The sequence below is a fragment of the Rhizobium ecuadorense genome (assembly GCF_001187535.1).
Classification (GTDB): Bacteria; Pseudomonadota; Alphaproteobacteria; order Rhizobiales; family Rhizobiaceae; genus Rhizobium; species Rhizobium ecuadorense.
In genome coordinates, this window is sequence record NZ_LFIO01000020.1 from 1 (window position 1) to 57,671 (window position 57,671).

The 57,671-nt window shown below is 59.6% G+C and carries 47 protein-coding genes and 7 pseudogenes (1 of these 54 running past the window's edge); 33 read left to right on the plus strand and 21 right to left on the minus strand.

Annotated elements, in window-relative coordinates; genetic code table 11:
• Positions 1 to 539 (minus strand): hydrolase (locus AF337_RS00070; RefSeq protein ID WP_049730521.1); only part of this gene is annotated, 539 nt, incomplete at its 3' end.
• Between the two features lie 133 nt (positions 540 to 672).
• Between AF337_RS00070 and AF337_RS00075 the strand changes: the two genes are divergently transcribed.
• Positions 673 to 1,545 carry a LysR family transcriptional regulator gene (locus tag AF337_RS00075; protein ID WP_049730522.1) on the plus strand — a complete coding sequence of 291 codons (873 nt, stop codon included), beginning with the start codon at positions 673 to 675 and terminating at the stop codon, positions 1,543 to 1,545.
• Positions 1,546 to 1,911: 366 nt separating this feature from the next.
• Here AF337_RS00075 and AF337_RS39345 read toward each other — a convergent pair.
• Positions 1,912 to 2,268, minus strand: a pseudogene (locus AF337_RS39345) (ATP-binding protein); the annotation flags it as partial.
• A gap of 268 nt (positions 2,269 to 2,536) precedes the next feature.
• Between AF337_RS39345 and AF337_RS00085 the strand changes: the two are divergent.
• The gene (locus AF337_RS00085; RefSeq protein WP_049730524.1) at positions 2,537 to 3,277 is read left to right on the plus strand and encodes an SDR family NAD(P)-dependent oxidoreductase; all 741 of its coding nucleotides are present in this window, start codon (positions 2,537 to 2,539) and stop codon (positions 3,275 to 3,277) included.
• Positions 3,278 to 3,529: 252 nt separating this feature from the next.
• On the opposite strand, the gene AF337_RS00090 is transcribed toward AF337_RS00085, so the two are convergent.
• The 11 genes from AF337_RS00090 to AF337_RS00140 form a co-directional block, all read right to left on the minus strand.
• Positions 3,530 to 3,844 (minus strand): hypothetical protein, encoded by a 315-nt coding sequence (locus AF337_RS00090; protein ID WP_152970851.1) that lies wholly within the window; start codon positions 3,842 to 3,844, stop codon positions 3,530 to 3,532.
• A gap of 108 nt (positions 3,845 to 3,952) precedes the next feature.
• Positions 3,953 to 4,924, minus strand: coding sequence for an HNH endonuclease (locus tag AF337_RS00095; protein WP_244471143.1), 972 nt, complete (start codon positions 4,922 to 4,924; stop codon positions 3,953 to 3,955).
• Positions 4,925 to 5,065: 141 nt separating this feature from the next.
• Positions 5,066 to 5,818, minus strand: a complete 753-nt coding sequence (locus tag AF337_RS00100; RefSeq protein WP_049730526.1) for a restriction endonuclease — start codon at positions 5,816 to 5,818, stop codon at positions 5,066 to 5,068.
• An 84-nt stretch (positions 5,819 to 5,902) separates the two neighbouring features.
• Positions 5,903 to 6,586, minus strand: a complete 684-nt coding sequence (locus AF337_RS00105) for a hypothetical protein (protein WP_049730527.1) — start codon at positions 6,584 to 6,586, stop codon at positions 5,903 to 5,905.
• 4 nt (positions 6,587 to 6,590) lie between these two features.
• Positions 6,591 to 7,793 carry a hypothetical protein gene (locus tag AF337_RS00110; RefSeq protein ID WP_049730528.1) on the minus strand — a complete coding sequence of 401 codons (1,203 nt, stop codon included), beginning with the start codon at positions 7,791 to 7,793 and terminating at the stop codon, positions 6,591 to 6,593.
• A 1-nt stretch (position 7,794) separates the two neighbouring features.
• Positions 7,795 to 10,032: an ATP-binding protein gene (locus AF337_RS00115; RefSeq protein WP_049730529.1), complete on the minus strand. Its 2,238-nt coding sequence runs from the start codon at positions 10,030 to 10,032 to the stop codon at positions 7,795 to 7,797.
• Positions 10,029 to 10,481 carry a very short patch repair endonuclease gene (locus AF337_RS00120; protein ID WP_244471144.1) on the minus strand — a complete coding sequence of 151 codons (453 nt, stop codon included), beginning with the start codon at positions 10,479 to 10,481 and terminating at the stop codon, positions 10,029 to 10,031. The genes AF337_RS00115 and AF337_RS00120 overlap by 4 nt, the downstream gene beginning before the upstream one ends.
• Positions 10,478 to 11,578, minus strand: a complete 1,101-nt coding sequence (locus AF337_RS00125; protein ID WP_082336719.1) for a DNA cytosine methyltransferase — start codon at positions 11,576 to 11,578, stop codon at positions 10,478 to 10,480. The genes AF337_RS00120 and AF337_RS00125 overlap by 4 nt, the downstream gene beginning before the upstream one ends.
• Positions 11,575 to 11,757: a hypothetical protein gene (locus tag AF337_RS00130; RefSeq protein ID WP_049730530.1), complete on the minus strand. Its 183-nt coding sequence runs from the start codon at positions 11,755 to 11,757 to the stop codon at positions 11,575 to 11,577. The genes AF337_RS00125 and AF337_RS00130 overlap by 4 nt, the downstream gene beginning before the upstream one ends.
• A 139-nt stretch (positions 11,758 to 11,896) precedes the next feature.
• A complete protein-coding gene (locus AF337_RS00135; RefSeq protein WP_049730531.1) occupies positions 11,897 to 12,841 on the minus strand; it encodes a DUF4238 domain-containing protein in 945 nt (314 codons plus the stop codon).
• 36 nt (positions 12,842 to 12,877) lie between these two features.
• On the minus strand, positions 12,878 to 14,023 hold the full coding sequence (locus tag AF337_RS00140; RefSeq protein ID WP_049730532.1) for an RHE_PE00001 family protein: 1,146 nt from the start codon (positions 14,021 to 14,023) through the stop codon (positions 12,878 to 12,880).
• Positions 14,024 to 14,536: 513 nt separating this feature from the next.
• Between AF337_RS00140 and AF337_RS00145 the strand changes: the two genes are divergently transcribed.
• Entirely contained in the window at positions 14,537 to 15,454 is a 918-nt protein-coding gene (locus AF337_RS00145) for a recombinase family protein (protein ID WP_049730533.1), read from the plus strand.
• Between the two features lie 686 nt (positions 15,455 to 16,140).
• Here AF337_RS00145 and AF337_RS00150 read toward each other — a convergent pair.
• Positions 16,141 to 16,887 (minus strand): SDR family oxidoreductase, encoded by a 747-nt coding sequence (locus tag AF337_RS00150; protein WP_049730534.1) that lies wholly within the window; start codon positions 16,885 to 16,887, stop codon positions 16,141 to 16,143.
• Between the two features lie 33 nt (positions 16,888 to 16,920).
• Positions 16,921 to 18,107, minus strand: a pseudogene (locus AF337_RS00155) (MFS transporter).
• Positions 18,108 to 18,204: 97 nt separating this feature from the next.
• Between AF337_RS00155 and AF337_RS00160 the strand changes: the two are divergent.
• A pseudogene (locus tag AF337_RS00160) lies at positions 18,205 to 19,102 on the plus strand (LysR family transcriptional regulator).
• A 349-nt stretch (positions 19,103 to 19,451) separates the two neighbouring features.
• Here the strand turns inward: AF337_RS00160 and AF337_RS41560 are convergent.
• Together AF337_RS41560 and AF337_RS00170 are read right to left on the minus strand one after the other, a co-directional pair.
• Positions 19,452 to 19,934 (minus strand): hypothetical protein, encoded by a 483-nt coding sequence (locus AF337_RS41560; RefSeq protein ID WP_152970852.1) that lies wholly within the window; start codon positions 19,932 to 19,934, stop codon positions 19,452 to 19,454.
• A 184-nt stretch (positions 19,935 to 20,118) separates the two neighbouring features.
• Positions 20,119 to 20,760: a nucleotidyltransferase family protein gene (locus tag AF337_RS00170; protein ID WP_049730536.1), complete on the minus strand. Its 642-nt coding sequence runs from the start codon at positions 20,758 to 20,760 to the stop codon at positions 20,119 to 20,121.
• Between the two features lie 69 nt (positions 20,761 to 20,829).
• Between AF337_RS00170 and AF337_RS00175 the strand changes: the two are divergent.
• The 5 genes and pseudogenes from AF337_RS00175 to AF337_RS00195 form a co-directional block, all read left to right on the plus strand.
• Positions 20,830 to 21,454, plus strand: a pseudogene (locus AF337_RS00175) (site-specific integrase); the annotation flags it as partial.
• 443 nt (positions 21,455 to 21,897) lie between these two features.
• Positions 21,898 to 23,109, plus strand: a complete 1,212-nt coding sequence (gene repA, locus AF337_RS00180; protein WP_049730537.1) for a plasmid partitioning protein RepA — start codon at positions 21,898 to 21,900, stop codon at positions 23,107 to 23,109.
• Entirely contained in the window at positions 23,106 to 24,146 is a 1,041-nt protein-coding gene (gene repB, locus AF337_RS00185) for a plasmid partitioning protein RepB (protein WP_049730538.1), read from the plus strand. Before repA ends, repB begins: the two co-directional genes overlap by 4 nt.
• Positions 24,147 to 24,301: 155 nt before the next feature.
• Positions 24,302 to 25,534: a plasmid replication protein RepC gene (gene repC, locus AF337_RS00190; RefSeq protein WP_049730539.1), complete on the plus strand. Its 1,233-nt coding sequence runs from the start codon at positions 24,302 to 24,304 to the stop codon at positions 25,532 to 25,534.
• Positions 25,535 to 26,220: 686 nt separating this feature from the next.
• Positions 26,221 to 26,532 carry a hypothetical protein gene (locus AF337_RS00195; RefSeq protein WP_049730540.1) on the plus strand — a complete coding sequence of 104 codons (312 nt, stop codon included), beginning with the start codon at positions 26,221 to 26,223 and terminating at the stop codon, positions 26,530 to 26,532.
• 560 nt (positions 26,533 to 27,092) lie between these two features.
• Here AF337_RS00195 and AF337_RS00200 read toward each other — a convergent pair.
• Positions 27,093 to 28,010, minus strand: a complete 918-nt coding sequence (locus tag AF337_RS00200; RefSeq protein WP_049730541.1) for a nucleotidyl transferase AbiEii/AbiGii toxin family protein — start codon at positions 28,008 to 28,010, stop codon at positions 27,093 to 27,095.
• Positions 28,000 to 28,851, minus strand: coding sequence for a type IV toxin-antitoxin system AbiEi family antitoxin domain-containing protein (locus tag AF337_RS00205; protein WP_244471145.1), 852 nt, complete (start codon positions 28,849 to 28,851; stop codon positions 28,000 to 28,002). Before AF337_RS00205 ends, AF337_RS00200 begins: the two co-directional genes overlap by 11 nt.
• Positions 28,852 to 29,542: 691 nt before the next feature.
• Here AF337_RS00205 and AF337_RS00215 point away from each other — a divergent pair.
• The 10 genes and pseudogenes from AF337_RS00215 to AF337_RS00265 all read left to right on the plus strand — a co-directional run bounded on the left by AF337_RS00215 (position 29,543) and on the right by AF337_RS00265 (position 42,109).
• Positions 29,543 to 31,645, plus strand: a complete 2,103-nt coding sequence (locus tag AF337_RS00215; RefSeq protein WP_049730544.1) for a ParB/RepB/Spo0J family partition protein — start codon at positions 29,543 to 29,545, stop codon at positions 31,643 to 31,645.
• Between the two features lie 161 nt (positions 31,646 to 31,806).
• Entirely contained in the window at positions 31,807 to 32,997 is a 1,191-nt protein-coding gene (locus tag AF337_RS00220; RefSeq protein ID WP_049730545.1) for a hypothetical protein, read from the plus strand.
• 92 nt (positions 32,998 to 33,089) lie between these two features.
• Positions 33,090 to 33,344: a DUF6117 family protein gene (locus tag AF337_RS00225; RefSeq protein WP_049730546.1), complete on the plus strand. Its 255-nt coding sequence runs from the start codon at positions 33,090 to 33,092 to the stop codon at positions 33,342 to 33,344.
• A 130-nt stretch (positions 33,345 to 33,474) separates the two neighbouring features.
• Positions 33,475 to 37,861, plus strand: a pseudogene (locus tag AF337_RS00230) (strawberry notch-like NTP hydrolase domain-containing protein).
• Between the two features lie 12 nt (positions 37,862 to 37,873).
• Entirely contained in the window at positions 37,874 to 38,908 is a 1,035-nt protein-coding gene (locus AF337_RS00235) for a DUF7146 domain-containing protein (RefSeq protein ID WP_049730547.1), read from the plus strand.
• 373 nt (positions 38,909 to 39,281) lie between these two features.
• Positions 39,282 to 40,223: a DUF2493 domain-containing protein gene (locus AF337_RS00245; protein WP_049730549.1), complete on the plus strand. Its 942-nt coding sequence runs from the start codon at positions 39,282 to 39,284 to the stop codon at positions 40,221 to 40,223.
• A 77-nt stretch (positions 40,224 to 40,300) separates the two neighbouring features.
• Positions 40,301 to 40,510, plus strand: a pseudogene (locus AF337_RS00250) (type II toxin-antitoxin system prevent-host-death family antitoxin); the annotation flags it as partial.
• A pseudogene (locus AF337_RS00255) lies at positions 40,510 to 40,797 on the plus strand (hypothetical protein); the annotation flags it as partial. The pseudogenes AF337_RS00250 and AF337_RS00255, both read left to right, overlap by 1 nt.
• 599 nt (positions 40,798 to 41,396) lie before the next feature.
• A complete protein-coding gene (locus AF337_RS00260) occupies positions 41,397 to 41,720 on the plus strand; it encodes a DUF736 domain-containing protein (protein WP_017958522.1) in 324 nt (107 codons plus the stop codon).
• 56 nt (positions 41,721 to 41,776) lie between these two features.
• Positions 41,777 to 42,109 carry a hypothetical protein gene (locus AF337_RS00265; protein WP_049730550.1) on the plus strand — a complete coding sequence of 111 codons (333 nt, stop codon included), beginning with the start codon at positions 41,777 to 41,779 and terminating at the stop codon, positions 42,107 to 42,109.
• A 62-nt stretch (positions 42,110 to 42,171) separates the two neighbouring features.
• Here the strand turns inward: AF337_RS00265 and AF337_RS00270 are convergent, their stop codons facing one another.
• A complete protein-coding gene (locus AF337_RS00270) occupies positions 42,172 to 42,450 on the minus strand; it encodes an HU family DNA-binding protein (protein ID WP_049730551.1) in 279 nt (92 codons plus the stop codon).
• Between the two features lie 398 nt (positions 42,451 to 42,848).
• On the opposite strand from AF337_RS00270, the gene AF337_RS43500 reads away from it, so the two are divergent.
• On the plus strand, positions 42,849 to 43,013 hold the full coding sequence (locus tag AF337_RS43500; RefSeq protein WP_167347718.1) for a hypothetical protein: 165 nt from the start codon (positions 42,849 to 42,851) through the stop codon (positions 43,011 to 43,013).
• Positions 43,014 to 43,213: 200 nt separating this feature from the next.
• Here AF337_RS43500 and AF337_RS00275 read toward each other — a convergent pair whose 3' ends face one another.
• Positions 43,214 to 43,489 (minus strand): WGR domain-containing protein, encoded by a 276-nt coding sequence (locus AF337_RS00275; protein WP_049730552.1) that lies wholly within the window; start codon positions 43,487 to 43,489, stop codon positions 43,214 to 43,216.
• Between the two features lie 485 nt (positions 43,490 to 43,974).
• On the opposite strand from AF337_RS00275, the gene AF337_RS00280 reads away from it, so the two are divergent.
• From AF337_RS00280 to virB10, 13 genes are all read left to right on the plus strand, one after another.
• On the plus strand, positions 43,975 to 44,460 hold the full coding sequence (locus tag AF337_RS00280; protein ID WP_049730553.1) for a hypothetical protein: 486 nt from the start codon (positions 43,975 to 43,977) through the stop codon (positions 44,458 to 44,460).
• Positions 44,461 to 45,796: 1,336 nt separating this feature from the next.
• Entirely contained in the window at positions 45,797 to 46,597 is an 801-nt protein-coding gene (locus AF337_RS00285) for a hypothetical protein (RefSeq protein WP_049730554.1), read from the plus strand.
• A 1,026-nt stretch (positions 46,598 to 47,623) separates the two neighbouring features.
• On the plus strand, positions 47,624 to 48,331 hold the full coding sequence (locus AF337_RS44860; protein WP_244471146.1) for a lytic transglycosylase domain-containing protein: 708 nt from the start codon (positions 47,624 to 47,626) through the stop codon (positions 48,329 to 48,331).
• Positions 48,328 to 48,699, plus strand: coding sequence for a TrbC/VirB2 family protein (locus AF337_RS00295; protein ID WP_049730556.1), 372 nt, complete (start codon positions 48,328 to 48,330; stop codon positions 48,697 to 48,699). Before AF337_RS44860 ends, AF337_RS00295 begins: the two co-directional genes overlap by 4 nt.
• Before the next feature lie 2 nt (positions 48,700 to 48,701).
• Complete coding sequence (locus AF337_RS00300; protein WP_049730557.1) at positions 48,702 to 49,028, plus strand: VirB3 family type IV secretion system protein; 327 nt, start codon at positions 48,702 to 48,704, stop codon at positions 49,026 to 49,028.
• A gap of 3 nt (positions 49,029 to 49,031) precedes the next feature.
• Positions 49,032 to 51,551: a VirB4 family type IV secretion/conjugal transfer ATPase gene (locus tag AF337_RS00305; RefSeq protein ID WP_049730558.1), complete on the plus strand. Its 2,520-nt coding sequence runs from the start codon at positions 49,032 to 49,034 to the stop codon at positions 51,549 to 51,551.
• A complete protein-coding gene (locus AF337_RS00310) occupies positions 51,529 to 52,701 on the plus strand; it encodes a lytic transglycosylase domain-containing protein (RefSeq protein WP_049730559.1) in 1,173 nt (390 codons plus the stop codon). Before AF337_RS00305 ends, AF337_RS00310 begins: the two co-directional genes overlap by 23 nt.
• Before the next feature lie 22 nt (positions 52,702 to 52,723).
• On the plus strand, positions 52,724 to 53,515 hold the full coding sequence (locus AF337_RS00315; RefSeq protein ID WP_049730560.1) for a hypothetical protein: 792 nt from the start codon (positions 52,724 to 52,726) through the stop codon (positions 53,513 to 53,515).
• Positions 53,512 to 53,721, plus strand: a complete 210-nt coding sequence (locus AF337_RS00320; RefSeq protein ID WP_049730561.1) for a hypothetical protein — start codon at positions 53,512 to 53,514, stop codon at positions 53,719 to 53,721. Before AF337_RS00315 ends, AF337_RS00320 begins: the two co-directional genes overlap by 4 nt.
• Positions 53,722 to 53,742: 21 nt before the next feature.
• Positions 53,743 to 54,816 (plus strand): TrbL/VirB6 family protein, encoded by a 1,074-nt coding sequence (locus AF337_RS00325; protein WP_049730562.1) that lies wholly within the window; start codon positions 53,743 to 53,745, stop codon positions 54,814 to 54,816.
• Between the two features lie 59 nt (positions 54,817 to 54,875).
• Entirely contained in the window at positions 54,876 to 55,610 is a 735-nt protein-coding gene (locus AF337_RS00330) for a VirB8 family type IV secretion system protein (RefSeq protein WP_049730563.1), read from the plus strand.
• The gene (locus AF337_RS00335) at positions 55,607 to 56,440 is read left to right on the plus strand and encodes a TrbG/VirB9 family P-type conjugative transfer protein (RefSeq protein WP_049730564.1); all 834 of its coding nucleotides are present in this window, start codon (positions 55,607 to 55,609) and stop codon (positions 56,438 to 56,440) included. The genes AF337_RS00330 and AF337_RS00335 overlap by 4 nt, the downstream gene beginning before the upstream one ends.
• A 10-nt stretch (positions 56,441 to 56,450) precedes the next feature.
• Positions 56,451 to 57,671 carry the 5' portion of a type IV secretion system protein VirB10 gene (virB10, locus tag AF337_RS00340; protein WP_049730565.1) on the plus strand. The gene runs 114 nt beyond the window's last position, so the window shows 1,221 of its 1,335 coding nt (coding positions 1-1,221); its start codon is at positions 56,451 to 56,453; its stop codon lies beyond the right edge, outside the window.

Genomic DNA, 57,671 nt, shown 5'->3' on the forward strand with positions numbered 1-57,671 from the left:
GCACGGGCCCAGTCGCGCTGCCATTCGGCCGCGAGCGCGAGCCACGTCATCATGTTAACCCCGGCTGCGATCATGCGCTGGATTGCAACCTGATGCGCCTCGGCGGAGACGGCTCCCGATGCATCCGTGATGACGGTTACGTCCCAGCCCTCGCCTGCGGCCTGGATTGCCGGCATGGCGACACATACCTCCGTCCAGAGGCCGGCGATAATCAATTGCTTGCGGCCTGTTGCCTTCACTACGTCAACGACTTTCGGGTCTTGCCATGTGTTGATGAGCGTTCGGTCAATGATTTCCTGGCCGGGAAAGACGTCGGCGATCTGCGGAAACAGGTTGCCGCCGCGCTCCGCGATCACCGTTGTCAGAATGGTTGGAACGTCAAATGCCTTTGCCGCCTTCGCCAGGCCGACGGTGTTGTTGACCACCATCGTCGGCTCGTGGCTGTTCACGTTCGCGAGCTGATATGGCTGATGGTCGATAAGGACGAGCACCGAGTCTTCGGGGCGCAGAAGCGAGGCGAGGCCGTTACGAAAGGTCATGAAATATCCTTTTTGGTTCGTCGAAAGTGTGAACGCGTCCGTGGGACGTCGATCCACGAAAACCTTGTCAGCGCCAGCCCTGATGCGGTAGCCCTCAGAAACGCGAGCTGTGTTGCAGAATGGGGAACGCGAAATGGAAATCGACGATCTCAGGACCTTCGTAGAAGTCGCCGACACAGGAGGGGTTACGCCCGCCGCGCAACGGCTTGGTGTCTCAAAGTCCATGGTGAGCCGACGCATCGCGCGCCTTGAAGCGGAACTGGGCGTCCAGCTCGTCGCACACACGACACGCGGCATCGCACTGACCGAGGAAGGCGCGACGTTTCGCGATTACGCGGCGAGGATCTCGGCAGAAATCGACGCGGCGCGCGAGACGATCCTCCCCGCGGGCGAGCTGCGCGGGCGGCTCAGGGTCGCCGCACCTCTGTCGTTCGGCCCGACGCACTTCGCTCCCGTTCTATCTCAGATGGCGCGCCGACACCCACAGCTCCAGGTCATCTCGTGCTACACCGACCGCTTCGTCGATCTCATTACCGAGGGTTTCGACTGCGCAATCCGGATCGGCTACCTGCCGGATTCCAATCTCGTGGCCAGGCGCGTCGGACCTCTCTATGGAAGGTTTGTCGCAAGCCCGGAATACGTGGCCGCGAATGGTTCGCCAGAAACACCGGACGAGCTTATCAAGCATGAGGCGCTCATGCAGGGAACGGAGATCTGGCAGGTTACCGATGGCGACCAGGTGCTCAACATCAGACCGCAAGGCCGCTTCAAGGCCGACAACGGAGTGGCACTGCTCGCAGCCGCATTGGAAGGTCTTGGCATCGCCAGACTTCCGAACGGCCTCACGGACCAGCATATCGCATCAGGTGCGCTCATCGAGGTGATGCCGAAGTACCCGCCGCCTACCGCGGGCATCTTCGTGGTCAGGCCTCCTGGACAGCATCCTGCCAAGAAGGTCCGCGTGCTAACCGAGATGCTGATTGAATGCTTCGACTCCGGCTCCTAGGAGCGCGCCGAATCCTACGGTGCAAGATGCTCTGAAAAGAACTCGGCCAGCCTTGCGACCGATGGGCCAACCTGTTCCCGCTTGTACTACATATCGTAGTGGCCAACGCCTTCGACTTCGAGGAAGTGCTTCGCCTTCGACGGCGAAAGGTCGAACAGACGCTTCCCTGCCTCGTATTGGCCGGTCGACCCTCGGCGCCCGCCGACGATCACCTGCAGCGGCTGTGTCAGCAACTCGGGCACAAGGCTGAATGCGTCGAAACCCAATAAGACGCCATAGCTGACAAATGGCAGGCGGTTCGTCGAATTCGGATGCCGATATGTCAATCGGCTCGGAATATTGACCCCTTGTCGGCGTCCAATATTCAATCGCGATAGCCAGATGGCTCTTGCCGGTTCCCGTGCCGCCGACGAGGACGACGTTGCGCTGGTCGGCGACGAAGGTGCCGGCGGCGAGCTCGCGGACCAGACCCTCGTTGACAGGTGTGTTGGCGAACTCGAAGTCGTCGATGTCCTTGGCGAGCGGCAGTTTGGCGATGCTGAGCTGGTAGCGGATCGACCGTGCCTGTTTCTCAGCGATCTCCGACTGCAGAAGATCCCCGCCTTCGATGGAGATCGCTTCTACCTTGATCAGAACCTCATCCGGCCCACAGACCGGATCAGGCACGTCGGCGAATACCAGCACGGACGGAGGTCCCGGATTGTCATAGACGGCGGCCTTCATCTTCACTCCATTCTCAGAGGAAACGTGTGGAGACATGTAGGTGGTCCACGGTCCCGAGAAAGGGCTGCCTGTCGGGAACGCCATGTTGCGCGACCTGCAACGAGCCGGATGAAAAGCGGTCGCCGTTCCCCGCCGCGCAACAAGCTGTCGCATCCACCGCCACTTCAACCGCTGCGCCGAGGCCACGAAATAGGCAGACATCCTTCGGGAGCAACGCAAGGCAGGGGCCCTCCCGAATTCACTACTACGAAGAAAGGAACCGAATCCCATGATCGATTTGAGTGGAAAACGCGCCTTGGTTACTGGCGGCTCTCGCGGTATCGGCGCCGCCATTGTCGAAGCACTTGCGGAGAATGGTGCCGATGTGGCGTTCACCTACCAGAGTTCGAGCGAGAAGGCCGCGGCGGTTGCCCGGTCCGTCGAAAGCCGCGGCCGTCGAGCCGCCGCCATTCAGGCCGACAGCGCCGATCCGCAGGCGATCGCGCGGGCTGTCGAAGACGCCGTGGCCGCGCTCGGCGGGCTGGACATCCTCGTCAACAGCGCAGCGATCGGCCATTCGGGAAACATCGCCGATCTGAACCTGGACGAATATCAAACCCTCATGGACGTCAACGTGCGAGCGCCGGTGCTGTTCGCAAAGGCGGTTATCCCGCATCTGAACGGCGGCGGACGAATCATCACGATCGGCTCGGCGCTTGGCGAGCGGGTACCCTTCCCTGGGCTCACGCCGTACGCAATGTCGAAGGCGGCACTGACGTCCTTCACGCGTGGCCTTTCTCGCGAACTGGGGCCGTCTGGCATCACCGTGAACCTCGTCCAGCCTGGCGCAACGGACACGGACGCCAACCCGGCAAGCGGCGCGGCTGCAGACTTCCAGCGAAGCCTGACGTCGCTGGGGCGCTACGGCGAGCCGAAGGAGGTCGCGAACGCCGTGGTATTTCTGGCAAGCTCCGCCGCGAGCATAATCACGGGGGCGACGCTTACCGCAGACGGCGGCGCGATAGCCTGACGCACTTCCCCACAGGCGTGGCCTTCGCTGAGGACGGCCACGCTTTTCCGCGACATCGGAAACGTTCCCTGCAGTCAAAGGCTGCGCAAGATTTCTACAGTAAAGATGAAAGGATATGAACCTGTGACCCTGTTGGTAAAACCCCATCGAAGTTGAATTTTCTTTGGCTAAGCACTGAGTTAAGACCGAGTCCAAGCCCAGATTACCCAGAGATCTGACCTGGTCAGTTGATGCCCATGATAGCGCAGTCGGTTAGCCGCGTTTTTCCCGTCGTGATTGTCGCGCGCATATTTGTGTGATGGCGGCTGAACTCAGTCCGAACTCCAATGCCAAACTCTTATATGTTTCTCCAGCAAGGCGTCGCTCGTATATTTGGTTGTTTCGATCGTCTCTGTCAGCAGCAATGTCCTGATCTCGATCAAACTTGGCACGTTCTTCTTCGGTCCATACCTTGTAACTTTCTTTTCCTGTCGCACGACTACGAATCCGAACGACAAAGCGGCCGTCCACAATCGCGCGAACGTCATATGAGCCATTTTTGAATTTGATGACTTGTCCGAGTGCCATTCCACATCCTCAGCTATGACTCTGTTCCATATCAGTCTCTGTTAGCGCAATCGGCAGCGACCACCACCTACGTTGATGCTGGTCTCACTTACGGGGAAGTGAGTGCCGTCAAACCGAACTGAAACGTTCTCGATGCCGTGCGACGTACGCCGGAAGTGGCCACAGCCGGGCATCTCCAGGCAAATGGATTCGATCCATCTGCTTGGCAAACAAGATCCGCAGCTCCGACGGCACCTTGTTGTGCGAAACGAGGATCCGGTAATCGTCGGTCAAAGAGATGAGATGTCTGTCAAAAAGCCAGTGAACCGTGGCCGAGAGCGCGATGCCGTTCTGTACGACGTCTGGACCACCTTCGGCTACCGACCATATGTGGGCAGCCTGTGCTTCGGATTTGCCCCCGCCATTAACTATCCGGAGCCCGGTGATAGCGCAGCGGTTGTCATATGCATCGCAGATCTTGCGTCGGAAGCTGGCTTCCCGGATCTTGCGGTTCATCAGAATCTGCTCAATGCAACGTTCCTGCTCAACGAGCGGGAGATCTAGAAGCTCCTGTGTGGGGCCGTCGACATGCTGCGGATCGAGTTCCAGCCGGATGGCGTTGCCGGCCGCAAGGGTCTCGGAGAGCCCCGCTCGAACGATGGCCGCGAAATCAGTCTCAGGAATAACGCGAACGGATTTCCCCTGGAGGAAGGCGCCAACGCGTGTTGGGTCCGCCACCGAATGCAGGGATGTCTCCCAATAGCGTCCATCGTGGACGAAGGGTACGGGTTCATCGAACTCTTGATATTCCGCCACGACGGCGTAGGCGTGGCCGCGCTTGATAGGATCATCTTCGATAGCCACAACTTTCGCCGTTGCAACATACGCTCGGCGACCACCGTTCCGTTGCGGCTCACGATATATGATCCGACCGTCGACCAATGTCTCAACGATGGCGCGGTATTGTTTCGGGAAATGGTACCGGAGCGCGATTTCGTCCTTGTAACCGGAATCGCGCTTGGTATCGAAAATGCCTTTCACGAAAAACCCCGCTCTCCCCTTCAGCTCGAACGTAACGCGGGCCGCGCGTCTGATCAACATGCGACCACCTTAGTCCTCCGGGATTGCCATCCCTAAGCCGCGCATACGACGATCAGGCGGCTATCTCGGCGGCGTCAACTCGATCATTTCGTCCCTGTGTACCGTCCGCCCGTTACGCTGCATCTCACATCGCTCGCGCAATCACGCCGTCGATAGAGATCGCCGGTTCACTGTCCGGACATCGCCAAGGCCCATAACGAGATGAAGTTCGGCGGACTGCGCACCTCGTTCATCCTCCTCGATCGACGCGAGCCAGAACCACGGCAGCCGGCACGCGCACTGATGGCCTATGTCGGTGTCGTCATCCTCGGGAACACAAAGGATCTGACGGCAAGTCGCACAGAATACATGAAAGATTCCGCAGCGATCGCACTTGCCGACATTATGGACGAACGCGCGTCGCGTCGGGGTCCCATCGAGGGCCATAAGGCCAAGCGAGACCTCTGGATAGCCATCCCAAAAGACACGTCCGTTTCTGGAGGTTGGCTGAGAGCAGCGAGGCCAAGTTCTCGGATCAAAACCCTCTAGACGGTCAAGCGGCAGCAAGCGGATGCTTACCGCAGTCTGGGCTCTCTTTTCCGCTGCTGGCGTGTATCCGTACGGACAAACGAGATAACCATGGGTTGCGCCTACATCTTCCATCATCCCCCGGAAGGTCTCCACATCCTTTACGTCGATCTTGCGCTTCCGCCGCTTCGCGTCGACGATGATCCGCCGTGTGTTGTCGGTGTCATGTCGCGCTTCGATCAGAACGTCGATCTGTCGCTTGATACCGGTAATGGCCCCTCGAATCGAAGCGTTCGGAGTGACGCAAAATTCCGTCGAGAGCTGGTCCGCCATCAATCGAGCGACCAAGCGCTCATAGAGTTTCCAGTCCTCCCACACCTCCTTCATCGTAATAGCTCCCCGAACACCATCCATACGATCCTTGGTTCGCCGGGATCGTCGCGTCGCAGTTTGTCGTCTAGACCTGACGGTTCACTTTGCTGCCGCGACCTCTTTTTTTGCTGAGGCGAAGCGGGAAAAATCGACGGAAGCCTCCTTGCAGCATCTTGCGTAGGCCGTCAGTAGCGCCTCGTTCGATGAAATCCCCGACTCGCGCATCATTTTTTGGAGCAAGGTCCTCATCCGCTTCCTTCCCACCGCAGCCATGACCGCGCATGCCGTCAACTCCACAATGTTGGACGCGTTTATCGGTACGGTCGGAAAATGTTCCGACACGGGGACGGCGTGTGGCACGTTCTCCTTGTCGCCGAAATTTCTGCAAGGCTGACAATGGTAATAGTCGTGTTCTTCGCCTTGCTCTGGCGCCTCAAACCGAAATGCAATGAAGGACTTCTGCCCCTCGATCTCGGACCAATGTCCCAAGAACAACCGATATTGGAAGGGATCGGTGGTAAAATCCCACCTTAGCCACATGCCAAGGACAGACTCCTTCTCATGTCCTAAAGGGGGCATGATCAGGATCTTCTTGGAAGGAAGACTTCCCTTGGGCTTCCGGCCAATAGTGTGTAGTTCACCACTGTCGAAGACAGAGAAGTTTCCCGACACACGGCGCTGAAGCAGATCGACGTCGGCTGTTGCTGCACTTCGATACCACTCCAATCCTTCGTCTCTGAGACGATTGAGGATGGAAATCACAGCCTCGAACTGTTCCGTCATGAGATCAGCCAAAACGCATGCGGCGCTGAGGGCCGTAGGTAATCGTGGCTAGCTTCTCGATCGCTCGCCGGTCGCCGAAGTTATGAAAATCTGCGCGATATTGCGTCAGATTCTCTCTTTTCAGAAAACGAGACGTGTCTTCGGCTAGATGGAAGCGAGTGGCGTTTTTTTCGAGGTATTCATCCTGCATGTCGTCGATTTGACTGTCGTGGGACAATCGATGCCAGTCGATGACAAGTCTACCAAGCGCTTTCGACGCAGCATCGTTGCGGTACTTAGAAACGAGCTCCCAATTCAAACGCCCCTCGGGATCGAGCGCTGCCTGAGACCAAGCATCGGGGTCATCAATATCGTTCTTTTCTTGAAGAATTAGGAAAGGCAATCGATCGATCAAATGAGGAACGTCTATAAGGACATCCATTGGCCTCAGGACTGCTCTGTCCAGCCACTTGATGATGCGGAACGACGCGAAATTGAACAGCACGTCAGGCATCGTATCTAATAACGGCTCAACGATTTTGGGATCAAGCGACTGAGTCAAAAACTCACGAAGCGTAATCTTTTGAAGGTCCTCTGCAGTTTGTGCCTTTCCACTCAAGAAGCCGAATGCCGTGTCGGACAACTCGGTCGAGGCTTCCAATTCCAAACCTATCTGGGCCGCTATCGGCGCGTCGAAACCTTTGTCGGATAGCGACTTTGCAAGGTCTCGTGAGGCTTCAAGGAGCACGGGCATCGGCCTCCAGAAGGTCGGATTGAAAAGGTCGGCTTGCGGTGCGACAGCACGCCAGAGCGACTTGCTACCGATCAGATCAGCGGCGACATTGACGTCCGCGAAACTCTCGAGATGGCCCCTCATTCCGAGATCAAATTGCGCGCCTCGGTATTGGTTCATCACGACGATCGCGCCGCATGTCGAGAAAGTCCGGGCAAGCCGAGCCACTCCTTCGCCTGTGGTTCTGCTGCCGGCGCCGTCAAGGTGAAGAAGATCATAGTCGACGACCAATATATCGATTTCGTCGAACCGAGTTGCGTGGGCGCGGGGATCCTCTTTATTCTCGACCGCGATCTTCCGGTTCAAGAGTTGCGATATCTCGTCTTTAGCGTTGTCCATACGTGAGACGTCATCACCGTCCTGGAGGGCATCTCCGATATCCTTGACCCAGGAATTGGCAAGCTCTTCATCATCGTCGCAAACCCGAATTCGCATGCTAACGCTCCACTCTCCAACTCAATTCAAAAGTCGTGCTCCATGCCTCTTCCGGATCGACAAAGGCAACTGAGCAATTTCTGCTGTCGGCAATCATCTCCACTATGGTTAGACCTAGCCCTGTGCCGCCCATACCGAGTTCCCGCCGCTCCTGCGAAATCTTCGACTTTCTTGCAAAGGGCTTGAACATATCGTCTGGGTTCTCACCAATGCCCACCCCATTGTCGGACACCCATAGATAGCCGTAGCGATTATGGACAGTCGACGAAATCTCTATCTTTGGCTCGTCACTGTCGAGGGTCGCGTTCACGGCATTCAGAAGAACGTTTTGAAGCACAGCACTCCACTCTGAGAACGCGGCGGCAGGAAAATACAGCCCCCTGTGCATCTGGAATTCGATAGTCACGTTTCCAAGCAATGGTTTGAGATTGTGCACCACGGCGCGTGCGACACTCTCGCACTCCAATGGCTCTATCTGCTCTCGATCTTCGGCGTCCATGAGTGGCAGGAAAATGTTTCGCGTCGCCTCGAGCCTATCCACCCAGGCAACGAGCTCGTTTGTCGTAGCACTAAGGTCGGGGATATCGTGCTCTTTCGCGATCTTTTTCAGCTTCCGCAGCTTGGAGCGAACGGACTGCATTTCCTTTCTCGTCTCATGCTCGATTGCCAGAGCCGCCATCCCGGCGGAAGCCAACGGCCCCAATATAACCCGCGAGGCTTCGTCGGTTTCACGCACCTTCTCAAGGCTGGCATCTACGTCGTCGAGCTCGCTCTCAATGGCGGCAATATTCTCATCATTCGGATAAGAGGCGATAGCGTCATCAACCAATCTCCGCATGCGCCGCAACTTGGACTCCGGTCGTTCCGACGGGCGCACGATTTCGATGGTTTCCGCTACTCGGCGTCGTTTGAGTGTTGCGTAGTAATCAATGGACTGCCTTACGCTGTCCTTCAAAGCGCTGAATGCCTTATTGGCGACAAGCCTATCGCGTGACACCTGGATCTTGAGGAACTCGCCCGAGTCTTTCCGGCGCCCTTCTGCCAACCGGTTCTCTCGTGATGTATTGACGTTCACGACCCCGAAAATACGCCCTTGCGTCGGTAGGTCGTTCAACGCCCTAGCCACGTGCAAGTGATCGGGCAGCAGCTTCGATCGATTGCGCCGGTGCGAGTGATCGTACTCCAGTTCAAGCCAGTCGTTCTCGGCCCCATAGTAGGGAAGGCGGAACCCCTTATCGAAAACCGTGACCCCACCGTATCGCTCGAAATATTCGCGCATATCCACGACGGATACACCTCCGGCCTGTCGCCCGGCTAGATTATAGATCCGAATTTCCCAATCGGCCTCCCGAAGATAATTAGGGCAATCGAACTTCTCGGAATGTGTTTTGCCGTCGTCGAATTCTACCGTTATCAGGGACACGGTGCGGCCCTCTTGACGATCGATTTTGCCGCGAATGATGGCTTGATAATTCTCAAGTGCTTGAGTGAGCTGGGTCTCGAAGGCCTCGTCGATCCCAGGCAAATCTGTCTTGAAGACAATGCGGAAATCATTTGCATCGTTTCGTTGACGACGACTGGTACCGAAGAGATAAATCGGTGAGTTGAGCATCCATATTTGGCGCCCCAACTCACGGATTTCTTCCTCGTCCCAGGTCTGCTTCAAATCATGGAGTACTACCACGGTGCCATGTGGTGATCGCCTGGGATAGATCTGCCCATCCGATGCCTCGATACGGTAGAGCGCCTCGGCCTCTGTGAGGCTCCCGGTGTCTATAGCGCTCTCCCAGTCCACGAAGGCGTGAAGGCGCGTCTTGGAGTTGGCAGCCGTCGATAACAGTTGCATTCGGTGCGCTAGAAACTGCGCCGAAAGACGACCCACACCCTTTGACCCTGTCACTCGGCGGCCCAGACCTCTGCTGTGGTCCGAGTGCTGCTTGTGCCGGGTACCAATGGTCATCCAGTAATCAAGGAACTCCTTCTCGGCCATGCCGTGACCATCATCCGAAACGCGTATTTCGGTTTCGGACAATTCAACGATACATCGAGACGCATCGGCGTCGTACGCATTTTTGATCAGTTCAGCCAAAGCAATGTACGGCTTCCCAACCAACCGCTCGCCGAGTTCTCTCAGAAGGGCCGAATCGGCTTTAAACAGAGCCGTTTTATTCTTCGCCGCCGCCAGCTGCTCATCGTATCCATCCTGGCTCTGCACGGCCGGCGACGCGACAGAAGTCATTGGCGTTTTCCACCTTCGTTAGCACCACTCTCGCCCGATTCCAGGAAGGCTCTCAATCTCTCTTGGAGAAACGCTGTCTTTGAAGTCTCGCACTCCCAGACCGTCAACGTCGTCCACCCGAGAGCCTGAAGTTTTCGCTCAACCTCCCTGTCGCGCTCCACATTACGTGCGAACTTGTCTGCCCAGAACTCGGAACGCGTCGCAGGTACCGAGGCTTTTTTGCACCCGGGGTGTCGATGCCAAAAGCACCCATGAACGAATATCGCCTTTTTCCGATTGCCGAACGCGATGTCCGGCCGCCCCGGCAGTTCCCGGCGATGCAGTCGATAACGATAGTTCATCGCGTGCAGCAGCCGCCGCACGACCATTTCAGGCTTCGTGTCTTTCTGACCGACAGAAGCCATGATGCGGTGCCGAATTGGGTCGACGGCGTCCGAGCCCGAGTTCATGCGACATACTCGGCGAGGTGATCCCTGATTCTCCGAGCGATCGCTCGACCCAAATCCACCGGGACAGCATTTCCGATCAATCGGCCCACAGATTTCATCTCGACTTTCTGTCCATCCGGGACGAACGCATAGCCTGGAGGGAAGGTCTGAATCAAAGCCCCTTCCCTCAGCGAGATTGCACGATCCTGCTCCGGATGCCCAAATCTGCCGTTTCCGAACCCGAAGAATTGTGTCGTCATTGTCGGCGCCGGCTGATCCCACTCCATTCTGCCGTAGACGGAAGAATATCCCTGACCGCTCTCCTTCCGATGACAACTCGTGACGAGATCACCATCCCAGTCCCTCCAGCTGCCGCCAGGCTTCGAGGCTCTCATTCGCTCGACGTTGGTAGTCGAGAGCGCGCTGCAACGGTGCAGCGGGTCATTCACATCCGCCTCGCCTGCGCCGATAGCTGCAAGCGATCCAATTGTTTGACGGACCGTAACATATTCTTCGCGCTTGTGTGTGGGGCTTGGCACCCCGGGCGGCCCGTACCGAGACGCGAGAAGCACGAGCCTTGATCGTGACTGCGGAATGCCAAAATCAGGGCAATATGCCACCGTCCAATCGACGAAATAATCGTTGTTTCGAAGCGCCCGAACAAATGCATGGAAAACGGCAGAATCCTTAAATTTCTGGAGCCTTGGCACATTTTCCATCGAAACGATGTCAGGCTTCATCTCACAGATAAGTCTTGAAAAATGCTCTAGCAATTGCCAGCGCCCATCCTCCCGACCCTGCGAATACTTCGAGAATGGCTGACACGGGGCGCAACCGACGAGAATTCTCGGCGCTCCTGGAATGAACCGATCGTTCAACTCCTTTGGGTCGATGTGAGCGACATCAAGCGATAAGAACGGCGCATCATTGTTCTCCTCGAAGGGGAAGCGGCATTTCTCGTCGATATCGACACCGGCAACGACATCGAAGCCCTCGAGTTTGAACCCGTGTGACAGACCGCCCGCGCCGCAGAATAGATCAACCACCGAACCACTGCTGTGCGTCGTCTGAACCTGAGCGCCCATCCCGCTTTCGACCGAACCGATGGCATGGCTCATGACCGCCCCTTTCTCTTGTCCCGCAACTCTTCGTCCGCAATTTCATAACCAGCCGCCGCCAAAGCGCTCAGGATCAGCGACCGGATGGTGACGCCCTTCTTTGCCGCATCCATGGCCAATTCCCGCTTCAATGCCGACGGTATTTTTAGTTGGAGATTGTCGTTCTCGGCGTCGCTCATATCGCCCACGCGGCTAAAGTTTGATGATCGTACTTCTATATATCATGTTGTTAAGAAGACTCTACCTTACGAACGGTTACGAGCAAAATATTCACGGCACACGCTATCCCACCGGATCAGCTGCCACTTGAGCTTTGTATCAGGTAAGCTTCCGAACGACGCGGACGTTTTGCGAAGGCGCGCCGGTGCTCAACAGGGTCACCGGGTCGCCATATTTCATCGCCAATGAGCACAGGCCGTCGTCCCGATCGCGGAAGAAGAGAAATCTCTCCTTGTGTTTGGCTCGATACTGATTTGCCAACCGTGCTCGCCGGCGATCAAGCCCTAGCTTTTTCCAAACGATGTCGGGTCGCCAATCCAGACGGAGGATGACGTTTGGGCTGAGCGGAAACGGTATCACCGCGTGGGGGTTGCCGACACCGAAGCCGCCGGCGCCGACATATGTAGGCCCATCCCCCTTCACCCAGAACATCGGATTGTCGCTCGTCGCCAATTGCTGACCTTCGCTGATTTCATAGTTCCAAGTCATGCGTGTCATGAGATGCGCCAGCGTATCGGCTTGCTGAAACGCAAGGAGGCCGACGCGCCGGTCGACGCTCAATTCGTATAGTTGGTCATTCTGGAGCAACTCCCAAACCGCCGCATCGATTTCGGAGAGCGACCCGTCCCGCTCCTTTGCTCGATATTCACGTTCCATCTCATGTTTGCTTCCCCACACTGCCATCTGGCCCATGAACTGCGCGAACTGGCGAAGCTGAGCGGGACTGCGGGTGAACATAGTGGCTAGAAAGACCGCGAAATCGAGTTTGGCCACGTCCGACAATTTCTTAAAAGAGAGAAGATCGGGATAGATCTCTGCAGCACGCGACTCGATTTTTGCAAGCGTATCCTCAATCAAGTCGACCCGCACACCATCCTCGCCGACTGGCGTATAGATGTTCGTTTCGTACGCCGTCTTCTCCGGCGTGGTTTTTCGCGCGTTACCCGATATACAATCGTGCGTCCAAAGCTCGCCGTCCGCCTGAGTGAAATACCTCAGATAGAAGCGCGGCACGACGTGTTGCCGTTTAGTTCGTTCACTCATTCCCACCCTCTATTGCCTAGCTTAATCACGACGCCGTCAAACGACACCCCACGCCCGAAACCTCCCCCGCCCCGTCAACTCCCTGAGCCCGAGCTCCAAAACGATCCGCCGCGCCGCCTGCGGCGTCATCTCGAGCGTCTTCGCCACCATTTTCGCCGACACCAGCGGCTTCGCCATGACGAGCTCGACCAGTTCCGGCAGCTTTGACGACGTGCGGCGCCCATCCACTTTTCGCTCGAACATCGTTTTCGCCAGCGTCAGCCGGTCATGCTCTTTCAGTCCGATCTCGGCGGTCGCGAGCAGCCCGTGCGCAATGGCAAGCAGCCGTGTTTCGCGATCGCGATGCCGGCGCCGATCGACGGAAATGGTTTTGAGACCAAGATTGATGGCGGCGAGATGGGTGCCTGACGTGACACCGGCCTGGCGCAGGATCGAGGCGGCAAGCAGCCGGCCAAGCCACGGCGCATGCTGCAGGACCTGCAACACATTCCAGGCATCGAGAGCGATGATCGCCCGCAACACCGCCGGCAAGTCCTGGGCCTGTCGCAACACGCCGCGCCATTCCTCCAGCCGCACATCCTCATCCCAATCGAGATCATAGACCATCGGATCTCTTTCCGCGCCCTGACCACTGGTGGTGCGGCCGGGCCGCGTGGCGTTTTCGATGGCGGCGTTTGATCGGGATATCACCGCATCGATGGCGGCATAGTCGATGCCGTGGAGATCTTCGCCGGCGTCCGCATCCCCCTCCCCTTCCGGATCGATCGTGGCGGCGTGCCGGATGCCACCAATCGCCTGGGCCTCGCCATCACCGACCAACGTCGCGTCGGAGGTTTGCCTGAGGGCGCGAACACCCTCAGCCGACAAGGCCCAGCCCGGTGGCTGGGCGCCGATGCGCCGGCGGGTTCGCAACACGTCGCAGGCGATTGTCAGCTCATGGGTGGGTGTGCGAATATCACGGATGTCGTCGTGGAGGACGAGGTCTTCGAGGTGGACGAGCTCGCCGTCGATCCACAGCGAGGCGCAGGCGTCGGTGAACTGCGAACGTTCGATCCAACCTTTACCGACCGGGGAACGGGCGATGCGCTCGTCGAGACGTGCCAGCGCGATGCCCGCTTCAAAAGCCGGGCCAATCAGAGTCGACATTGGCAATTTTCCGAAATCGTAACGCATTGAAATCATGGTAAATGATTTTCTAAAGGAACTCTATCTGAAAGTTATGGTTCCTCACTTGGTATGGCTGAAAGTTAAGCACTTCACTTCCGATAAGTATCCCTTATCGGAGGTGATTGATTTCGAGGCGCAAATCAGTCATGTCGGTCGCCCTGGATCGTCGGAAACGTCTGGTTTTCCGGGCTTCCAAGGCGATTTCGGCCGGGATAACCGGACTCACTCATCGCAATTCGGCGGCCGCCGTCGGTGCACATGGCCGGTCCTCATTTCCGGAATTGAGCGCCGGCGCCCTTCAGCAGGCTTCTCCTCCCGCAGCCATCACCAAAGCCGCTGTTTTCCGACATTTCCGCCCTGGAAGCTCGCTGACGCGCATTTGCCACTGCGGACGCTCCGTTGCTCGTCCGCGGTAGCATTTCGAGTCTGACGGGCCGCTATTCAATGCCTAAAACACGCTTGCAACTGAACATTTTCTCACGCATTCCTTATCTGTACAAGGCACCGCAAGAGACCCGAAAAAAACCTATGGCAAAACGACAATCCGCCAATCCGCCGCCAGCTCCAAAGCGCCTCATTGGTTACGCCCGTGTCTCGACCGAAGATCAGGTCCATGACGCACAGATGGACGAGCTGCGTGCCGCCGGCTGCGAGAGGATATTTCAGGAGCATGGCTCAGGGGCATCGCGGGCACGACCAGTTCTGACAAGGCTGCTCGGCGACCTCACTGCTGGCGACGTGCTGGTCGTCGTCCGGCTGGATCGCCTCGCCCGGTCTGTGAGCCATCTTCTCCAGGTGATCGAAGATCTCGAAGAGCGTGGTATCCATTTTCGGTCGATCCGCGATCCGATCGATACGTCCACACCACAAGGGATGTTTTCTCTCCAGGTCCTTGGTGCCGTCGCGCAGCTCGAGCGAGCGCTGATCGCTGAGCGAACCAAGGCAGGCATCAAGGCGGCCAGAGCCCGCGGCAAGCTGCCAGGCAATCCAGGCCTTCGGGAGAGGCGACCGGAAGCGATCAAGGCGGTATCGAAGGCCCGGGAAAAAATCTATCTCGACGAGCTGATCGCCTCTGCCCAGACCTGGCTTCCGACCGTTCGGCAACTTCGTCCAAAGCATAGCTGGGAGAATGTCGTGCGGGTCCTCAATCGCCGAGGCCATGACTGGACGGTGGAAAGGCTACGTCGAGCCGTGCATCGCATAGTCCGCGAGAAGCTGGCCGAGCCTGAGCTATTGGTCCGCTCTCCGCGCCGCGCGCCAGAGGATCACCTCATGAAGCTCGTCGCAGCTATTTCCATCGCCGATCCCGGCCTGTCGCTGCGCGACATTGCCGCCCAGCTCGATGACATGGGAGAGCGACCGGCGCGCGGCGGACGCAAATGGCAGCCATCATCCGTTCGTCACCTGCTGGATGAGGCGCATCGGTTCGGTCTCATTCGCCATTGAGGATACTGACCATCAATGCCAATTGCGCGGTCTCGTCCCGCCCTGATTTCGATTGCAGAGACTTCCAAATCTGGCTCTCGATGATGTCGCGGGCGAGCTGCCGGTATTCGTTTCCCAGCCGAACCGCTAAGACTGGCCTCACCAAGGTCGGTAAAGGGGCATGACGATCTTGGGCCGATGGTCCGAGCTCAGATTGCCGAAAGGCCTTTGAACGCAGGGATGAAGTCGTTTCCTCTCCGAGGCCGGCCCAAAGAGGAGGTCTGTGATCGCCATAATGATCGCTCTGCACGGTCTCCATTGCATGACGGGAGCGTATCGCTGACGTGCAGCGCGTGCACCGGTCCTGAGCTTTATCTAGCTTTTTCCGATCGGCCTGATCGATGCGAGCCCTCACTGCCTTCGAAGAGGGGCCGGCAACCTTCGCGCGCGACAAATCAATCGAACACGGTCGTGGACGGCGGTGGATTGTCGGCCGCTCGCTGCGGAAACATGTTTCCTGGATGGCGCCCGTGACAGCCCTGGAGATAGAAGCCGCCTTCCCTTCTCGGGGCCGGGGCCTCTTATCCAGCAATGAATTGGCCGTCAGCGATAGATCGTTGAAGGTCATTTTGATTTGACGTCGGTCGGCTCCTGGCATCCTTCGCCGGGTCATAGCCATGGTGTTCGTCGACATGGCTCGGGTCCAGTCAAACTGGTTGCGCCGTGGGCCGGAACAGGATTTCGTTGATGTCGACATCGTCGGGCTCGTTCACTGCGAAAGCGACCGTCCGGGCGAACGTGTCTGCACCGACGGCGATCTTGCTCACGAATTCCTTCGTGCCCGCCTGGATGTCCCTCTCGCTAATATGCTCGAGAAGCTCGGTGCTGACCGCGCCGGGCGAGATGATGGTGGTGCGGATGTTGTATGGCTTCACCTCTTTGCGCAGCCCTTCGGAGAGTGCGCGGACGGCGAACTTGGTGGCGCAATAGACAGCGGCACCCGGGTCGACGACATGGCCATAGACCGAGGAAACGTTGATGATGTGTCCGGACTTTCGCGCCTTCATGTGCGGCAGCGCCGCGGCGATGCCATAAAGCACGCCCTTGATGTTGACGTCGATCATGCGATCCCACTCATCCAGCTTGAGACGTTCGAGCGGGGCAAGCGGCATCAGGCCCGCATTGTTCAGCATGACATCGATTCGGCCGAATTCGCTCACCGCCGTGTCCACCAGATTGCTAACCTGCTGCCTGTCCGTGACATCTGTCTGAACCGACCTGGCCTTGTAGCCCTTTGCGGTAAGTTCGTCCGCCAATGCATCGATGCGGTCACGCCGCCGGGCACCGAGCACCACGGTGGCACCCCGCTCGGCGAGATGGCGCGCCGTAGCTTCTCCAAGGCCACTGCTCGCCCCAGTAATGACGACGACTTTATTTTCGATGCCTTTAGACATGATGTTCTCCTGTTTCGAGATTTGTTGAAAGGGTTAAACGCGTCGGCCGGCGAGCGCTCCGAACGCGCTCGAACCCGCAAGAAGAAGGGCGGCCAGAAGGAAAGCGCTCCACCAGCCTGCGATGTCGAATAGAACGCCGCCTGCAAACGCCCCGCCTGCAATGGACAACTGGATCAGCGCGACCTGGATACCGCCGGCCGCTTCCAATTCACCGGGGACCAACCTCGCCATCCAGGTGTTCCAGGCCACCGGGGTCGGGGTCGAGAACAATCCCCAGAGCACGAGAAGAACCGCGGTGGCCCACGGTGAAGACCCGAAGCCGATCAGCAGGAGAGCGATCAGGGCGACCGTGCCCGGTAGGCCAATAAGCGTGGCGGTCAGGTGTCGGCGCAGAACGAAGCCAATCAGGGAAGTCCCGGCCAAACCGCCGAGTCCGACACCCAGAAGCATCAGCGAGAGCGTATTGAGTTCCACCCCCGTGACACCTTCGAGAAACGGGCGCAGATAGATCGAAAGCGCGTTCATGCCCATGAAGACGAGACCCGTCGCCGTCATGCCGATCAGGAAGGCGCGGTTGCGCAAGAGGCACAACATCCGGCCGACCGACACGGTTTCCGTCGCAGGCATCTTCGGTAGAACGGTAAATTGCCAGATCAGGGCGACGAGACCGATCGGAACCGTGATCAGGAAGGTGCCGCGCCAGCCGATCAGCCCGCCGAGAAAGCTGCCGAGAGGTGCCGCGACAACGATGGCGAGCGCGGTGCCGCCATGGAGCAAAGCAATGGCCTTCGGCAGGTCCGACTTCGATGCCAGACGTGCGAGGTGGCTGTCGACAGCGACCAGAAACCACCGATCGCGACGCCGACAAGAGCCCGACCCGCGAGAAAGACGGCGAAGTTGGGAGCGATGGCGACTGTCAGACTGGAGAGGACCAGAACCCCGGTGTAGAACAGGACAACTGCCTTCCTATCCCATTTCGACAGAAAGCCGTTGCCGAAGAGGCTGGTGATTAAAGCGAAGACGCCCGAGACGGTGATGGCCAACCCGGCCTGGCCTTCCGATACCGATAGTTCTCCGGCGATCGGGGTCAGAAGGCTTACTGGCAGAAACTCCAGCCCGACCAGAAGGAAGGTCAGGAGTGACAGGCAGGTTACGGCCGCCCATGGGGTTTCTGCGGTTTCCCTCGAGACTACGTCAATCGTTGCCAGCTCGATGGCCATTCCGGGCTCTCCTGTGCGGTTGCCGCAATAAATAGCCAAACAGGTTTGAATCGACTAGAAGGTATAATCTGCATGCTAGGGTGAGGGAAATTCAACAATGCGGCGGGACGAGTTCACCGAAATGAGAGCGTTCTTGGAAGTTGCCAGGGAGCGGAGCTTCACGCGCGCCGCTGCCAAGCTGGGCCTCACGCGCTCGGCTCTCAGTCACACAGTCAGCGCGCTGGAGGAACGGCTGGGCATTCGGCTCCTTTCCCGCACAACTCGGGATGTCGCACCCACGGCGGCCGGCGAACGTCTCATGCAGAGCATCCAGCCACACTTCGAAAGCATCGCCGCGGGTATCAACGCGATCAGCGCATTGCGCGACAAGCCGTTCGGCGCCGTACGCGTGGTCTGCCCCGACGATGCGGTCGAGCTCGTGTTTCGCCGCCGGCTGTCGGCATTTCTGCGGGACTTTCCCGACGTGACAGTGGAAATCATTGTCGACAACGGATTCACCAACATTGTCGAGCGACAGTTCGACGCTGGCGTCCGTCTTGGGGAGGCCATCGCCCGTGACATGGTGGCCGCGCGAATAGGACCCGATATGTCCTATTCCGTCATTGCCTCGCCCGAATCTCGAGCGGCACGGGTCGCCGTCGATCCCGCAGGACCTGACAGGTCACAACTGCGTCAACCTTCGCCTTCCAACGTCCGGAGGGCTTTATGCCTGGGAATTTGAGCGCGACGGCCATGAATTCAGCGTTCGGGTGGAGGGCCAGCTCACCTTGAGCAACATCGTACCCGCGATACACGCTGCATTGGACGGTATCGGTCTTGCCTATGTCCCCACGGACCTCGTCGTGCGACATGTCGAACATGGGCGGCTGCGGCGGGTGCTTGTGGACTGGTGTCCGACCTTCCAAGGCTACCATCTCTACTATCCGAGTCGGCGCAATTTTTCCCCCGCCTTCTCGGCGTTCGTGGATGCTTTCAGGTTTAGACAGCGGAAATAGTGTTAGGCCTCATAGGTCCGATCTTTCCTATCGGCGCATTCCGGCCAACCGGAAGATTCCGGTAATCCTGGAAGACTATAGAACGCTGCCAACACAATGAAATTGATTCCGCTCGATCAAGCCAATCGACACAGAAAGAATCGCACCTAATCACTGTCTTGGAGGCCGGCGAGACCCGCAATTTGGAGCGCCCGTGGCCAATCTGACGACGGCGTCAGGCCTCAAAGTACCCCTCCCCTTCGCAACTATGCGCTTGCGGCGAGACCTCACGCACAATGTAGTGAGTAGGTCTCTCCGGCCCATCGGATCCCGTCGGAGGCGGCTGTCGACAGCAGATCGTGATAGGATTTCAGGGTCTTTTCGAATCCAGAAGACATTTCTTTTCGACCCGCGCGACGAAAAAATTCGCCTTAGCGGCTATCAACAGATCCAGGATGTCTCCTCGATACGCGGCAGGCCTCCTTTCCGTGGAGCGCAGTGTATCCGAGCCCGACGCGATGACTTTGACGCGATCGCCAAAATGCGTATCGAAGTTTCCGCGACTGATCAGCGCGGCGGTATAAAAATCTGGCTGAATCTCGTCAAAGATGTTGTGACCGGTATTGCCTGTTTCATCGACGAAAGCAAAAAGCGGAACGTTTGACTCTGCCATGCCATTCTCCCGAGCGATTGCAATGAACGCGCTGGCCGGCCCCATCGCAAGCCGGAGCCGGCGCAGTATGGGTTGATGAAGCCGGTGTTGCAGGGATTGCTCAGGCAATACGAACACGAACGGCGATGTTCGATCGAACAGTATGAGATCGGTGGGTTGCCACCCTTTATGCGGCAGCACACCTGGCTCACTCCGCCATCCGGTTCAAGCCAGGACTGATGATCTCGTTCGGATCCAACCGCCACTCTCAACACCGGAATTCTCCCGGGCATGCCCCCTAAAAGAGCCGTCGCCTGCCTCCCCTGACGTTGCCACCCCAGGCTACTGCTGAACGCAGCGTTGAACTCTTATCGACAGTCAGGTCTCATGTCGTCAAAGCTCCGCCTGCAGCTTCGACTGCCTCCGGCGTGTCCACGTCGAGGTGCGCGCCCTCCCCGATATCGACGTCGACGATCTGCAATCCGGATTGTCGGATGAGGTCGCGGGCGCCGACATCGCCTTTCAGCCTGAGAACGTCGCCCTGCAATGCCCGCGGCAAAATGACGGGATTGCCCCGCTGGCCGTTCCCAGCGGCGCGGATGATCGCGCGGCCGCCAGCCGTTTGAAAGGCTTCGATCAGCCGGTCCAAATCCGCCGTCGTGACGGCCGGCATGTCCGCCGGCAAGATCATCGCGCCACATGCATGGCGAACGCTCTCGCACGAGATGCCCTTTATCAGGGAGGTGGCCAGTCCCTGGCCGTAATCCGGGTTGAACACGGTGGTGACGTCTAATCCGCAGAGTGCCTGCTCGATCTCCATTGCCCGATGGCCTGTCACAACCGCAACCGATGAGGCCGAACTTGCCGTCGCGATACAAGTGACACGTCGCACAAGCGGCACTCCCTCGAACCGTGCCAGGAGTTTATGTTTTCCGCCCATGCGGCTTGCCTTGCCGGCAGCCAGGATGACGATGGAAACCCAGGGATAAGGGCCATCTATATCGGATCTGTGTGTGGAACTGATCATCGCTCCCTTCTCCTTTTCTGGCTCGTGATGCTTCGCTATAAGTGCGCCGCGACCAGAACACTGTCCACCTCCCCTGCCCTGAAATCCGCGATCCGCCTCGCCGTGCGGGCAGTTCCGCGGACCCGGAGGCGGAAGAGCGCCAAGGCCGTGACCGGCGACGTGCTGGCAAAACTGCTGGCGACCTGCACGACCGGCAGCCTGCGCGACCTGCGGGACCGGGCGATCCTAATGGTCGCCTTCGCTCCGGCGGCCGAAGGCGCAGCGAGGTCGGCGGACCGCGCCGCGAGCAATTGACCGTCGAGCCGCCCATTCGGGTCGAAGGCGGAAGCCCCCTCCCCTCCCTCGCCATTCATCTAGGCCGCACCAAGACGCTCAATACCTGGATGACGGCGGCGAAGATCGACAGCGGAAGTGTATTTCGCGGAATCGGGCGCTGGGGAACGGTATCGAAGCGGGCACTCGATCCGCAGTCGGTCAATGCGATGCTCAAGCAGCGGGCGGAGATGGCTGGGTTGGAGCCGGGGAGTTTTCGGCGCATGGGCCGCGGTCGGGATACCTGACGGAAGCGGCGGACCGGGGCGTGTCCCTACCTGAAGCGATGGAGCAGTCGCGCCAACGATCCGTTCAACAAGCGTCGAGCTACTACAACGGCGCCACCCGACGCACCGGAAGGAGCGCGCGACTACTTTCATAAATGGCCACAGCAGGATTGCCGTCACTGCTTCCCAGATTTCGGCGGTCCAGAAGACGGCGTTCGCAGCATTATTGCGATAGCCTTCGAATTCCATGAGGCTCTACACGTGCTACGTCGAGTGTTCCCGGTCCTGTCGACTGAGTCGCAACGACTGCGCACGCAAATGTGCCAAATTATCAACGTCGATGGGCTGGACGTCATTTGTTCTGGCACGGTGTGCAAAGAATCCAGTTGATGGATTTGAGCCGCTTGTTTGCGCGGCGGCCTTAACGCACTGTTTGTAAACGACATACCCGGGCGCGGTGTGCTTTCCAGGTGAGCGCGTTAAGGTTTTGTTAACCCTAAATAGCTTGCCAGTCTGTTAGAATCGATGCTTATTGTCAGCAGCGGAGTGATTGGGAATTTCCGCTCAGAAGCGCTATTTTAAGAAATCAGGTTCGGGGATGCCCAAAATCGCTGCAAAACTACCGCCAAAAGATGAAGACCTGATGGGCTTGATTGAGCGCCATTCTCGCTCCTTGTCGGCGCAACTGCAAGAGCATCAGCTCGCGACCTTTCCCCCCACAGCGGAAAAAGGCATTCGCACGTTTCAGCCGGCGGAAGCAGCAAAGCTGGTCGGTGTGAAAGAGGTATATCTCCGTCAACTCGCAAACGAGCTCGAGGGTCTGCAGGTCAGCACCAGTCCGACCGGTCGTCGGTCCTATTCCGTCGAGGACATGCATAAGATCCGAAAGCATCTCGACCAGGTGGGTCGCGGAAATCGCCGCTATCTTCCCCATCGCCGTGACAACGAAGCGCTCCAGATCATCTCCGTGATGAATTTCAAGGGCGGGTCCGGCAAGACGACGACGGCTGCTCACCTCGCCCAGTATCTCGCTCTTCGGGGCTACCGAGTGCTTGCTATCGATCTCGACCCCCAGGCGAGCCTGTCCACTCTCTTTGGCAACCAACCAGAGACCGATGTCGGTGCAAACGAGACACTTTACGGTGCGATACGCTACGACGACGCACGTCCGATGGCCGAAATCGTGCGCGCCACCTATATCCCCGACCTTCATCTGATCCCTGGCAACCTCGAACTGATGGAGTTCGAACACGATACGCCGCGGGCGCTGATGAAGCGGAAGATCGGCGATACGATGTTCTTCCATCGCATCAGCGAGGTGCTTGACCAAGTCGCACCCAGTTACGATGTCGTAGTGATTGATTGCCCGCCACAGCTCGGCTACCTTACCCTGTCTGCTTTGACCGCCGCAACCTCTGTTTTGATCACCGTGCACCCCCAGATGCTCGACGTGATGTCGATGAACCAGTTCCTGTCGATGACATCGGACCTGCTTCGGGAGATCTCATCTCACGGCGCCCGCTTCGATTACAACTGGATGCGCTATCTCGTGACGCGTTTCGAGCCCAGTGACGGGCCACAAAACCAGATGGTCGGCTACCTGAGGGCCATTTTCGGGGAAAACGTCCTTAATTTCCCGATGCTGAAGACGACAGCCGTTTCGGACGCAGGCCTGACCAACCAGACCCTTTTCGAAGTGGAAAGAGGCCAATTCACCCGCGCCACCTATGACCGCGCGTTAGAGGCGATGAACAACGTCAACGATGAGATCGAGTCACTGATCAAGAAGGCATGGGGAAGAAAGCCATGAGCAGGAAGGATATACTCCGGGCCCCGAGGACAACCGGTGCTGTGACGGCGCCAATCGAAAGACCGGTCAAAAGCCGGAGCATCCTTCCACTCCTCGGCACCACTGCAGCCGAACCAGCGCCGGCGGCGTCGCGCCTGACCGCCCAGGTTGGCGGTGCCTTCGCAGAAAGCAAGGCTCGCTTCGAGCGCGCCGAAGAAATCGAAAAACGTCTTGCGGAAGGCCAGACGATCGTCGAGCTCGATAGCGATAGCATTGATCCGTCCTTCGTACAGGACCGGATGCCCAGCGATATCTCTGCGCTCGTCGAAGCGATCCGAGAACACGGCCAGCAGATCCCGATCCTCGTTCGCCCTCACCCGGAAACACCGGGCCGGTATCAGGTTGCCTTCGGCCATCGGCGTTTGCGTGCGGTCACGGAACTGAACCGTGCCGTCAAGGCGGTCGTCAGGGATCTTACCGACGAGCAACTCGTCATTGCTCAGGGCCAGGAAAACAATGAACGCCAGGACCTCACATTCATCGAAAAGGCACGCTTCGCATCTCGACTGAATGAACAGTTTTCGCGTGATGTGGTAATGGCCGCGTTGTCCGTCTACAAAAGCGACCTGTCGAACATGCTGTCGGTCGTGACGCGCATTCCCGCAGACGTTATCGACGCGATCGGCTCGGCGCCCGGGATCGGGTTGAAAAGTTGGGTGGGTCTCGCCGATCTTCTTACGCGCGACACCGTTCTTGAACAGGCTTCATCTTTCTTGCGATCTGCGGAGGCGAAAGCCCTTCCCTCCCCCGACCGGTTCAAGTCGCTTCTCGCTCACCTGAAACCGGAACCTGCAAAACGTGGACTTCCAGAGCTTTTGACGACGCCCACGGGCGTGCGTCTTGCCCAGGTGACGAAGAGCAAAACCAAGTTGGACCTCTCGATCGATCGACGCGAGATGCCTGATTTCGCGGCCTTCGTCCTCGAACGGTTGCCGGCCCTTTTTGAGGAGCATCGCTCCAAGAGCGGCGCTCTAGAGCAAATAAATAACGGAGATTAAGCGGAAAAAGAAAAAGGCCCCCAAAACGTCGCCGTCGTGGAAACCTCTTTCAGATCTAAGCAACCTGAGAATCGCACTTCCACGAATATTCGTCAAGAGTCTTTGGCACCGATTTGGTGAGCTGATTTCTTTTGCCTTCTGAAAGGTGAAAGACGATGCAGACAGGAAGTGTGACGACGCCCTTTGGGCGGCGGCCTATGACGCTTGCTCTCGTGAAGCGGCAAGTTGCCGCAAACGAGATCAAGGCAGGCAAATCCGTCGACAAGTGGAAGGTCTTTCGGGACGCTTCCGAAGCCCGTGAAGAGCTTGGATTGCAGTCAAACAGCCTCGCTGTTCTCGACGCGCTGCTGAGTTTCTATCCGGAAACCGAACTTCGCCAGGGCGCACAATTGGTCGTGTTCCCTTCGAATGCGCAATTGATCCTTCGCGCCCACGGCATGGCTGGGGCGACGCTTCGGCGCCACCTGGCATTTCTCGTGGACTGCGGGCTGATTGTCCGCAGAGACAGCGCCAACGGCAAACGTTACGCTCGGAAGAACGGCGCAGGCGAGATCGACAATGCGTTTGGCTTCGACCTGTCGCCGATCCTTGCCCGCGCCGAAGAACTTGCGCTTGTCGCCCAGAAGGTCGTCGCGGCTCGTTCAGCTTTTAGGAAGGCCAAGGAGAATTTGACAATCTGCAGGCGTGACGTCCGCAAACTGATTTCGGCCGCGATGGAGGAGGGCGCCGACGGCAACTGGGCGGCTGTTGAAGCAATGTATGTGGACCTTGTAGGCCGCATCCCGCGGACACCGACCATGGCAGACATCACAAACATTCTCGATGAGATGGAGCTTCTTCGCGAGGAGATCCTTAATCGTTTGGATATGCAGTCAGATTCACGATCTGATAGCACCATTGATGCTCATACTGAGCAGCACATACAGAATTCAAATCCCGAATCCACCTATGAACTTGAACCTAGCTCTGGAAAAGAGCAGGGCGCGAAATTGGAGATAACCCGCCGGCCGAAGAACGAGCCGTTAAAAGCGTTCCCACTTGGGATTGTGGTGAAAGCCTGCCCGCAAATCAGCGACTATGGGCCGGGCGGAGCGGTGGGGAGCTGGCGCGACCTGATGTTGGCCGCCGTGGTGGTAAGATCGATGCTGGGCGTAAGCCCGTCCGCCTATCAGGATGCTTGCGATGCCATGGGACCGGAAAACGCCGCTGTCGCAGTGTCCTGCATTCTGGAGCGCGCACATCTGATCAATTCTCCCGGTGGCTATCTGCGAGATCTGACGCGGCGGACGGAGCGGGGTGAGTTTTCTCTCGGGCCGGTTATTATGGCATTACTTCGCAGCAATGGTGAAAGGTCGACAAAGCGGGATAACGGTGTTAGTTGCGACTAACTACGCTAAATCACTGAAATTTCATTGGTTTCCGGATTGCTTGGATTCGGCCGTGCCATCGACGAACGAATCTGGACCTGGCATCAAAGGCGCCGAACTGCGATACTCAAGGGATGGAAATCCAGCTCTTGGCTGTCCGCTGCGGGTGTAGGGCGTGGACAAGGGAGAGACCCGGCAGTGCTTAAGACTTTCAAAGCGTTCGTCTTCCACTTCTCCGTTTTGGCGCAGAAGACAGGCATTGGCGGATGCTGGCCGGAAACCGATCACAGGCTCTCGCCGATTGGACCCACCGGTCGTTAGTCGCGACTAACCGCGACAAGCCATTGAAATCAGGCCATCTTAGATGGTGAGCAACGGCCTGCCCCCGCCCGGGCCGCCAAGTTCGCGCTGTTTCGAGTTGGACGCTTCGAGCTCCATTGCGGTCGGCAGCTCCTCAGCATACTAAATCGACGACTGCCGCGATTTCTGGTCGCCCGACAGAGCAACCGTGAGATGGTCGAGCGGAGTGTCAGGAGTTGAGGTGCATCATCCTGCCCGCATCCGGCCGAGAGCGAGCATGATATAGGCACCGTCAGTCGGCATGTTCCAGTCCATCGGCGGATCTGGCCAAGCTTGACACTCCGCTCGCAAAGGACTTGTTAAAACGCAACGTTTAAACAGCTAGTCATGGATGGAGCTGCGACGAGATGAATGTTACGGAAATCATATCCGCGATAGAGCAGGTCATTGAAAGCGCGACCCCAGGGCCTTGGTATGGACGTGGTCCCAAGGGTTCTGAAAGCTATGGCGGCGGGTGCGTTGCCACGACGACGACGTATCAAGACATAAACTTTAAAGCGATTGCCGACGTAAGATCGCACTCGTCTGAAATCAGCTACGATCAAGCTGCGGCAAACCGCGAATTTATCGCTGCTTGTAATCCGGAAAATATCGCTATCCTCATCTCAGCCTATAAAGAGATGCAGCAAAAACTGGTGGCTCACGGCTTAGCAGGTTGAAGGGCCAGCAATCGCTCCAAACCGATCTACAGTCCGTGGCCCGAGAACATCGCTTACGTATTTCTTCCGGGTGCTTTCTCTGCACGGCAAAACTAGGCTCTTCACTGGGCGGTTGAGCAAAGTGTGGCGGAAGTTTCGGGGCTTTGCGTGAGCAGTGGGCTTGACGAGGAGTTTAAAACGGCTGCGCTTTTCGAAGGCTCTGGGCCAACCTCAGTGTCTACGCAGCGTTGGATCCGACGCTTGGGGAAGAGGGTAGATTTAGTTTTGATTTTGCAGATTGCAAATCCGAGTCAACTGAAAGCGCCCTCGGCGCTGACTTTGCGCTGACTTTGCGCTGATTTATCCGCTCTCGGAAAACCGGTTTAATGTCGCCTTGTTTCAGGCCACGATCGCTCACGACGGATTGGCCGTTGTTTACTGGTATAACGCTCGCAGGCGCACTCACCAGCTCGATCAGCTGGCCGCCATTAACAGGGCTTCCCGATAGGCCGCGGCGGCGAGCTGCGGGAGAGGCGAGCCAGTGGTCGGATTATCGGTCCTGCAGATCGGCCAACGGCGCATCATCGTGTGAATAGCCGCTCGATCTCCTCGCGCTGTTCGGCGTGTTTGGGTGGATTGTCATTCCTTAGCTTTTGCAGGTTGAGGATCTTCCAGCGGACGGCCGGCAAGGCGAGGGCGTGCGGCAAGCCGATAACCTCGAAGTCGGGGTCGCCATCGTGAAGGGACAGCAGAAACGTTCGGGCTTTATCATCAAGGCGCGCCCGGATGTCGCTCAGGAACCGCTCCCGGACGTCCAGCAATTCGTCCAGTGAGACCTTCTCGACTGTCATTCCATCGAATTCTTGTTTGAAGACATGTACGACGTTGGCTCTATTGGGCTGCAGCAACTCGTGCGGGGGCCGGCCGGAACTCGCCACGTAGACGAGGAAGGTGCGAAACAGCGGGTCAGTCAGTCCCTCGTTTTCATAAAGCAACTTGATGTCGAAGAGATCGCGCGCATGTTGCCGATCGACTGCTGCATGCATCTTGCCGCCGAAGAGGTCTTCGAAGGCAACAACCTGCATTTCTACAAAACCAAACTCGTCTTCGACCCGCTCGCTGACCCTGCGTCGTTCGACGGGGTGCACTGTGCCGCGGGCGACCGGAGAGGTCTCGATCTTGACTGCGGTCTGGCCCCGCCTCACTTCGACGCGCGTATCGCCGCCGCCACCGCCAGCTATTCGCTTTGCTCGAACTCCCTTGATCCTTTCAACCTTGGCGGCGACCCGGTCGAGGACCTCGTCGATTTCGGCCAAGCTCTCGTCCCTCGGTTTGAGCGGAAGGTAGGTCAGGTCGATATCGACTGAGAGGCGGGGGAGGTCTCTGTAGAAGAGATTGATGGCGGTTCCACCCTTCAATGCGAAAGCCGGCTCGTCGGCAATTATCGGCAAGGCCTGGACGAGGAGATCGAGCTGGGAAAGATACTGGTCACGGGCCATCGGCGTTCTCTGGCTTTCCTGGAAGGTACTCTTCTGGGATGGTGATGCGGTATGTGGGATGCAGCTTGCCGCCCTTGATGAATGAACGGTCGCCGCTCCCAAGATCGATGTTCGATCGGTCGATATGTTTGAGCCAGGCGTGATCATGGCGGTCGGCAAAGACGAAGAAGAGCCGTTTCACCTGGACTTTCGTGCAGTCTGTGAGAAGTTCGGTTATACGGCGCGGACGAAGGGTGGTCAGACCCTCGAAGATCGCATCGATGTTGTGAAAGCTCTCGTTCTCGGGCAGCTCGTCCAGCGCCTCGATAATAGCCCGCTCCGGCGTTGACGCGCGTATCGTCCAGCTCTGCAGAAACAGGATGTGATTGCCGTCCGGTTCCGCTGCCAGTGGTTCAATGCCGAGACCCGCTGTCTTGAAGAGACGCGTGCTGCGAAGGAGAGGGAGGCCATTGGTAGGGAGGTTCGCGAGCCAGCGCGGCGCATCGCCATAGATGAAGATCTTCTCGACAGCCCCCAGTGCCAGGTAGTGCACATGACCACGAAGCGCCAGCGCCGTGCGGGCGCCAACATGGAACGGGTAATCCATGATTGTCTGTGCAGACATGACGGCGATGCGCCAGTCGATGTGTTCTTTCGGTGAACCTTCCCGTCCTGAGGGGCGTCGATAGACGCCATGAATGACGGGCTGCAGCCAACCGCGGCGGAGATAGTCATGTGTCGAACTCCGGCGGATTTGCATTTTGCGCATCCATGCTGAATCCACGAGGAAGCCGGCAGGAACCTCATCCAGCAGTGACTTTAATTTGTCGCGTTTTTGATCGCCCATGACGAAAAATGGCACTAATTAAAGCCGGTAGCAAGCTTACTTTGAAAAGGTCACAAAAAGTCCGTTTGCAACGGACTTTTGCGATCAATTGTACGGCGGTGAACTGGCACTTTTCGTTTGGCCGGGCAATGTGCCGCGCTTACGGAAGCGTTGACGCCATACCCTTCGTCTGCTCACATTGATCCCGACCGAGGGTGCCGAAGCTCGGACTGAGACGACGGATAAATTGCGCTGACACCTGCAACTAGGCCTGCAATGCCGTGCATAGGTCTCTGGACGCGTCGGGTCTGTTTAGCTTCACGTCACCAGATGATCGACGTCCTAAATCTGACAGCGCCCTGTGCTCAGACGCAGCTGCCTTCAACGTTTCGACCGCTCGGCTTCCTTCGCGAAACAGGTTGAGCATGACAGCTGCTGCAAGCTCGACATCTGGACTGTCCTTAGGCAAACCGCGCCGCGACCTCCACTCCTCGAGCACACTGTCCAGGATGTCCAGCTCCTCCGGCCCAAACGTCGTTTCCAGAAACTGCTGCATGCTCGAATGACCCCTTCACAAGTGACGGCCGCAACGTGGGGAGGGCTCGGCGCGGATCAAGGGCGGGTTCGCAGGTGGCGCGGTTGCAGAGAGGAAGAGGAGGGATGGGGAGCTGTGACGGATTGAGAGGGTTGGAGAGAGTCTCCGCCCGGTCCGTCATGGAGAAACGACATGGCACACGTCGCCCCGAAAATCACCCTCAGTCCAGCCCGGGACATCCCCTTCAACAAGCTCGTGCTGAGCCAGGATAACGTCCGCAAGATCAAGGCGGGTGTGTCGATCGAAGAGCTGGCGGAGGACATCGCCCATCGCGGTCTTCTGACCAGCCTCAACGTGCGTCCGGAAGTCGATGCAGAGGGCAAGGAAACCGGTATCTACCGGATCCCGGCCGGCGGCCGCCGGTATCGCGCCCTTGAACGGCTGGTATCGCAAAAGCGGCTTGCCAAGACGGCCGGTGTTCCCTGCATCGTCAGCAACGGCGAGACCCCCGAAGTCGAAGATTCGCTTGCCGAAAACGTCCAGCGCGTTAGCCTGCATCCGCTCGATCAGTTCCGAGCCTTCCAGATGCTGCGGGAGCAGGGGCTTGGCGAGGAAGACATCGCTGCGCGTTTCTTCGTCTCCGCCGCCACGGTGAAGCAGCGCCTGCGCCTTGCGTCCGTCTCGCCGCGCCTTCTCGACTTCTATGCCGAGGACCAAATGACGCTCGAGCAGGTCATGGCCTTCTCGATCACCAACGATCATGTTCGCCAGGAGCAGGTCTGGGATACGATCTCGCGGTCCCATAGCCGTGAGCCGTATTACATCCGGCGCCTGCTGACCGAAACCGCGATCCGCGCCGGCGATCGCCGTGCCGTCTATGTCGGCGTCGACGCCTATGAAGCCGCCGGCGGTGTCGTGATGCGCGACCTGTTCGAACAGGATCAGGGTGGATGGCTCCAGGATCCGGCAATGCTGGAGCAGCTCGTGCTGGAAAAACTCAAGGCCGACGCCGAAGCGATCCAGACGAGCGAGGGCTGGAAATGGGCCGAGGCTGCCTTCGATTTCCCGTACGGCCACACGTCGGGCCTTCGCCGTTTCCATGGCGAGCAGGCCGAGATGACGGAGGAGGACCTTGCCCGGTACGATGCAACGCGTGCCGAATATGAGAGGCTCGACGCCGAATATGCCGAGGCCAGTGAATATTCGGAGGCGGCTGAGCAGAAGCTTGAAGAGCTTGGCTCCGAACTCGACCGGCTCAAAGATCGTCCCTACATCCTCGATCCGCAGGAGGTGGCTCGCGGCGGTGTCTTCGTTTCGCTGGGCGCCAGCGGCGAGCTTAAGATCGAACGCGGTTTCGTGCGACCCGAAGATGAGCCGACTGCTGATGTCGATACGTCCGATCCCGATAGGGATGGGGACCATTCGTCGGTCTCGGAGTCATCTGGTGTCGCGGCCGATGAGGCCGACGACGAGGATGAGACGATCAAGCCGCTCCCCGACCGCCTGGTCCTCGACCTGACCGCAGCCCGAACGGTCGCGCTACGCAACGCGCTCGCCAACGACCCGGTCGTAGCCTTTATCGCGGTGCTGCACGCCTTCGTGCTGAAGTGCTTCTATCTGTACGGTTCGGACTCGTGCCTGGAAATCACCCTGCAGAGCGCGAAGTTCAGCCAGACCCAGGGGCTTGGCGACACGGTCTGGGCGAAGGAAATCGACCAACGCCACGAGGCCTGGGGCCAAGATCTCCCCAAGGATCCTAACGATCTCTGGGCTTTCCTAATCGCGCTCGATGACGCCAGCCGGCAGGCGCTGTTTGCCCATTGTGCTTCGTTGTCCGTCAACGCGGTGATCGAGCCGTGGAACAAGCGAACCCGAGCCATCGTCCATGCCGATCAGCTCGCCGGCTCGATTGGCTTCGATATGGTCGAGGCCGGTTGGGTGCCGACGGTGGAAAACTACCTCGGCCGCGTCACCAAGGCCCGCATCCTGCAGGCGGTCCGGGAGGCGAAAGGAGACCAGTCGGCCGAGCTCATCGGACATCTCAAGAAAGTGGACATGGCGCGCGAAGCAGAACGACTGATGACTGATAGCGGCTGGCTGCCTGAACCGCTCCGGCTCCTACCGGACAGCGCTTCGGCGGAGCAGGCAACAACTGAAGCCCAGGAGACCGCCGACGACAGCTCTGTCGAGACGTCGGCGCCTGATCTCCCCGCGTTCCTGACTGATCGTGAGGAGGATCCTGACGCCGCGACTGACGAAGTCGACGAAGAACGGCATCTCGACGCCGCCGAATAACTGTTCTCTCAGAGTTCAACCAGCGGCCCGGCTCCGAAAGGAGACTGGGCCGCCCCCGTTTTCAAGAGCAGTTCTATGCCCGACGTTACGATCACCACCTTCATATCCCTCAACTCAGCCCGGCCACTGCGCCGGGTTCTTGCTTTTCAGGAGATAGTCCAATGAACACCCTCAGCACCAACACCCAGCGCACATCGTCCCGCTTCAAGGTCGATATTTCCCGTGGCGAACGGATCAGCCGCGTTTCGTCGGAGTGGTTTTCGCGCCCCGACGACGAGCGGTTCCTGTCGCTGACGGAACTCTACGATACCGTCCGGTCCCGAGCCGATCGCGCACATGCGCGAACGATCGAGAGCGCGGCGATCCGGGTGGAGGGGACACGCGACAATGCCGAGCGGCTTGAGCTCCTTGTTCCCGGCCAGCGCCAGCCGATCGCGCCCACCCACTGGAGCTACGGTCAACTCTGCAGCCTGGTCGGCGCGCCGGCCACCTATATGCGCCAGCTGCCGGCGCCGCTCGCGGCCATCAATCTTCAACATGGATTGCTCAACCACCGTGTCGAACTGGTGAAGACGCTCGAGATGGAAGACGGACGGATGGAATTGCGAGCGGTTACCGGGCCGGAATATGGCCGCATCTGGGACCACGAACTGGTTGCGGCGGTGATGAACATTGCCGGCAACGGTACTGGCGACACGATGTGGAAGGTGCCGGGCGTACTCGATTGGGCGACGATGACCCACAATCCCTTCGTCGACATCACCAAGGACACGACGACGCTTTATGCCAGCGACCGCGACGTCTTCCTTTTCCTGGTGGACGACACCCATCCAATCGAAGCCGGACGCCTGCCAAACGGGGAGCCCGATCTCTACTTCCGCGGCTTCTATGCCTGGAATTCGGAGGTTGGATCGAAGACACTGGGCATCGCTTCGTTCTACCTCCGAGCGGTCTGCGCGAACAGGAACCTCTGGGGTACGGAGAACTTCGAGGAGATCACCATTCGTCACTCCAAATTCGCGGCCCAGCGGTTTGCGCATGAGGCAGCACCCGCGCTGACCAGCTTTGCCAACTCGTCGCCCGCGCCCTTCATCGCCGGCATCAAGGCGGCGCGCGAGCGGATCGTCGCGCGTAAGGACGACGACCGTGAAACCTTCCTGCGCCGACGCGGCTTTTCGAAAGGCGAGACCGGCAAGGTGATCGAGATGGTGCTGTCGGAGGAGGGGAGGCCGCCGGAATCGATCTTCGATTTCGTGCAGGGCATCACCGCGCTGGCGCGCACCAAGACCAATCAGGACACGCGGCTCGAACTCGAAGGCAAAGCGAAAAAGCTGCTGGAGCGCGCCTCCTGATCCGGCTTCGAGGAGATCCATAGAACCTCAACATTCGAAATCACCATCAGCCCGGCCGCCGTACCGGGCATTTTTGTTTATGGAGCACTGCAATGGCTATACCCGATTATGCCCGCACGAACTTCAACACGCTGCTGCGCGCCGCGTCCGATGGCAATCTTGCCCTCATGGAATGCCTGGATGCTGCAACACGCGAGCCGCGCTACGTACTCTGCGCCGTAGGTCGTAGTGACGGTGAATTCGTCTTCACGCCATTTGGCCATCTCAGCGACGGCAATCCCTACGACGCCTACCTGCCACCCGATCCTGACGATCCGATTGGCGCCATCGCAAGCCCGACGACATGACGCTGACGATCGCCGGCAGTTCAAGCTGGCGATCCCCGACCCTTCTGTGGCTGCCCCATTATCGCTCCTGCGAACCTTCGGCAGGACGCTGGGCACCGCTGTTCTTTCCTCACTTCTGGAGCATCCTTCGATGAATATTATCGCGCATCATCAAACTGTTTCCACCTCTCCACGTCCTGATATCAAAGCCGGCGCTGAAGCACTCATAGTTGCTGCCGGTCGAATCACGTCACTGCTGGAGCGAGGTAAAGTCCTCGCTACAGGTAACCTGCGGCAGATCATGACCGAAGTCTACGGCGGCAGCGACGCTGAGGGCCTCTGGCTCTGGAAGCAGGCCTATGAGGCGACCGAGATCGCCCAGGTTCTCTTCCTGCGCAAATTCCACGCAATCGTGTCCGGCCACCATTCGCCCCAATCGACGCTCGCGATGCTGACGAAAGCGGTCCGTCTTTTACCGACCCACAGCCGTCGATCCGAAGAGAGCCAGGCCCTGCAGCAGTTCTCGACTCCGATCCCGCTTGCCTTCGTCGCATCTCGTGCTGCCGGCATCACGTCCGCTGACGTGGTGCTCGAACCGTCGGCTGGAACCGGCCTGCTGGCGATCTTTGCAAAACTCGCACATGCTCGTCTGGCGCTCAACGAATATGCGGCTGTCCGGTGCTCGCTGCTGGCGCAGCTTTTCCCCCGCGTTCCGGTTTCGCAATACGACGGCGCGCATATCGACGATTACCTCGACCGTCGCATTCAGCCGACCGTGGTGCTGATGAACCCGCCATTTTCCGCCGGTGTTCATGTCGAAGGTCGCGTCACCGACGCTGCCTGGCGGCATCTCGCATCCGCATTCGCTCGCCTTGCCCCCGGCGGGCGGTTGGTTGCGATCACTGGGGCCAGCCTTTCTCCGGAGAGTTCGGCATGGCGCGACGCTTTCGTTCGCCTTCAGGGGCAGGGCTCGGTGCTGTTCACCGCGGCGATCGGCGGAAGCATCTACGCCCGCCATGGCACGACGACGGAAACGCGCCTGATCGTCATCGACAAGATCCCGGCGCGCGATCCTTCGAAGCTGATGACGTCGCGCGGCACTGCGCACGATCTGGAAACACTGCTGACCTGGATCGGCGGCCTTCCAACGCGCCCGTCAGTGACGACGCCGAACTCTAGTGGTGCACTCCGCAGCGGTATCCTGGGCGCGGACACAATGCGTCCAGCAGCAAGCGCCACGTCGCATCGCCCCGCGGTCGGCGGACAGGCGGGGCCTGCAGCAACGGTCCGTCCGATACCTGTCGATGGCGGAATCGAACTTTCCTATGAGCTGCGAGACGCTCAGCCCAAAGATGAGACCAATGCCGCTGATGGCATCTACGAGGCCTACCGGCTGCAATCGATCCACATCCCCAATGCAAAACCGCATCCCGATAGGTTGGTCGAATCCGTGGCGATGGCATCCGTCGCGCCGCCAAAGCCGAGTTATCGTCCACACCTGCCGGAGCGCGTCGTCACCGGCGGCGACCTCTCCAATGCCCAGCTCGAGAGCGTCATCTATGCTGGCGAAGCCCATTCCGGCTATCTGGCCGGCCATTGGAGCCTCGATGCCTCCTTCGACAATCTCAAGGCCGTCGCATCGGATGCAGAACATGCTGTCCGCTTCCGTCGCGGCTGGTTTCTCGGCGACGGAACAGGCGCCGGCAAGGGTCGCCAGGCCGCCGGCATCATTTTGGACAACTGGCTAAAAGGCCGCAGACGCCATGTCTGGATTTCAAAATCGGATAAGCTGATCGAGGATGCCCAGCGCGACTGGAGCGCGCTGGGCCAAGAAAAGCTGCTTGTGACACCCCTGTCGCGTTTCCGGCAGGGCAAGCCGGTCAAGCTGGACGAAGGCATCCTCTTCACCACCTTTGCCACGCTGCGTACTGACGAGCGTGAGGGCAAGCGCTCGCGCGTGCAACAAATCGTCCAGTGGCTCGGCGCCGACTTCGATGGTGTCATCGTCTTCGATGAAGGCCATGCCATGGCGAATGCGGCCGGTGGCAAGACGGAGCGCGGTGATAAAGCGGCGTCACAACAGGGCAGGGCGGGACTTCGCCTGCAACGCGCGCTTCCGGACGCCCGCGTCGTCTACGTCTCTGCGACTGGCGCAACAGACGTCGAATCCCTTGGCTATGCCGAACGGCTCGGTCTTTGGGGCAGCAGCGACTTTCCCTTCCCGACCCGTTCCGAGTTCATCGCCGCGATCGAGGATGGCGGTGTCGCGGCGATGGAAGTGCTGGCCCGCGACCTCAAGGCAATGGGGCTTTATGCCTCGCGTTCGCTCTCCTTCGAAGGCGTGGAATACGAAATCCTCGAACACGAGCTCACCGAGGAACAGGTCCGCATCTACGACGCGTATGCCGAAGCCTTCCAGGTCATCCACAACCATCTCGACGCTGCCATGGAGGCGTCCGGAATAACCGGCAAAACTGGGACGTTGAACAAAAACGCCAAGGCAGCCGCGCGCTCGGCCTTTGAAAGCTCGAAGCAGCGTTTCTTCAACCATCTTCTGACGTCGATGAAGACGCCGGCCCTCCTCAAAGCGACCGCGGCAGATTTGGACGATGGTCATGCTGCCATCGTCCAGCTCGTCTCGACGGGAGCGGCTCTGACCGAGCGCCGGTTGGCGCAGATCCCGACCGAGGAATGGAGCGATCTGCAGGTCGACGTCACGCCGCGGGAATATGTCATCGACTACCTGATGCATTCCTTCCCGGTGCAGCTCTTCGAGGAATTTTCCGATGCTGATGGAAATCTGAGTTCCCGGCCGGTTCATGACGTGGACGGCAACCCTGTCATTTGCCGGGAGGCCGAACGGCGTCGCGACGAACTGATCGAAACCTTGGGCAGCCTGCCGGCGATCCCGACCGCCCTTGACCAGATCGTCCAGCATTTCGGCATCAGCAAGGTCGCCGAGATCACCGGCCGCTCCCGCCGCATCATTCGCCGGGAGGACAGCAGCTCCATTGCGCGCTATGCCGTGCAAAACCGGCCGGGCAGCGCCAATCTCGATGAGGCCCGCGCCTTCATGGATGACGAAAGGGGCATTCTTGTCTTCAGCGACGCCGGCGGAACCGGCAGATCCTACCACGCGGATCTTGCCGCCAAAAATCAGCGCCTGCGTCTTCACAACCTTCTGGAAGCGGGCTGGCGCGCCGATGTGGCGATCCAGGGGCTTGGGCGCAGTCATCGCACCAACCAGAAACAGCCACCGCGGTTTCGGATGATCGCTACCAACGTCAAGGCGGAGCGGCGCTTCCTCTCGACGATTGCCCGGCGTCTCGACACGCTAGGCGCCATCACCCGCGGTCAGCGCCAGACCGGCGGGCAGGGCATGTTCCGGTCCGAGGATAATCTCGAATCGCAATATGCTCGCGACGCGCTGCGGCAATTCTACGGACTGCTGCACGCCGGCAGGATCGAAGGCTGCTCGCTCGACAAGTTCGAAAGCATCACCGGCCTGTCGCTGACATCGGAGGAAGGCGGATTGAAGGATCAGCTGCCGCCGATTCAGACCTTCCTCAACCGCATGCTGGCACTGACGATCGTCATGCAGAACGTGTTGTTCGAGGCCTTCGAGCAGCTGCTGGCCGCTCGTATCGAAGGGGCGATTGCAGCCGGCATTTATGACAAGGGGCTTGAGACGATCACCGCCGACAGCATGACGCTCACCGAGCGCCGGCTGATCTATACGCATCCGGTCACCGGCGCGCAGTCGCACCTGCTCACGATCGAACGGCGGGATCGCAATACGCCACTGCAGCTCCATGATATTCGGAGTCTTGTGCAGCAGGATCCGCGCGCGAAGCTGATGATCAACGGCAAGTCGGCCCGGCCGGCCGTGATGATCCCGACCCGCTCGATCATGCTGGACGACGGCTCCGTTCAGCCGCGCGTGTCGCTGATCCGGCCGATGGACGAGCTACGCTTCGAAGTCCGTCAGCTCGAAGAGACGAGTTGGGAAGAAGTCGGTGAAAAGGTCTTCGTAGATGCCTGGGAGGCCGAAGTCGCGGCAGTGCCGGAATTTTCGACGTCGACAATGCATATCGTCGTGCGGGTTGTTGCTGCCCATCTGGAAATTGCTGCCGCAGGATTTCTGCCGGGTGCGGCGTCTGCAGACGGATGACGGCGAACGGATCGTCGGCCGTGTCATCGCTCCGGATCAGCTCGCCGGGCTTTGCCGCAACTTCGGGATCGACCAGGCCACACTGATCGCGCCGGACCAGGCCTGGGCATCGCTGGTCGACGGATCCTCGATCATCGGGCTCGCCGGCGACATGACGCTGCGGCGGGCGCGTGTCATGAACGACTACCGCGTCGAACTGACTGGCTTTACCGACGGCATGCGCGACTGGCTGCGGTCGATCGGCCTGTTCTCCGAGATGATCAACTGGAAGCTGCGCATCTTCGTGCCTGTCACAGACCAAGGGCCGGAGATCCTGTCGAGGCTGATGCAGCGTCATCGCCTCGTCGACATTGTGCGCCGGTCGTGATGGAGGTCTGTCATGCTGTCCGCCGCCGATCTGGCGGGCCGTCTCGCGGAAAACGCGGAGGGGGTCTGCCGCCACTATCTCTCCGCCGGTCGCCGGGCCGGCAACTACTGGCTTGTCGGCGATGTCGGCAACAACAAGGGCCAGTCGCTCTACGTGCATCTGGTCGGTCCACGGGCCGGCAGGTGGACCGATGCGGCGACCGGGCAGTTCGGTGATCTGCTCGATCTTGTCCGTGAGACCTGTGGCCTCGTCGATTTTCGCGACGTCGCGGAGGAGGCCCGGCATTTCCTGAGCCTGCCGCAACCCGAGCCTGTGTCGTCTAGTAGAGCTTACAGCGTTGACAATCGGCCTCTCGATAGGCCAGCCGCGGAACGGGCGCGCCGCCTGTTTCGGATGACCGTACCGCTGGCCCTCACTTTAGCAGACGCATACTTGCGCGAGCGCGGCATCCTGCGGGCATCCGCGCATACAGCGCTCCGCTTCCATCCGTCCTGCTACTACCGTGATCTCGTCATCGGCCGGACGACAAGCTTTCCGGCACTGATCGCAGCCGTCACCGATGCGGCCGGAGCGATTACCGGCGTCCACCGCACCTGGCTCGATGCGGATGGCGACGGCAAGGCCAGGGTAGACGATCCCCGCCGTGCGCTCGGCGGCCTGCTCGGCAATGCGGTCCGCTTCGGCTTTCCGATCAACGATCCTGTGCCGGTCCTGGCGGCGGGCGAGGGGCTCGAAACCATGCTGTCGCTCTCGCATGTGATGCCCGCCATGCCGATGGTCGCCGCCCTGACGGCCAATCACCTCGCGGCCTTCAACTTCCCTCCCGGATGCCGCCGCATCTATATCGCCGCCGACGCGGATGCGGCCGGCCGCCACGGGATCGAGGGACTGAGCCGCAGGGCACAGGGATGCGGGATCCTGCCGCTGGTGCTGTCGCCGCAACTCGGTGACTTTAACGAGGATCTGCGCTGGCTGGGTCCCGACCGGCTGACCGCAAGCCTCAGGGCTCAACTCACTCCGGAAGATGCGACGGTCTTCCTGCCCTGATGAGGCTGTCGGAAGGGGCAGGCGGGATTGCTGCGGCGTGGGCGATGGACGGTCCACGGAGCCTGGCTCCCGTGTGGGCGCCCGCCCGCGGGCCTGCCGAGAGGCGACCCTTACCACGCGGGCCTCCGGGCCTTCAGCGGCTCAGTCGGGTTTTTTCCCCTGCCGGGCCATTTTATGCATCGGCTCTTCCGAAAACCGGTTCCCGCTTTTCGCCGATGCGATGGCCCGCCATTCCTCGCGGACCAAGAAACCCTTCTTCCGCCGCCCGGCGCTTCGCTGGGCCGCTTCGCTCCGCTTGCGGTTCCGGCCTCGGCCCGCGTGACCGGGTTCACCGTCAGGCCGCGAGAGGCGCGGCCCATGAACGGAGACCACCATGGACCTGATCCTTCACCCCGACGACGGCATCGAGCGCCACCGTGCATCCTCCCCGACCGATCGCTTCATCTACGAGATGCAGATCTTCGGCTATCGTCCCTTCCAGGACGAGCCCGATCCGCGGCCATTGCCGGAAGAGCCACAGGTCCAGTCATCGATCACCGCGATCTTCGGTGCCTTCGCCGAGATGCTCGGTGACACCCGCCTGGAGCCCGACCTCGAAGACTTGTTCTGGTCGATCCCCAATCTCTTCCATCGCGCCGGCGAGCGCATCCAGCGCGAGCTCGCCCGCAACGAAGAAGCGCAGCGCACCGGTCAGGGTGAGCAGGACGGCTCGGAGGTGAAGAGTGTTGAACTCGAACGCCTCATCGCCGAAGGCATCACACTCCTGGAGCGCCGCAACGCCTTCGAGTTCATGCGCGACTACGCGGCCGACCTGTTCGAGGCGCAGACCGGTTCGTCCTGGCGGCCACGCACCGGCTCGAAGGTTAACCACGCCAATATGACGGCGGCGATGATCGACTCCAGAGATTTCCTCTCCGCTCGGCGCCGCGCCGAGACCGAGGTGCTGATCCCGGCTGGCACCAAGATCGCGTTCTCCGGCGGCATGGACTATAACGATCACGAGCGGATCTGGGCCAGGCTCGATCAGGTGCGTGCCAAGCACCCGGACATGGTGCTGCTGCACGGCGGCTCGCCGAAAGGCGCCGAACGTATCGCCGCCTGCTGGGCTGAAGCCCGCAAGGTGACGCAGATCACCTTCAAGCCAAACTGGACCAGGCACGCCAAGGCCGCACCGTTCCGGCGCAATGACGAGATGCTCTCTGTCATGCCCGCGGGGCTAATGGTCTTTCCCGGAAACGGCATCACGGACAATCTCGTCGACAAGGCACGTCGCCTAGGCATCGCGGTTTGGCAGGCTTCAGGAGAGGGCGCATGAGCGCCGTTTTCCTGAAAACATGGAAATGATGGAAAACATGGAAAAATGTATTATATGGAGACCGTACCGGAGACTGTATCCATGAAGCAGTTCACGACAGGCGGAGCCGCGAGCCGGTGATGCTCACCCGGCACAAGAAGCCGGGTTTCGTGCTGATGAGCTACGAGCACTATGAGCGCATGCGCACGGGCGGCGACCCCCGCCGTGCCTATCATATTTCGGAGATGCCCGACGAGCATGCAGCACTGTTCGACGAGGCGATCGATCGGCTGGCGCGCGGCGAAGGGACGGCAATACCCATCTGGCGCTTCTCGCTATCACCACCCAACCGCCGCAGGCTGACCGGATCGGTCTGGAGATCCCCGAAATCGAGCGCAAGCGTGCGGGCTTAAGTGATCTGAAGCAGTGCTGGATTATGGCCGACGAGTACAATTACGATATCGTCGAACGCGCCTGGTACATCGAGCCCGATCAGGACATCCTCGGCCGCTTCAGCAAATCCTTCATGGTGAAGATCGCCAGACTGTTTGCCGACGCACGCGGACGAACCGGTCGGGTCAACCGGCTCGATTGAGACTTGCCGCGGCTTCAGGCCGCTTCTTCCCTCTTGATCCCCGTCGCGTCGTCGCAGTGGCGGATCCCCGGCGCTATCGAATCGATGCAGCCACGATTGCGTAGTCGGCCGGCCGTCGCGGGCTCTTCTCGATCGATCTTGATGCCGAGCCACCGCTGCACACCAGGACGACAATCCCTCAAATCACGTCTGTCACGCGTTTCCCCTCCGCAGAACTGCAGTTGCGTCGGGAGAGGCCGACAATTCGAGTGTCAGGCCCTGAAGCCACGTCGTTGATGATGAGGCTGGGATCAGAACGGTGCTGATCTATCGCGTCGCGAGTGGTTGACGGCCACCGTCCGTTGACCCCGAACTCCAGCGACGCATGTCACGAGCGCGGCTCTTGAATGGTCCGCAAAGGGCAGCCACGGCGAGGTCTCCTGCCGACGTCGCAATCAAGGACCATTCCCGTTCTTCATGTCGCCTTTCTAAGGGACCGGCCGCCATCAGCGTCAACCCGCAAGGGGTTTCCCTTCGCTCCGCTGCGGTGACGCCTGCGGCGCGGTCCCTTCTTCGGGCGCCATCGGGAATGGTCCCGATGCAACGAAGGAGACAGTCCCATGGCTACCACGATCGCAACCCTCACCGAAAAGACCGACGGCACGCTCGAAGGCGTCTTCGCCACCATCCGGGTCAACGCCCCGATCGCCCTCGTCCCGAACGCCAGCAAGGCGAGCGAAGAGGCGCCGGACTATCGCATCATCCACCGCAAGACCGGCTTTGAGATCGGCGCAGGCTGGAACCGCATCTCTCGCCAGACCGGCGAAGAGTACATCTCCACGAAAATCGAAGCACCAGAGATCGGCGTGATCTTCGGCAACGTCGCCCCGGCCCCCGGTGGCGAGCCCGGCAAGAAGGTCATCCTCTGGAACAGCCCGGCCTGAACCGCATCGCCGGCCCCGCAGACGGGGCCGGCGTCCCCCTTTCAACGGAGGCCGCCATGAGCCGCTACACAATAACCGTCACCAGGACCGCATCCCGCGACTACGATCCGGATGCCATTATCGGCTACGACCGCCCGCTTCAGACGTTCTTCCTCCAGGCTTTTCCGGACGCCGGTGGCGACGATCTTGAACTCTGGCTGGGTACGGATTTCCGGGCGTTCGAAACACTGTCGCAACTGCGTGCCGCAGCAATCGCGCTCGGTTTCGACTTCATACCCTTGGCATCCGGCATTCTTCACAAGCTGCTGGACGACCATGCTCGCGAAGCCCATCAGGCGTTCAGCGACTCGATCATCCAGGATGTTCTCAACGGGACAGCCGCCCGCTGACGCAAACCCAAAACGAAAATAGCCCGGCACGGCGCCGGGCTATTTTTTTATTGCTGGCAAGATTACTTGTTCAGCGCATCCTTCAGCGCCTTGGCTGGCGTAAAAGCTAGCTTCTTGGCGGCGGCAACCTTAATGGTCGCACCGGTCGCAGGGTTGCGTGCCTCACGCTCCGGTGTCGCCTTCACCTTGAACTTGCCGAAGCCAGGCAGCGACGTCTCGTTGCCGGCAACCGCAGCCTCGGTAATGGAGGCGATCACCGCCTCGACGATGGCTTTGCCCTGCACTTTGGTCAGGCCGTGCTCGCCTGCAATCTTGTCGGCAATTTCGTTGGTCGTGGTCATTTTCGTCTCCGCATCGTTTCAGATGCAGAATCCCTGCCATTACCGACCCGAGCTGTCATCGACACGCTGCGGCAAATGCGCGGAAAGCCCCGGATCTCCACAGTTATTCACTGATCACCTGTTAGTAACCCGAAGACGGGCATCGAGCCCGTCCTCGCGTTCGGGTGCGATACGGAGAGGAGAATGTCTGCTCAGTCCGTCCGAAGATGCCATGGCGCCATGCCGGCCTCAAGGACGAGCGGTACCCCCAATTTTGCCTCCGCTCCGGTTCCCTGCGCTCCGACAAAATCGGCACCCCCACTCGCCGCCGCTGGCGGTCGCGTTCCGCGATCCCTGACCCCGCCACGCCCCCATGACCGCGCGCGTCGTCTTTCACAAACGTCAAGGAGACGACGACGATGCTTCTGGAACAACACATCGAAGAGCTTTGCCTCGAACTGCGCGAAGCAATCGGCCCGGTAGAGCGCCGCGAGATCGAAATCGAACTGGAGCTGACTCGCGCCGAGCTGGCCGTGATCACCGCGGAGCAGGAGGGCGCACTCGACGCCGAGCCACCCTTCTGAGGGTGGCTTTTGCCATGTCGCCTGGCCTGTCGCGCCGGATCGACCGGCGCTTCAGGCCCGAAACTTCGCCTCGCCATCGGGACCTGTCAGAACCTGCGGTGGTTTCTACGTGGGTCGGAAGCGCTCAGACACTCCGCCTCTGTTTCGATCCCATGCTATCGACATGAGGATGGCATCCGCCTCTACGGCGCGCTCCTTCGCTATCGATTACCCGCTGTATCTTGCCGGATATGCGGTTTCGGCCTGTATCCGCGCGACCGTCTCCTTCGCAGAAGCTGAAGGAACAGCCTGACCGCCTCTTCCTCCCGCGCGAAATGATGCTCTCGCCTTTGGCCGGTGGCGCCGATGCGACCCCATCGGCGGATGAGACAGGCCTCGCCGAACAAGTTGGGCTCGATTGACATGGCATAGTAGCGGGCCATGTTTTTTTCGGCGTCGATGCGTTCGACATATAGCTGGTAGCGTTGCGCAATCATGACACGGAGAATCGGGCAAGGCGGACTCGGCGTCCAATGACATATTTGAATCGGTCGGCTCGACTGATTCATGCTGGTGATGGGTTATCCCCGGATGATCCGGGCGAGCCGCCTGTGGCGGACGGTGCTATTCGCCGTCGCTCACGGAGCCCGCAAGCGGTCTCCGCCCGTTCGGGTTACGCCCCTCTCGCGGCTTCCGCATCGGCGACAACGGCCGAGGATAGCGTGCATAGCCGGCTGAACGCCGGATACGGACACGGCGCCTGGGGCGCCGTGGTCTATCTCTCTCTGACGTCCCATTGTGCACCCGCCACTCCGGCGTCAAGGACTGCGCGGCCCCTCCAATTTTCAGCCGTCGGCTGTCGGCCGGCGTCAGAAAATCGGTTCCTCCGCTTACCGCCGCTGGCGGTCGCGTTCCGCGATCCCTGACCCCTCGCGGCTACGGTGCGGCCTCCTTTCGTCAGAGACAGAAAGGAGACAATACGATGTCCGATGACTGGTACTACACCCATCAACTCGCGGCGCTTTCAGGTTTCAAGCTCGTGGTCCTTGCGAACCGGATCGGCTGCGCCGAGGAATTCTCGCGGATGCTGCACGACAGCTTGGCAGACGGCCTTGAACACGCAATTCGACAGATACGATCCATCCTGGCGCTGGAGCGCGAGCTCGTATGGAAACCGGATCCCGAAGGCCTCGCCGCGTTCCTACTTCAAGGGGAACAAGAGTGCCTCGACAGATTCCGGATCATACTTCTCGACGAACTTGAAATTGACTACTTCACCTATGAGTACCGTATCGACAACGGCGATTGGCATTCGGCGCTGTCGGCGGACTGCGACGGCATCCAGATCTGCTATCCCTGCACCATCGACATGACCGACGCAGAGCTGGGCGGGCTCGGTCCAATCATCCGCGATATCTCCCGCGAGACTGGCATCGGCATCAGCGCCGCCCGTGTCGTCTACGATTGATGCTCGGCGAGAGACGGCTTGGCCGTCTCTCGCGATTTTCCGTTCTCTTGACCGCTTGCCGGTATCGAGCCTGCGCGCGATCTTGAGGGGAGAGACTTGCCGCCTCTCCCCTCAAACACCCCTCTCCAAGCGGTGCGGGTCGAGACCCGCCCGGCCTTTCGGGCCGGTAGACGGACGCTGCCGCGACTTCCTCAAACAAGACGGAGGAGAGGATCACCGTGAGCTTCGCCCTCATGCTTCGGGCATCCGCTCCCGGTGATCCTCTCCTCCTGCGGTGCGCTCGCCGTCTCATCGTTCGCATGCCATCGATGCCCGCTCCCTTCGGTCACGGACATCCCGGCAGCTCACGACGACGGCTCGCTTCAGCATCTCTCACCAAATCGGCCCGGCCACCGCGCTGTTCCTCCGGCGCGGATCACAGGCGTGCGCCTGTGATCGCTGTTGCTTTGTCTGACGACTCGCAACAGCATGGCGCCTCGGGCACGGCGTCCAGGCCGATTTGGTGAGAGATGGCAGGATAGGCTATTGGTATACCAATAGCCGTTTCGCCCGAGGGGCGATTGTCGCCAGGGCGAGCCGGCGACGGAGGCGTCGCCCGTTTCCCGTCGATCCAGAGACGAACAGCACAGCGAAGAGGCGCCGGGCCCACGGGGGAAGGTTGGGGGCAGGCGACCACTGGGTGTTGACCGCCGGATGCGATCGGGAACAACAGATTTTCGGCGAATAGGTGAATGCGCGAGTGAGCGAATAGGCGAAATGCCGATCCGCCGAACGAGCAATTGGCTGGTTGGGTAGATCGGCAGTGACAGGGGTCTGGAGCGCATCGGTCTTTGAGAGAATAAGCCAAGCGGTCAATCAGCGCATGCGTGAATCAGCGAATAGGTGTTTGCGCAAATTGGCGCATAGGTGCCACGCCGATCCGCCGAATGACCAATTAGGTGATTGGGTACATCGGGGTATGAGCGAACGGGCGTTTAAGCGTATCGGCTAATGAGTGAATGCGCGGTTCGGCGACTGAGTGCGACCGAGATTCAGCGAGTAGGTGATTGTGCGCGAATGAGCGAATGGGGAATCGCCGATCTGCCGGATGGTTTTTTAGGCAATTGGCATCGGGCGATGAAATGTACCCAGGTCCCGCCAGCGAACGCACCTTTCACGAGTTCTGAGGGCGGATTTACTGCACGGCGCATTTCAGCAACGCGTCGGGGTTCAGACTTATGAAACCTCTACCGGTTGCAAATAATTACACTGAAGTATAAGTTCTCGCGACGCTAGTTTTCGCCCTCTGCCCGGCCGTTCCAGCTGCCATTCCCCGTTTGATGAACGCACGTTTTCGATGACGCAAAGCCGATCTCTTCTGACCAAGGAATGGTACAAGGTCCCGCTTTGCGTCGACTGCCCGAGCTGCGGCGCGCAAACGCGATCTGCTGGCATCGTCGTGGGGCCGTCGAGCTTGATCGGAGATCCCGCCGACTCCGCCGAAAACGATATCCTGACGAGGCCCCCGGCTTCACTGGACGGGTTTGCATTTGTCGAAACGCTGAGCGGTCGAACTCAAAATATCGAGCAGTACGTCGTCAACCGCTTCCATAGCATGTTCGCTTTCAGAAACGATTGCTTGGTGCCGATTTGTGAGCATTGCACCGAGGCTCTCCCACCGCCCACGATCCGGTCTTCAGTGATGAATGGTTTCGTTCGTTTGGGGCAGAGGCGGCTGGTAGTGAATGAACGGCTGCTGATCTACTCCTCGAACGCGGTCCTGACAGAGTTTCACGGCGACACATCGATCGAGGAAACCGACTTCCCGTATCCAGACTACGCGGTTGTGCTCGTCTGCGACACGGAGAGCCCAGGTGGCCATACTGGTACACTCGAATTGTGGCATAGCATCGCGCGCAACGACTACGCCGTTCTTGTCAGGGGGCATGACGGTCGCGAGGTGCTTCGCGACGCCGTCAACGACGATTTGGCCAGTGTGGTGGCAACCGTTTCCTATCTTGGATTGGTGCTGACACAGCTTCATCTCGCGCAGGCGTCGTCGCCATATTGCGCGCTTGCCCGCGATCTCTTTCTCAAAGCGCTCGGCCACGCCGGGTATCAGCAGGAACATCAGGAGGCGGATCATGCAGATCTCTAGAGCACTATCGCGACTTCTAGCCATTCCGCTCGTTCTTTCGGGATGCGGGCAATTACCGCCACCAGCGCGGCCGTCGCCAGCACCACCATTTGCATATCTGAGCCTCACAGCCTGCCGAGACTATCGAAGCAATATTGTCGAGTGCCAGCTGGAATATGGCACGAAGTTCGGGCGGCATCGCCTTGGCCCGGTACAAGAGGTCACGCTAGCCCTGGCGACCGATCGTGACTACGTTCGGTATCAGGTATCGTCGTGCTGGCCCGCTCCGAGAGTCCAGCGGGAGTTGCCAAATTTCGTGTGCCGAATCTATGGGGCTCAATCAGGAGCTGATGCCGGCTCCGTGTTGATCAAGGGCGGCACGGCGGTTCGCCTAGCGCGAATTCTCGGCGATCGGGAGCAATTTAAATACCGGTGGACGCCTGACCCGTGGTCGCGTCTAAGGGATTGAAGTTTCTTATAAATTTTTTGGCGCAGAGCGTGAATCTCTCCAAGAATTATACTCAAGTGCAATTTTGTGGTTGATTTCCAGGGCGGGATACAGTTCAAGGTATTATACCGCAGTATAATTCATGAACTGGTTTGGCCATGTTTCTCACCCCGCTTTCTCCCCTCCAGAGACCGCAAACGGAATGGTCGCGACACGTTTTTTGGCCTGCACTTACATCTGTTCTTCTCCTGACCTCTTTCACCGCCAGTACCGGGAAAGGCGGTCAGTTTATCGTAGCCGCGCAACCGCCTCAGCGGGGCGATCGGCTGCGTTCTGTTGACGACTTTAGATCAGGCTTCGCGGCAACCCAGCCGAGTTTGGCTGCCGTGGCCGCGACGACCACGGAGAGCGCAGCCTCGTCGCCGGCAATCAATTGGACCAATTTCTCACAGCGGATCGGTGTACCCGACACTGCCGATAAGATGACGGCCAGCCTGTCTCCACTGGGGACAAATGTGGTCGAAACGATGGAAAGCAGCCTTGACGCGCGAGGCACGGCCCCGAGGGGAGGTGCCGGAGCCAAACCAGGCGTATATTCGTTGATCAGCGTTTTTTCCGCTGATGATCAGCCGGTGATCGCGGCCGTCAACCAGGCAGGTGAGCCTCGCAAGAGCAGCGCGACGGCCGGAGCGCGAGCAGACCTCATCTCCCAAATGCCCCAGGAGTATACCGCGCTTGCCATAAAGATCGCCGTCGAAGAGGGCGTCGATCCGAACTGGGTGCTGTCGATCATGCGAGCCGAGAATGGCGATTTCGATCCCGAACTGGTCAGTGCCGCTGGCGCCATCGGCCTGATGCAGGTCATGCCGAAGATTGGGAAGGCTTTCGGCGCTGCCGACCTTACGGATCCCGAGCAGAATATCCGTGCCGGTACCCGCTTCCTGCGCCTCCTCATCGATAAATATCGCAATCCGGTTCTCGTCGCCTCCGCCTATAATGCCGGCGAACCCCGCGTCGACGCGCGTCATTCCTTGCCTCTGATTCAGGAGACTGCCGACTATGTGACGCGGGTCGTTGGCTACTACACGGGTGCATCGTCACCTTCATCAGCTTCAAGCACTGCCAACGCAACTCCGTCCGCCCCGGCCCCTGGTCGTCCTATAGGTCGCGCTGATCGGGCTAGATCCCCAATGCTTGTCTTTTCCATTTCAGGCACGCCCGTAGCGGCAAGCCGGAGCCAAGAGGAGGCCGCTGAAATCCCACTCGGCGGCCCGGTAAAAATCGTCAAGGAAGAGGTGCACCCATGAATCGTTCCGAATTTGCAATCCAGGTCCTCGTCGTCTACGGGCGCGCGGTCTGGTACTCGCTGATGAGACAGAAATGGATCGGCAATGCCGCAATCATCGTCACCGCCAGCCTGATCATTCTCATCAGTCAGTTTGAGCCAGCCGCAGCGCAAAATCTCGACGCATTGCAGAACGCCGCCGATCGGCTGGTACAGTTTTTCACTGGACCCTTCGGTCGCTCGGTCGGCGCGATCGCCTTCATCGGAATGTTTCTGGCGGCGGCCTTCGGATACTGGTCCTGGGGAGCGCTGCTCCGCGTCGGAGGAAGCCTTGCCGGCATGTTTGCCGCCGCCGAACTCGTTGATTTCCTGGCTGGCGGCGGATCCTGATCATGGCCGGGCCTACAAGCACTGCCGACGGTGGCGACGATTATATCGAGTGCTATCCCGTCATTCTCGCGCTCACGCGGCCGCCGACCGTGATGGGCATACCATACACCTATTTTCTAGCGGAATGCTTTGTCTCGCTGATGGTGTTCATGATCTTGGGCTCGATCCTCTGGTTCCCGGTCTCCTTCGTCGTTCTGCACACCGTCCTCTATGTGCTCACAGTCAAGCTCGACCTCTGGTTCTTCGACATCGTCGGGAGGCTCAGCCTGTGCGGCATCAACCCGCTCGGCCGTCGGCTCGGCGGCGGCATCCGAACCTACGGAGCTTGACCCATGAGCACGATGGCAAGATCGCTGAAAGGAACCTTGTCGAAGGGATGGGAGATATTTGCCGACCGCAGTATATCGACCCATGTGCCGTTCTACGTGCCGATTGAAAATGGTATCATTCGACTGAAGAACGATTGCCTGGTCTCGACCATAAAGCTGACCGGCTTCTCATTTGAGACAGCTGATATCGAGACGATCAACATGCTGCAGCGCCAGCGCAATTCGGCCTTTCGAGCGATTTCGTCCATCGGCAATTTCGCGCTCTATACCCACGTCATCAGGCGCAAGGTTGCGCCATCGCTTCCCTCCGGTTTCTCCGACCCCTTCATGCGGCGTCTCGACGACGTCTATCAATCGAGCATCTCCAAGAACGAAATGTTCGTCAACGACACCTACGTGTCGCTGGTCGTCCGGCCATTGTTCAAGAAGGGATCGGCGCTGTCCCGGATCATGGGCGTCGGCGGCAATGTCGTGCGCAGGGAGCAGTTTCGCGCGATGCGCGATAAATTGGTCGAGGCGACGCGCGCACTTGAGAAGTCCCTTGCTGTCTATGGTCCCAAGGTTCTGCGCGATATGCAACGCGTCGAAGCCGATCTAGGGAACGGAAGGAAGATCCATCGCGACATCTCCGAAGACATGGTGGTCGAGGAGGGCATGCGGAAGATCTGGTTCTCGGAACAGTGTGAATTCTTCTACACGCTCCTGAACGGTGGGCGCGTCCGACCGATCCGGCTTGGCAATATCCCGATCGACCAAATGCTTCCCGCACGTCGAACGTCGATCGGCAACCGGGTCATCCATTTGCAGGGCGATACGCAGGACGATGATCGATATGCCGCGATTGTATCGCTGAAGGAGTACCCGCCTGAGACCGGGGCCGGCATGCTCGACTATGTTCTCAAGCTGCCATTCGAGATCGTGCTAACCCAGTCGATGTCATTCATCGACGACATGGCGGCGCGCAGCCGGATCGAGAGGCTCGACCGGCAGATGTCGAAAGCCGACGAGGGTGGTTCTAGCGTCCAGGCCAATCTCGACATTGCCCGTGACGAACTGGCTCGCAAGCGCGTCGCCTTCACCGAGCACCATCTCACCGTCATGCCCGTCGCCAAGTCGACGGCCCAGCTGGACGACGCGGTGGCCCTTATCGGCAATGAATTGGGAGCGCTCGGCGCCTCCTACGTTCGCGAAGACCTGAATGCCGAGCCGGCCTATTGGGCGCAGCTTCCCGGCAACCAGGCGTACATTGCCCGCCGAGCCTTGATCTCGACCCTTAATTGCGCGGGTTTAAGCAGCTTCCACGCCTATCCCTATGGCAAGCCGGACGGTAACCATTGGGGGCCGGCGATCACCATTTTTGAGACGACGTCTGGCACACCCTTCTTCTTCAATTTCCATCAGGGCGATGTCGGGCACACCACTGTCTTCGGCCCAACCGGATCGGGCAAGACCGTGATCATGGCTTTTCTGATCCTGCAAGCCTACAGGGTCAGCCCGCGCCTGAAGACGATCGTCTTCGACAAGGACCGCGGCCTCGACATCATGGTACGCGCTGCAGGCGGCACCTACATCGCGCTGGAGCCCGGAGAACCGTCCGGCTGGAATCCGCTCCTTCTCGATGACACCGAAGAGAACCGGGTTTTTCTATACGGCCTTCTGAGCTTTATGTTGAAGCCCTCGAAGGAAGGAGAGAACCTGACGCCGCAGGAAGAGGCGATTATTCGCAACGCCATCAAGTCGGTCCTGAAGACGAAGGACAGGTCCTATCGCCGTCTGTCGTCGCTACGTGCTCTTCTTGCCGGCAGCGAGAGAACCGAGGGGAGCCTGATCGCGAGGCTCGATAAATGGGTCGGTCATGGCCCCTATGCGTGGCTCTTCGACAACGCCGATGACAATCTCGACATTTCCAGGCCGATGATCGGCTTCGACATGACGTCGATCCTTGACGATCCCACGGTGCGCACAGCAGCGCTTCTGTACATGTTTCATCGGCTCGACGCGATCTATGACGGCAAGGCGCCGATCATCAACCTGATGGACGAAGCCTGGAAGCTGCTCGATGACGACGAGTTCAAGCGCACGATGAAAGACTATTTCAAGACCATTCGTAAACGGAACGGTCTGGTGATCTTTGGCACGCAGTCCGCCGACGACGTGGTTCAATCGAGCGTCAGCCGGACGATCATCGAGCAGACGTCGACCAACATTTTTTTCGCCAATCCGAAGGCCGACGAGAACTCCTACATGGAGCATTTCGGGCTCTCCAGGGCCGAATTTGACTGGGTCAAGAACGGCGACCCAAGTTCGCGCTTCATGCTGATCAAGCAAGCCAAGAGCAGCGTCATCGCGCGCGTCGACATGTCCCACATGCCGGAATTCATCAAGGTGCTCTCTGGGAGGGAAGAGACCGTGCGCGAAGTCGAGCTGCTGCTCGACGAATACGGCGACGATCCGAAAGGCTGGCTTTCGAAGTTCTGCAACTGGGAGGGAGGCGCGTCCGATGAAGACCGCAAGGCTTTCTGAGCTGGCGACCGTCAGCCTCCTGGTGCTCGCCGCTGTGACGACCCCGACCGCCTACGCACAGGTGCCCGTCATAGACAACGCTCGTCTGAAGATCCAGCAGGAGACGTTGAACTGGTACAAGAGCTATGAGGCGGACACTCAAGGGGTAAAGGGCGCCACGGGCGGAACGACCGACAGCGTAGCACCCGGCCAAGGCTCGGGCGCACCGGCCGATTGTTCGGCGGAAGGTATGGCAGGAAACACAGCGCCCGCCGCACCATCGAAGCGGACCCCGAGCCAACAGGAGGTCGCTCGCATGGTCGAGGACGAGGCGCTCCGCCAGGGCGTCGATCCAAACTTTGCCATGGCGATTGCCGAACAGGAATCGCGCTTCCGGCAATCCGCGCGTTCCGCCGTTGGCGCGACCGGCGTCATGCAGTTAATGCCGGGAACCGCGGCAGGTCTTGGCGTCAATCCCTATGACACGCGCGACAACATTCGCGGTGGCATCAAATACATCAAGCAACTCCAAGGGATGTTCGGCAATCGCTACGACCTGATTGCCGCCGGCTATAATGCAGGGCCGTATCGCCAGTCGCTGCAGAATGGACAGATCCCAAACATTCCCGAGACGCAGGACTACGTCAAAAAGGTTTCGGCCTATTACAGCCGCAACAAGGCGCAGAATGGCGACCGTACTCCTCCATCCGGCACTGAAGCCGAGCCGGAAACTGTCAGCGATAGCACGGGTTGCGGCGAACAGTTGAAGAAGGCCGTCGATCGCAACACAGAGGCACAGATCGAGCGCGGGAACGTGTGGAACGCGTTTGTCGAGAAGTCGACGGAAGCGAGCCAGCAATATTTGCAGCGTCTTCAGGCCGGGTTGCAATCGTCATCGGCGAACCTGCGCGGCGCTGCCGGCGGCAATGCGAAGGATCACGACGGTTCGCTTGTCATGGCGCAGATCCAATGCCCGACGACGATCGCCGATACCGGCAGCACCCGCTGCTTCGCCGTGCCGTCGACGGCGACGACCGAACAGATCCAGGGCTGGCTTGAGGACCTGCAGGAACAGGCGCGCGTCAACGGCGACGTCGCGACCTTCTCGGTTATGCAGGATCCAGCACTGGGTCTGGTGACGGTCGTCGACGCCAGACCGACAGCAAACTGAACGAGCAAGAGAGGTTAGGCACATGAAGACATTCATTATCGCGGCGGCTCTTGGCATCATCGCCGCCTCGCACGCTTACGCGCAGGTGCCGGTCAAGGATGCAGAGAACATATCTCTGAGCGAGGAGATCAAGCGGCTATCGTCGCAGATCCAGCAGGACACGTCAGTCGTCAAGGACAATACGACGAAGACGCTGCAGGCGATCACCGGCGATCGCACCCAGGATGCTAGCCAGTTTGCCAAGCTTGCGACTGGCAATGGTTTCAGCATGGGGCAGGCGCCGGATTTCAACAGCATCTTGTCCGGCAATCAAGCTGTGTTCGGCGGTATCGGCGGCCAGTTCCAGAATACGGCCGCCAAGCTGATCAATGGCTTGAATCTGGTGAAGATGATCGCCGACACGGTCAAGGGGGGCGAGCTCTCCGGTGCCAACCAGGCTTATTCGCAAGGCATAAACGCCCTGACGACCATGACGGCGCTCACCGACGCGATGAATAGCGCCACCAAGGATAGACAGAACTCCTTCATGCAGGCGACACAGCAGGTCGGCACCGCGCAGGATCTGAAGGGAGCGCTGGAGCAGAACACCCAGATGGTGCTGCAGGGCAACCAGACCGCCAACGAGGCCGTCGGCTCGCTCAACAATCAGGTCATGCTGTTGAACCAACAATACAAGGCCGCGCTCGCGACGTCGTCTCAGAACCTCAAGACGTTCGCGACGCTCCCCGACAGCGTCATGCGTGATGACGGTGCCGGTCAGCAAGGCGTCTCCGTGCGGGATCAACTGAAGGCGTTCGAGGAGCAGTCACAGTGAGGCCGATCCTCGTCCTTGTCCTCGGCTGCGTGGCGCTTTCCGGCTGCGCCGGCAAACAAGAACAACTGGCGAAGTGCTCCGCCGACGAGAACCCGATGCCAGCACTCGGCTTTGATAAGGAGCAGAAGCCTGGACCCGCTGAACAGGCATTGGCGGCAGCCGTCGTGAACGATTGCGGTCCCATGCGACCCGTCAATCAATTCTAGAAGCCACTTACAGGATGCGACATGGATCCGGTCAGCTACGCGATCAATTTCTATGGCGATGCCTTGCGTTACTTCGACAAGGTCAACGAAGCGTCGCTGGAACGAGCCTGGGGTCTGTTTGCCGAAAACGGTAATCTCGTCTCCGGGATCCTGGCGCTCTTCCTCATCCTGTATTTTCTCTGGGGCGCGCTCGGGTTTTCCAGCGTATCGTTGCAGGACATGGCCGTCACGGCGTTCAAACTGGCGTTGGCCTATGCCCTGATCATGTCCTGGGCCACATTCTACGACAATATCGGCCAGTTCGTGCTGTCGACGCCACAGGATCTCGGCTCAGCGATTTCCTCGGCAATGGGCGGGCAGTCTGCGGGCTCGGATCTCGCCAGCCAAGTCGCGTCGATGGCGCGCAAAGTCTACGACTTCGCCATGCAGCTCTTCAATTCCTACGAGTCCGGCTGGCTGCCGAACGTCACCGGCGCTGTCGTCGTCTTCATCGTGCTGGTCTTCGGCCTACTGCCTATGCTCTTGATCCTCACTGGCGTGACGCTGTTTGCCAAGATGATCACCGCGGTGATGCTGGCGATCGGGCCGATCGCCATCCTCTGCTATTTCTTCGGCATCACGCGCTTCGTCTTCGACGCCTGGGTAAGGGGCGTCGCCTACGGCATGTTCATGCTTCTGTTCACCTACATCATGGCCGGGCTGTCGTTCGGCTTTCTGATCGGCATGATGGACACCATCAACGGTGACATGGCGACCAAGGAGAATGCGCTCGCGATCGTGCTCGCCATGGTTCTGTACCTGGCACTGATCTCCTACTTCATTTTTCAGGTTCCTGATTTTGCCCGCACCTTCGCTTACGGCGCTGCCATATCCGGGGTGCCGGGCGGGGGCGGCGTCGACGCGGCATATGGATCGGCACGGAGGGGACTGTCGGCCAGCAATTCGAGAGCCGGGCAGGCCGCAGCGGTTGCTCTTGGCATGTTGGCAGGCCCCAGAGGCGCGGTAGCCGCAGCGGCGCTCGCCGGCAGCAGTAGCTTGGCAGGTGCGGGCGCACTCGGCCGCATGCTGACCAATCGGCGCCGCAACGGCGAATGACGATACGGCGACAGAGATGTTTCCACGATTTAGGCGCCCACGAATTTGAGGTTCGAAAATTGGCATTGTTCAAAAAGCAATTGAGGGCCGCCCCGGCCGATCATGTCCCCGGTCCGCAGCATATCTACGATCAGCATTTGTCTTGGGGAGAAAAGAACCGCTCGCTCAGGACCTTGATTGGTCTCATCCTGTTGGCCTTCGCCGTTGCCGGCTGGGTCGTCGCCGGCGTGCTTTCTTTTTCGGTGGCCCAGCTTTTCCCCCTTGTCCGCACCGAGGTCGTTCCTCTCATCGTCGACAAGAACACGGGATACATGGAAACCGTGACGTCGCTTGACAAAGATCGGTCGAGCGTCTCGGAAATGCAGGCCGTTCGGGCCTCCTTCGTCGGCAATTACGTCATTCGGCGGGAGACCTACGATCCGCGCTATCTGTCGGACAATTTCGACATGATCGCGCTTTGGTCGGAGCCGAACTCGGAAGCTTTTAAGGATTACGAGGAGTGGATGAACCCATCCAACCCACGAGGGCCTGTGAAAACCATGGGCGCGACCGGTGACATCCGTCCTGACATACTCTCGGTCAATCCGCTCAATGCCTCGACCATGGCCGTCCGGTTTGAGACACGGGAGCGCCAACGTGGCGGTGACGTCGTTAATCGGTGGTCTGCAACGGTACGCTTTCGCCAGATCAATCTGCCGGCCAGCAACCGGGTTCGGCTTTACAATCCGCTCGGCTTTGTCGTTACCGAATATGTGAAGGTCCCGGAGACTATGCCGTCGGGGCTCGCCCCATGAAGAGATGCGCCGCCGCATTTTCCCTCGTTCTGCTGCTGAGTCCAGCAGCCGTTCATGGCGAGCTCCTGGCACGGCCGGGCCGGCTTGACCCGCGCGTCCGGTCACTTCCGTATTCCGCCGAGCAGGTATTTCTCGTCACCGGCACCTATGGGCTGGTCACAACCATTCTCTTCGGTACTGACGAGGAAATCACACAGGTCGTCGCGGGCGACACCGTCTCCTGGCAGATCCTCACCTCGGCCGACAGGCGTTCGTTGACATTGAAGCCGATGGAGAAGGACGCGGCGACCAATCTGTCGGTTGTGACCACGAAGCGAACCTATTCTTTCGATCTGCGCGTCAACGATAGCAAGGCGATGCAGAACCAGACCTTCAAGCTGACATTCACGTATCCGGAAGATGCCGGCTTGAAAGGAACTGCCGAGCTCTGGAAGCAGGCTCAGGATGCCGAGCGCAATCCGAACATCAACAACATTCGTCGCGACAAGGTCAATTACGACTATGGCTTCAAAGGCAACGATGCCGCCAAGCCCCTGTGGGTCTTCGACGATGGGGTGAAGACCTTCATGAAGTTCACCGGCGACATCCCGGCGATCTTCATTGTCGACCCCAAGCGGAGCGAGAGCCTCGTGAACTATCGTCGGGAGGCCGATTACATCGTCATCGACAAGGTCTCGCGGCAGTGGTCCCTGCGCTTTGGGACGGAGGAGGAGACCTGCCTGTTCAATCTCCGGACTTCTCCCGCCGACACCCCGGCGCCCATCGAAGGCGCAGTCGCTCCGAAGCGGATCGGAGCCGAAGCCGCCAACCAGCAACCCCAATCACGGTAGGAGGTGCGCCATGTCCGATCCCAGCTACCACTCGATCGACAACGATACCGCCATCGGCGGACAGGTCAGACGTTCTGGCACCGGCATGATGCGGCCGATCGCGGTCGTTGCGGCGATCGCGGGCGTGGGCGCGGTCCTGTATTTCCTCCTGGCGAGCGGAGAGAGGGAGCCGGCGATCGACACGTCGCCGCGCGAAGAGTTTCGCCCGGCGCAGGTGCCGCGCAATGAAGGCTTCAGGACACCAGCGCCTCCGCCGTTGCCAACGGTCGTAGTCCCAGAGGCTCCGCCGCCGCCACCTCCGCCACCGCCCGCACCTGTCGTTCCCGCCACTGCTCCTGTAGCACCCCCGGCGGAAGTCGATTGCACGCGAGGCAAGAACCCTGACAACCCGCGCTGTATCGAACTCGCGCGGGAGGCAAAGCTTCTGGAGCGCGTACGTTCGTCGGCCATGGTCTTCGACCAATCAAACAGGACGACCGGTGCGGCCCAAGCGTCCCCCGATAGCGCGAGTGCCGGACCGTTTGGGTCAGGGGTTGGATCGGGGGCGCAGCCGAGCGCGGCGACGGATGGCAATGCGGCCGATAGTGACCGCGCGTTCTTAAAGGCGATGAGCGGGCAAGGCGTCGAAGTCTCTGTCGCCTCCGAGAACCGCCGCACCGACGCCTGGATCCCCCAGGGCACGATGATCCGGGGAACGCTCGAGACAGCGATCAATTCCGATCTGGCCGGCATGGTCAAAGGGATTGTCCGCGAAGACGTCTATTCCTTTGACGGCCGTCGAATCCTTATCCCGGCCGGTTCCTCGCTGATCGGCGACTACAAGTCCGGGGTCGAACGGGGGCAGGAGCGTATCCTGATCGTCTGGACCCGCATGATCCGCGGGGACGGTGTCTCGGTGCAGCTTGGCTCCTACGGCACAGACCGGCTTGGCCGCTCGGGCATGACGGGTGTCGTCGACCGGAAATATTGGGAACGGTTCGGACCGCCGGCTCTGATGACGCTGATCGGCGGCGCCACGCAATATATCGCCCAGCTTGGTCAGAAGCCCGACCGGAATATCACCATCGTCAACGACAGTGGCAGCGTCACCAGCATCCCTCAGGACAATGGCGACACGTCACAGGATCGCGCCCGGCAAATCGCCGCCGAGACCATCGCTTCCGGCATTCAACAGCTTGGCACGGAAGCCTTCCAGGATAGCCGCAACATCCGGCCGACCATCCACATCCCG

Excerpts from the sequence above, each read along its gene's own strand:
- AF337_RS00075 (WP_049730522.1), top strand. The coding sequence starts at position 673 with ATGGAAATCGACGATCTCAGGACCTTCGTAGAAGTCGCCGACACAGGA.
- AF337_RS00085 (WP_049730524.1), top strand. The coding sequence starts at position 2,537 with ATGATCGATTTGAGTGGAAAACGCGCCTTGGTTACTGGCGGCTCTCGC.
- AF337_RS00090 (WP_152970851.1), bottom strand. The coding sequence starts at position 3,844 with ATGGCACTCGGACAAGTCATCAAATTCAAAAATGGCTCATATGACGTT.
- AF337_RS00095 (WP_244471143.1), bottom strand. The coding sequence starts at position 4,924 with ATGTTGATCAGACGCGCGGCCCGCGTTACGTTCGAGCTGAAGGGGAGA.
- AF337_RS00100 (WP_049730526.1), bottom strand. The coding sequence starts at position 5,818 with ATGAAGGAGGTGTGGGAGGACTGGAAACTCTATGAGCGCTTGGTCGCT.
- AF337_RS00105 (WP_049730527.1), bottom strand. The coding sequence starts at position 6,586 with ATGACGGAACAGTTCGAGGCTGTGATTTCCATCCTCAATCGTCTCAGA.
- AF337_RS00110 (WP_049730528.1), bottom strand. The coding sequence starts at position 7,793 with ATGCGAATTCGGGTTTGCGACGATGATGAAGAGCTTGCCAATTCCTGG.
- AF337_RS00115 (WP_049730529.1), bottom strand. The coding sequence starts at position 10,032 with ATGACTTCTGTCGCGTCGCCGGCCGTGCAGAGCCAGGATGGATACGAT.
- AF337_RS00120 (WP_244471144.1), bottom strand. The coding sequence starts at position 10,481 with ATGAACTCGGGCTCGGACGCCGTCGACCCAATTCGGCACCGCATCATG.
- AF337_RS00125 (WP_082336719.1), bottom strand. The coding sequence starts at position 11,578 with ATGAGCCATGCCATCGGTTCGGTCGAAAGCGGGATGGGCGCTCAGGTT.
- AF337_RS00130 (WP_049730530.1), bottom strand. The coding sequence starts at position 11,757 with ATGAGCGACGCCGAGAACGACAATCTCCAACTAAAAATACCGTCGGCA.
- AF337_RS00135 (WP_049730531.1), bottom strand. The coding sequence starts at position 12,841 with ATGAGTGAACGAACTAAACGGCAACACGTCGTGCCGCGCTTCTATCTG.
- AF337_RS00140 (WP_049730532.1), bottom strand. The coding sequence starts at position 14,023 with ATGATTTCAATGCGTTACGATTTCGGAAAATTGCCAATGTCGACTCTG.
- AF337_RS00145 (WP_049730533.1), top strand. The coding sequence starts at position 14,537 with ATGGCAAAACGACAATCCGCCAATCCGCCGCCAGCTCCAAAGCGCCTC.
- AF337_RS00150 (WP_049730534.1), bottom strand. The coding sequence starts at position 16,887 with ATGTCTAAAGGCATCGAAAATAAAGTCGTCGTCATTACTGGGGCGAGC.
- AF337_RS00170 (WP_049730536.1), bottom strand. The coding sequence starts at position 20,760 with ATGATCAGTTCCACACACAGATCCGATATAGATGGCCCTTATCCCTGG.
- repA (WP_049730537.1), top strand. The coding sequence starts at position 21,898 with ATGCCCAAAATCGCTGCAAAACTACCGCCAAAAGATGAAGACCTGATG.
- repB (WP_049730538.1), top strand. The coding sequence starts at position 23,106 with ATGAGCAGGAAGGATATACTCCGGGCCCCGAGGACAACCGGTGCTGTG.
- repC (WP_049730539.1), top strand. The coding sequence starts at position 24,302 with ATGCAGACAGGAAGTGTGACGACGCCCTTTGGGCGGCGGCCTATGACG.
- AF337_RS00195 (WP_049730540.1), top strand. The coding sequence starts at position 26,221 with ATGAATGTTACGGAAATCATATCCGCGATAGAGCAGGTCATTGAAAGC.
- AF337_RS00200 (WP_049730541.1), bottom strand. The coding sequence starts at position 28,010 with ATGGCCCGTGACCAGTATCTTTCCCAGCTCGATCTCCTCGTCCAGGCC.
- AF337_RS00215 (WP_049730544.1), top strand. The coding sequence starts at position 29,543 with ATGGCACACGTCGCCCCGAAAATCACCCTCAGTCCAGCCCGGGACATC.
- AF337_RS00220 (WP_049730545.1), top strand. The coding sequence starts at position 31,807 with ATGAACACCCTCAGCACCAACACCCAGCGCACATCGTCCCGCTTCAAG.
- AF337_RS00225 (WP_049730546.1), top strand. The coding sequence starts at position 33,090 with ATGGCTATACCCGATTATGCCCGCACGAACTTCAACACGCTGCTGCGC.
- AF337_RS00235 (WP_049730547.1), top strand. The coding sequence starts at position 37,874 with ATGCTGTCCGCCGCCGATCTGGCGGGCCGTCTCGCGGAAAACGCGGAG.
- AF337_RS00245 (WP_049730549.1), top strand. The coding sequence starts at position 39,282 with ATGGACCTGATCCTTCACCCCGACGACGGCATCGAGCGCCACCGTGCA.
- AF337_RS00260 (WP_017958522.1), top strand. The coding sequence starts at position 41,397 with ATGGCTACCACGATCGCAACCCTCACCGAAAAGACCGACGGCACGCTC.
- AF337_RS00265 (WP_049730550.1), top strand. The coding sequence starts at position 41,777 with ATGAGCCGCTACACAATAACCGTCACCAGGACCGCATCCCGCGACTAC.
- AF337_RS00270 (WP_049730551.1), bottom strand. The coding sequence starts at position 42,450 with ATGACCACGACCAACGAAATTGCCGACAAGATTGCAGGCGAGCACGGC.
- AF337_RS43500 (WP_167347718.1), top strand. The coding sequence starts at position 42,849 with ATGCTTCTGGAACAACACATCGAAGAGCTTTGCCTCGAACTGCGCGAA.
- AF337_RS00275 (WP_049730552.1), bottom strand. The coding sequence starts at position 43,489 with ATGATTGCGCAACGCTACCAGCTATATGTCGAACGCATCGACGCCGAA.
- AF337_RS00280 (WP_049730553.1), top strand. The coding sequence starts at position 43,975 with ATGTCCGATGACTGGTACTACACCCATCAACTCGCGGCGCTTTCAGGT.
- AF337_RS00285 (WP_049730554.1), top strand. The coding sequence starts at position 45,797 with ATGACGCAAAGCCGATCTCTTCTGACCAAGGAATGGTACAAGGTCCCG.
- AF337_RS00295 (WP_049730556.1), top strand. The coding sequence starts at position 48,328 with ATGAATCGTTCCGAATTTGCAATCCAGGTCCTCGTCGTCTACGGGCGC.
- AF337_RS00300 (WP_049730557.1), top strand. The coding sequence starts at position 48,702 with ATGGCCGGGCCTACAAGCACTGCCGACGGTGGCGACGATTATATCGAG.
- AF337_RS00305 (WP_049730558.1), top strand. The coding sequence starts at position 49,032 with ATGAGCACGATGGCAAGATCGCTGAAAGGAACCTTGTCGAAGGGATGG.
- AF337_RS00310 (WP_049730559.1), top strand. The coding sequence starts at position 51,529 with ATGAAGACCGCAAGGCTTTCTGAGCTGGCGACCGTCAGCCTCCTGGTG.
- AF337_RS00315 (WP_049730560.1), top strand. The coding sequence starts at position 52,724 with ATGAAGACATTCATTATCGCGGCGGCTCTTGGCATCATCGCCGCCTCG.
- AF337_RS00325 (WP_049730562.1), top strand. The coding sequence starts at position 53,743 with ATGGATCCGGTCAGCTACGCGATCAATTTCTATGGCGATGCCTTGCGT.
- AF337_RS00335 (WP_049730564.1), top strand. The coding sequence starts at position 55,607 with ATGAAGAGATGCGCCGCCGCATTTTCCCTCGTTCTGCTGCTGAGTCCA.